This window comes from Achromobacter sp. Root83 (genome assembly GCF_001428845.1).
In the GTDB taxonomy this organism is placed as follows: Bacteria; Pseudomonadota; Gammaproteobacteria; order Burkholderiales; family Burkholderiaceae_B; genus Achromobacter.
In genome coordinates, this window is record NZ_LMIU01000001.1 from 55,369 (window position 1) to 111,819 (window position 56,451).

Consider the following 56,451-nt stretch of genomic DNA (forward strand, 5'->3'; position numbering starts at 1 on the left):
AGCCGTTCTGGTCCAGGGTAGTCAGATCACGCGGTGCGCGGTCGCGGTCCTGCGTATTGGTGCGCGAGGCGATGGGGCCGGACAGGTTCAACCCGAGCTTTTCGCCCTGCTGATCGGTGACGCCGACCATGTTGATCCTGCCCAGGAAATCGGAGCTTTCTTGGATCTTGGTTTCGAGCGTTTGCTGCACGCTCGGCAGAACGTTGAAGGTCTTCGTGGCATCGTCCACGCCGTTGAGCGTGGCGATGCGCCCCAGGTAGGCGTTGAAGAGTTTGCGGGTGTCGTTGCGCATGTCAGGTATCCAGTGAATGGGATTTGATGGGGTTGCGGTGGGCGCGCGTTAGCAGTCGGTTTGCGCGCGATCCGAGCCGCCCGACGCCTGCGGCCGCTGGCCGAAATTGCCGGGGGTCTTGTCGAGGTCAGCGCGCAGGTCCGCAAGGTCTTTGGCGCTGGCCGCGGACTTCTTGAACTCCTGCAGTTCAGTGGTGAGCCGGCCGATGGATTGCGCCAGGCCGTCCGTGGTCTGCTTGAACGCCTTTTCGAGCGCGCCGAAAGCCCGCACCGCGCCGTCAACGTCGCCGGGCGTGAATGCAGCAGGCGCGGGCTGTTGCGGAGCTTGCTGCGATTGACCGGGCAGCAGCGCGCGGAAGAACGCGCCAATAGCCTGGAATGCGGACGCGGCCTCATCCGGCGCCTGCGGGTCGGCGTCGAAGTTCAGCGCCGTCTCCAGCGCGCTGCTGAAGAGGTTGTTGGGGGACTGCTTGCGCGAGGCCAGCGGGTTGGCGGCGGGGTTCTTGGCCGCGAATTCCAGAATGCTCGTGCCCAGGCTAGCCGGGCTGTCGGTGACGCCCAAGCCGATCAGGCCGCACTTGCCCGTACCGGCGAAATCCTCCTGCAGCTCGATGGACGTATAGATTTTCTGGCGGCCCTTGGTCATGGCCACCAGCTCGGGCGTGGGATCGAGCTGCGCCTGCAGTTCCAGCTTGCCAGCGCCGTTCTCCTGCGTACGCACCGCCAGCACGTCGCCATACGCCTTGAACGGGCTTTCCGGCACCAGGCCGCGAATGTGCTCCATCCAGATGCGGGCGCCGTAGGTGTCGCGGTTGTAGGTTTCGGCGATTTGTTCCAGCCAGGCGCGCAGGATGTTGCGGCCATCGGTGGTTTGGCCTTCGGTGGCCACGGTAAACCAACGGGATTTATCCATAAGGGTGTGCTCGGTGGGTGGTGTTCGGGTGTTGCCATACTGGCCCCGGCGGACGCGCCGCTCAACGCATTAAGGTTGTGCAAGCGCCTTCCAGAAGACCCAGCCTCACGCGCGCGCGGAGAACCCCGGCAGGATGGCGGCATGTTGCAATCGACCGACCACATCGACCCGCGCCGCGTTGCCCGTGACCTGTATTGGCAGGGCTGGCGCGTCTCGTCTATCGCGCGCCACCTGGGCGAGAAGCGCACGACGGTGCATAGCTGGAAAACGCGCGATGGCTGGGACGCGGCCTCGCCCGTCGAGCGCGTGGAATCAGCGCTGGAGGCGCGCTTATGCACGCTCATCGCCAAGACGGAAAAGGAAGGCCGCGACTTCAAAGAAATTGATCTGCTTGGGCGGCAGCTGGAAAAAACCGCGCGCGTGCGCAAGTACGACGACGACGGCCGCGAATCGACCCTCAACCCCAACATCGAGCGCCGCAATGCTGCGCCCAAGCGCAAGCCAGAGCGCAACGCGATCAGCGATGACCAGGCGGCCAAGCTATCGCAGGCCTTCCGTGATTCGCTCTTTGACTATCAAAAGGTCTGGCTGCGCAATGGTGATCAGCGCACGCGAATGATTCTGAAATCCCGGCAGATCGGCGCGACCTGGTACTTCGCACGCGAGGCCTTGATTGATGCGATTGCGACCGGGCGGAATCAGATTTTTCTATCCGCCTCGAAAGCGCAGGCGCACGTCTTCAAGCAGTACATCATCCAGTTCGCACGCGAGGCGGCGGATATAGACCTGAAAGGCGATCCCATTGTCTTGCCCAATGGGGCGCATTTGTACTTTCTGGGAACGAACGCGCGCACCGCTCAGAGCTACCACGGCAACTTTTACTTTGATGAGTTTTTTTGGGTGCCCAAGTTCGGCGAGCTGAACAAAGTGGCCAGCGGCATGGCGCTGCATAAGCAGTGGCGCAAGACGTATTTCTCTACGCCGTCGAGCATGGCGCACGAAGCCTTTCCGCTTTGGACAGGCGAGGTATTCAACAAGCGGCGGGCGAAGCGCGATCAAGTGGCCATCGAGCTGGCGCATTCGATCCTAAAGAATGGCCACCGCTGCGATGACCGCATCTGGCGCCAGATCGTCACCATCCTGGACGCAGAAGCCGGGGGCTGCAACCTCTTTGACATTGAAGAGCTGCGCCTTGAATACAGCCCGGACCAGTTCGAAAACCTGCTCATGTGCGGGTTCATTGACGATACGGCGTCCATCTTCCCGCTGGCGATGCTGCAGGGCTGCATGGTCGATGCGATGGTTGAATGGGTTGACGTTCAAAAGTTCCTGATACGTCCTTACGCGCATTACCCGGTCCTGGTGGGCTATGACCCTTCGCTTACGGGCGATTCTGCCGGGTGCGTGGTACTTGCGGCCCCGCGCACGCCGGGCGGCAAGTTCCGCGTACTTGAGCACCATCAATTCCGTGGCATGGACTTTGCCGCCCAGGCAAAGAAGATCAAGGAAATCACGGAGCGGTACGCGGTCGCATACATCGGTATCGACGCGACCGGCATGGGGCAGGGCGTATATCAGCTGGTCAAGCAGTTTTTCCCGGCCGCGCGGGCTTACAGCTACTCGCCAGAGGTCAAGGGCCGCCTGGTGCTCAAAGCTGGCGACGTGATCCGCAACAAGCGCCTGGAGTTCGACGCCGGCGCCACGGATCTGGCGCAATCCATGATGGCGATACGAAAGACGATGACCGCGAGCGGCCGCAGCGTCACCTATGACGCCGGGCGCGCGAGCGAGACAGGACACGCCGACCTGGCCTGGGCCCTCATGCACGCGTTGGATTGGGAACCATTGGAAGGCGCCTCCGGCGCCAGCAAAGGATTTATGGAGTTATTCGGATGACACGCAAACGCAAACCGCGCGCCACGTTTACCGCGCCCGATACGCAGCCGGCAGCTGCGCCCGCTAATGCCGAAGTGTTTTCCTTCGGCGATCCCGTGCCCGTGCTGGACCGGCGCGAAATCCTGGAATATCTGGAATGCTGGCGCAACGGCCGATGGTATGAGCCGCCCGTCCATTTCGGCGGCCTGTCCAAGACGTTCCGCGCCAGCCCGCACCACAGCTCGGCAATCTACTTCAAGGCCAATATTTTGGCGTCCACGCTGGAGCCGCACTCGGCATTCCGGCGCGAGACCTGCCTAAAAATGGCAGTGGACTTCCTGACGTTCGGCAATGCCTACGCGGAGCGCTTGGATAGCGTGACCGGAAAATTGCTGGGGACGCGCCACGCGCTGGCCAAGTACACGCGGCGCGGCGTGGAACCTGGGCGGTATTACTTCATCCCCAGCGCTGGCCAGGAGCACCAGTTTCAGGACGGGACGGTTTGCCATCTGATGCAGCCGGACATCAACCAGGAAGTCTACGGCCTGCCCGAATACCTGGCGGCGCTCAACTCGGCATGGCTTAACGAGGCGGCAACGTTGTTTCGCCGCAAGTATTACCTCAACGGCAGTCATGCGGGCTTTGTGATGTACGTGACGGACCCGCTGCAGGATGAGACCTATGTGGACGACATCCGCAAAGCCATGAAGGAGGCCAAGGGGCCGGGCAATTTCCGCAATCTGTTCGTGTACGCGCCGGGCGGAAAAAAGGACGGGATGCAGATTATTCCGGTGAGCGAGGTTGCGGCGCGTGATGACTTTTTCAACATCAAGAACGTGTCGCGCGATGACGTGCTGGCCGCGCACCGCGTGCCGCCGCAGTTGATGGGTCTGGTGCCGTCGAACTCGGGGGGCTTCGGCACGCCGATATCGGCGGCCAAGGTGTTCGCCCGCAACGAACTGGAGCCGCTGCAAGCGAAGTTTATGGAAATCAACGAATGGATCGGCCAGGAGGTGGTCAAGTTCAAGCCTTACACCATCCCCGGCGAGGGCGGCGAATAGGCCATTGCGCCGCCCCGACCAAGCCCCGCACGTGCGGGGTTTTTTTTCGTCCGTGTCCCGCGCTAACGCTGCTCGCCGCGCTTCGCGCCTGGTTTCACGGCCAGCGCTTCGTTTAAGCACGGTTCACCGGCCACGTATTCCCGCAGCTCGGCCACGCGGTCGATGATGTCCTGGCGGTGCCGCAGTCCGCCGGCGCTGCGCAAGCCGGCCTCCAAGGCCACGATGACTCGCTGCAGGCGCCAAATCTCCCAGGCGAGGGCGCAGGCCTCGGCGGTTGGATTGCGCGCGTACAGCTCGCGTATGCGCGGCGCAGGTAGGGGCGCGGGCGGTGGTCGGTCGAAGAATTCCATGGGTTGCCTCTCGATACTGTATGAATATACAGTATTCGGATGGGTGCAGAGGTCTGGCGCGCAGTTCTCCCCCCTCCGCGCCTGCGCGCTAAATGTGAGAGAAACGACTCGACATTGCGTCACTCCCTGGCGCAAGCTTTGGCGCGCCTCTGCGGCTGCTGGTGGGGCTTGGCAGATGACGCAAAACGACGCACCCCCGACGCACCGGGAAGGGGGCAGGCGGGAACTTGGAAAAATGGACGCCTCGGAAGCCTAGATCATGTATTCCGCCAGACTTGCTGGTATATGTGCTGGTATTATTTTTTTCCGAACATTAAAAAACCAATTAAATCAATTGGTTGTGGCTGTAGTGCTGTTGACACCGTCTCCGCCAAATACAGATACCGCGATAAACCGCGATATCTCAAAACCCGCAGAAGCTAACGCTCTGCGGGTTTTTCATTGGCTCTCGCTTTCCCCATGGCATCCGCGCCCTGCGACATGTATGTGGGACTCACGCGTGCCGAGTATCTCATCTGCCTATATTTGTATTCCATATTCGACTTATGGGAACAAATAAATCCTCAATACACTAAGCCCGCACTTAGTGGTCAACAAAGTACCTTCAATGCCAAGCGTGGCAGACGTCACCGTTATCGATATGTTCGAACGGGGCCGTGACCGGCCTGACACCAACGGCAACGATATCGGCGATGACCAAGCCCTGACCATCGGACTCCATCAGGTGATTGCCGTTGGCGCACGCAACAGATCACGATCGGCAAGCACCGCCTCGAACCGTCCGAAAACCTGCATGGCAGGACCGTGAATTCTCCACCGCGATCCGCGAAGGCCGCGAGCCCAATGCCAGCGTGGCCCGGGTGCTGCACGATCTTGAGCAGCAATTGCCGCGCTGACTGGCCTTCGGGCGTGCAGGGATAAACACACATTTGATGCTCGCTCCGATGGTCAAGGTCTCAGGCGCTGAATTTCGATAACTAAAAATACGGAGCGAAATAGATGAGCAAAGGCCCGCAACACACGCCTCGGACGCAGCACCAGCCCAGGAAAGCCGCTGCCAGCGGTTGGATAGGCTCGGCGCTGGAATACTACGATTTCTTCATTTACGCCACCGCGGCGGCGCTGGTTTTTCCGCAGATATTCTTCCCGCAAAGCGACCCGGCCATTGCCATCATTGCTTCGCTGGCCACCTATGGCGTGGGCTATGTGGCGCGGCCCATAGGGGCCTTTGTGCTGGGGCATCTGGGTGACACTCACGGCCGCAAGCAGGTGCTGGTGTGGTGCATGTTCCTTATGGGATTTTCAACCATCGCCGTGGGCCTGCTGCCCACCTATGACCAGGTTGGCCTGTGGGCGCCCGCGTTGCTGGTGGTGATGCGCCTGATCCAGGGATTTGCCGTGGCAGGCGAGATCTCGGGAGCCAGCGCCATGATCCTGGAGCATGCGCCGTTTGGCCGGCGCGGTTATTTCGCCAGCTTCACATTGCAGGGTGTGCAGGCCGGGCAGATCCTTGCGGCGGCTGTTTTTCTGCCGCTGGCGCACTACATGCCCCCCGAGCAATTCAATAGCTGGGGCTGGCGCATTCCGTTCCTGTTGAGTGTCGTCGTCATCATCGCCGGCTACATCATCCGCCGCGAGGTGCATGAGACGCCGGTCTTCACAGACATGGGCACGCAGGCGATGCGTCCACGCTCGCCGGCGGTCGAGGCTTTCCAGCACAGCTCACCCGACATGCTGCGCGTGGTGTGCATGTCGCTGATGAATGTCATCCCGGTGGTGGCCACGATCTTCGGCGCGGCCTATGCCGTGCAACCGGCCTACGGCATAGGCTTTGCCAAGGATATGTACCTGTGGATTCCGGTGGTCGGCAACATCGTCGCGGTTTTTGTCATTCCCCTGGTGGGTGGCCTGTCGGACCGCATAGGCCGGAGGCCGCCTCTGGTGGCAGGCGCGCTGCTGTCGGGGCTTCTGGCTTTTGCGTATCTCTACGCCATCAGCATCAAGAGCGTGCCGCTGGCGTTCACCATCTCCATCCTGATGTGGGGTGTGGTTTACCAGGGCTACAACGCCGTGTTCCCGAGCTTCTACCCCGAGCTGTTTCCCACGCGCACCCGCGTCTCGGCCATGGCGATCTCGCAGAACGTGGGCACGGCCATCACCGCCATGCTGCCGGCGCTGTTCACCGCAGTCGCGCCTCCGGGCTCCACCAGCATCTGGCTGACGGTGGGCGCGATCGCGTTCGGCATCACCGTGGTGGCCGCAGTGGCTGCCCTTAGCGCGCGGGAAACCTACCGTATCCGCATTCAGGATCTGGGCCGGCCCGATGCGCAACCCGTGGACAAGGCCGAGTACGACCGCCTGAGTGCGCAGCGCATGGCCGATGCGCGCGCTCTGAAGCCGGCTGTGACGGAGCGGCCATGATCACGGGCAAGACCACCCTCATTGCCCACATTGGCTACCCCACCGAAAGCTTCAAGGCGCCGATGATCTACAACCCCTGGTTCGAGCGCAAGGGAATCGATGCGTTCGTGGTGCCCATGGGCGTGAAGGCCGAGGACTTTGCACAGAGCTTCGATGCTGTCCTGCGGCTGTCCAATCTGCGCGGCGCGCTGATCACCATGCCGCACAAGGTCGCCGTGGTGCAGAAGGTACACGAGGTGACGCCGGCGGTGCACATCGCGGGGGCCTGCAACGCAGTGCTCAGGCGCGAAGATGGTTCGCTGCTGGGCGACCAGTTCGACGGCGCGGGCTTTGTGCGCGGTGTGGTGCGCAAGGGGCGCAGGCTCGAGGGCGCGCGCGTGCTGGTCGCGGGTGCGGGCGGCGTGGGCTCGGCCATTGCCGCATCGTTGGCAGCCGCCGGTGTGGGGGAGCTTGCGCTGTTTGATGCCCATGCCGACAGCGCCCTGGCGCTAGCCGCACGGTTGCGCAAGCACTACCCCAGGCTGCAGGTGCGCTGCGGCTCCAACGATCCCCAGGGCTTCAATGTAGTCGTCAATGCCACGCCGCTGGGCATGAAAGAGGGCGACCCCTTGCCCTTCGATGCGGCACGCATCAGCCCCGAGACGTTCGTGGGCGAAGTGGTGATGAAGAGCGAATACACGGCCCTTCTGCGCATGGCCCGCGACAAGGGCTGCCAGGTGCAGTTGGGCACGGACATGCTGTTCGAGATGATTCCCGCCTATCTGGAGTTCTTTGGCTTTGGCAGCGCCACGGCCGAAGAGTTGCGGGCCATAGCGGCGATGGTTTACTGACTTCCAGTCCTGAACCCGAGGAGATTTTCATGCCAAATATCTCGTCCAACCGCGAAGCGGTTCCAGACATGCCCAATCCCGCCGGGATCGAAGGCATCGAATTCATCGAATATGTCACCAGCCGCCCGCAGGCGCTGGGCCAGGCGCTGGAAATGATGGGCTTTTTCCCTGTGGCCCGGCACCGGTCGCGCGAGGTGGTCCTGTACCGCCAGGGCAGCATGAATCTGGTGGTGAATGCGCATCTGGAAGACAGCCGGGTGTCCGCCACCGTTGACGGCTCTGCGGTGATTTCGGCCGTTGCCTTCCGGGTGCGGGATGCCTACAAGACCTTCCGGCGCTGCCTGGACCTGGGTGCGTGGGAAGTGACCAGCCACGCTCAGGCAATGGAGCTGCATATTCCGGCCATCCACGGCCCGGGAGGCAGCCGCTTCTACTTTGTCGACCGGTGGAAGGAGTTTTCCATCTACGACATAGATTTTGTGGCCATCCCCACGGTGGACCCGCACCCGCCGGCGATCGATGGCATGTCGTACTTCGGTGTCGTGCAGTACATCGGAGTCGACCGCAGCGCGGACTGGATCGCGTACTACCAGGAAATGTTCGGTTTTGATCTGATTCCTGACGATCAGCGTTTCGGCATCCTGCCCAAAGGCACGCTGATGCGCAGCCCTTGCGGCCAGTTCCTGTGGCAGGTCATCGAGCCGGATCCCCGGATGGAGTCCGACGGCGCGCCGGAATGCCTGCCGCGAGTGGGCCTGGGCGTGCCAGATGTGGCGGCGGCCATCGAGCATCTCAAGGCCAAGGGTATCGAGTTCATCGAGTCGTCCCAGTTGCACCCCGAAGACCGTGGTGCGCTGACCCGTCACCTGCCAGGTTCGGTAGCGTTCGAGCTGGTGCACCAGCCCGCTGATTGAGGACGCAGACCATGCAGATGCTCGACGCATACGGAATGGACACCATCACACTGACGGGTCCGCTGGAGGCCAAGCTGGTGGCGATGAAGGGGGCGGGTTTCTCGCAGGTCATGCTGAGCGCCCGGGATATCGCGGGCCATCCGCAGGGCCTGGCGGCGGCCGTGGCCGCCGTGCGCGCCAGTGGCCTGCGGCCCACGGGTTTTCAGGTGCTGCGCGATTTCGAAGGCCTGTCCGGCCATCTGCACCACTACAAGGTGGATATCGCCAAGTCGATGCTGGAGATGTGCGCCGCGCTCGACAGCAAGCTGCTACTGGCCTGCTCATCGACGTTGCGGCATGCCACGCAGGATCTGGACGCCATTGCGCGCGATCTGCGCAAGCTGGCCATGCTGGCGTTGCCGCTGGGTATCAAGATCGCTTTCGAGGGCCTGTCCTGGGGGCGCACCGTCAACGAATTTACCGCGGCCTGGGATGTAGTCTGCCGCGCCGACTGTCCGAATCTCGGCCTGGGACTGGATTCCTATCACGTGTTTGCCGCGCAGACCTCGCTGGACGCCATTGAAGACCTGGACCCGGACAAGATTTTCCTGGTGCAACTGGCCGACTTCATGTGGCAGGAAGCGCAGACTGTCGAAGAACGGATGACCACCGCTCGCACATTTCGTGTATTCCCGGGTGAAGGGGTGCACAGCGAGCAGTTGGCTGATTTGGTGCTGCGGCTGCAGCGGCTGGGTTACCGGGGAGACTACAGCTTCGAGGTGTTCAACGACGACTACCAACAACTGCCGCTGGACACGGTTGCCCGCAGAGCGCGCCAAAGCGCGCTGTGGCTGAACGACGACGTGCTGCGCAGACCCGTGCAGTTGCCGGACTGGGTTGCGCCATACCGCCAAGGCGGGCGGCACGCTCGCTGAGCGGGCCATTGCCTGGGTGTTGCGGCCCTGAAGATCCGCGCCCTGGCGGTCAGGCCGGCCGTTTCGCGTCTTTGCTTTTGAACGCGGCGATCAGCGCGCGGGCCTGTTCGGCCACGTCCGGGTCATTGGGCCGAAAGTCCAGACGCAAGGCCTGCGGCAGTTGCACGAAGTGCGATTGCGAACTGCGTGCGTAGGCGGGGTCGTAGTGCCTGTCGATAAGTTCGCGGGCCAGCGCTTCGCGGCGGCCTTCGTCCACCAGCCTGACCCAGCCATTGATGGTGTCGCGGCTATGCAGGCCCAGCATGCGTTGCAGTTGCGCCTTGAGCCAGCCGGGATTGTCGAAGAGCCGCGCATAGTCCTGCTGCAGAAAGGCTGTCCTGTCTTCGCGCGTCGAATGCACTTCAATGCATGGGCCCTGATGCATGGCGTGAAGCAAAGAGGCGGGAATCTCCACCGCGCCGATCTTGCGGCTTTCCGCTTCGACGAACACGGGCCGGCTGGCATCGAGTTCACGCAGGCGGGCCGCCAGCAGGGTGTCGAAGCGCTTCTGCGTAGGCTGTTGCGCGTCGGGTAGCGCGCCCAGCAGGGATCCTCGATGGGATGCAAGCTCCTCCAGGTCCAGCGTCTGCGCGCCTGCCTGGTGCAGGGCGTGCAGCAGGCGTGTCTTGCCGCTGCCGGTGGGGCCGGTCAGCACCACGCATTGCTGGGCCGAGGAAAGGGTTTCCAGGGCATCCAGCGTGGCGCGGCGGTAGGTCTTGTAGCCGCCGTCCAGTTGGCGGGCGCGCCAGCCTATCATGTTGAACATGAGCGTCATCGAGCCCGAGCGCTTGCCGCCTCGCCAGCAGTACACCAGCGGACGCCAGCCCTGGGGGCGTTCAGCGAAGGTGGTCTCCAGGTGGCGGGCGATGTTGCGGGCGACGAGGGCGGCGCCCGCGCGGGATGCTTCGAATGGCGAAACCTGCTTGTACATCGTACCGATCAGCACGCGTTCGTCGTTGCTGAGCACGGGCGCGTTGCAGGCGCCGGGGATGTGATCGTCGGCATACTCGAGCGGCGTGCGCACGTCGATGATTTCGTCGAAATCATGCAGTTTGTCCAGGCTGACGAGCAGGTGTTTCACAAGAACCGCCTCCGAGTATCGATCCCGGATTTTCGCACGCGGCCACGCGTAGGAAGAAAGGGGAGGGCGGGCGGGGCGGATAGAATGGCGCCTTTCCAGCTACTCTGGCCGGCGAGGCCGACAGGGCCGCGCGGCACTTGCTCCATCATGGATTTTTCCTTCAAATGCGCCTCGTGCGATGAGGTCCATCACGGCCTGCCGAGCTTCGGCGCCGATGCACCTCAAACCTACTACGCCGTTGCACCGGAAGAGCGTGAGCAACGCTGCGATCTGGGCAGCGACGATTGCGTGATCGACGAGCAGTACTTCTACGTGCGCGGCTGCATCGAGCTTCCGATTGAAGGGCATGCAGAACCCTTCGTGTGGGGTGTGTGGGTCTCGCTCAGCCTGGACAGCTACGAGACCTGGGTGCGGATGTCCGATGAGCCGAAGCGCTCGCAGACGCCGCCTCTGTTCGGTTGGCTTACGACGCGGCTCGACCCGTATCCGGGCACGATGGGATTGAAGACCCACGTCCATCTCAGGGACGACGGCATCCGGCCGCTGATCGAGCTGGAGCCCACGAGCCATCCGCTGGCGGTCGAGCAGCGCGAGGGAATCACGATCGAACGCGTAGCGGAAATCTATGCCTTGCTGGTCCACGGACAGGCGAGCGCGGTAGCGCCCCGGCAACCGGTCTGACAGGCGCGGATCAGCCCGACACGCTTGCACAGTTATCGAAAGCACGCTATTATTCAAGGCTTGCTTTTTGATGCGCCCGTAGCTCAGCTGGATAGAGTACCTGGCTACGAACCAGGGGGTCGTAGGTTCGAATCCTGCCGGGCGCACCAGTCATATATTTGTTTATGCTTATATATGCCAATGTTCATACCAAAGTTTTTTGGTTTGGGCAGGGAAAGAAAAAAGCAAGGTCAGTAAATACGGCTTAATTATTCTGATATAATTTTGCCTCTTTGCCGGAGCGCCCGTAGCTCAGCTGGATAGAGTACCTGGCTACGAACCAGGGGGTCGTAGGTTCGAATCCTGCCGGGCGCACCACTAAAGCAAAGAAAATGGAAAGGCCTTTGATCTTCGATCGAAGGCCTTTTTGTTTTGCCGCGCGCGGATTAGGGATGCAGGCGCTGGCGGGGCAACTGCGACCCAACTGCGGGGCAACTGCGGGGCAATTGCAGGACGCAACTGCAGGACGCAACTGCAGGACGCAACTGCAGGACGCAACTGCGGGTACAGCCACCGGACCCGATCAATGCGCCGATTCTTCCGGCTCTTTTTCTTCTTCCTTGGCTTTCGGCTTTTCGTCGCCGTCTTCAAAGCCCCAGTCACCCACCATGTACCAGTCGTCTCCGAGCGATTCCGCGGGATGCATGGTGCGTCCCGAGCCGTTGCCGCATGCCATCGAGTCCGTCGGACAATATCGGTCGCAGCCCCAGCAGATGCGTTCGGGGTGTTTGGGGTGCAGTGGAAACTTCTTGGCCATGCTTTTGCCTGGTGAGTATGCGAGGCGCAGCGTCTGGCCTCTGTCTTCAGCGTACTGCGCGATGCGTGCGCGCATCCTTGACATGGCTCAAATACAGGGCAGGCGGCGTGCGTGAAAACGGAAGGGGAATAGAGGGCCGGCTTGCCTCTGGATTTGCATGGCCGGATTCTTTCGTGTTATAAACACGCCTCTTTCGGGGCGCCCGTAGCTCAGCTGGATAGAGTACCTGGCTACGAACCAGGGGGTCGTAGGTTCGAATCCTGCCGGGCGCACCACCTTATTCAGACCCGCGCGCAACAGCGCGGTGTCAGCAAGAAAAAAGAGCAAGAAAAAAGAGCAAGAAAAAAAGCGGCTTGATGGTCTTCCATCAAGCCGCTTTCTTTTGTCTTGCCGTGGGGGGAAGCCGCGGAAACAACGGCCGCCGGCGTTATGGCCGCGACCGTTGGGGCCGTGGTCTTTCGACCGGAGCGGGCGCGGGCAGGTCTTGCCCCAAGTCCTGGACTCTCAGGACGTCGAGGCGGCGGGCATTGGGAGGTGCTGCGCGTCAGCCGCGCCGCCGGTCCACCGCGGTCAGGGACGTGCCGCTCTTGAGCAATTGGTAGGTCTGTCCCCCCAGCCAGGCGACTTTTTCGCCTGAACTCGTGCGGCAGACGCAGTGGGTCTTGGGATCGAAGCGAGGCGTGCCCAGCGCGGAATAGGCGCCAGGATCGGAAACGAACCGTTCTATGCGGTAAAGCGTGCCGTCCGGCGACGTGGCGAGCACGTCGGTCAATCGTCTTGCGGTGCCGAGCATATTCAGTACCTCCATGCGCGGGCCGTTGTGTGTCGGCGCCAAAGTCGTTTGAACAGTTCATAGGGCAGGCGGGATGGAAGGCGATCCCGCGCGATGCGCTAGCGAAACTGTCCTCCTAGCAATGAATCATCGAGTTGTTCAGGCGAAACACCCAAGGCAGCCGATACGCGGTCCAGGATGATCTGCCGAGGCCGGGGGCGCGGGCGTTCCAAGTCGATATAGATGGCATGGTCCACGCCCAGCCGGGCGGCCATGTCCGCGGTGCTGATATTGAGGTGTTCGCGCCATGCCCGGATCAGGCTCCAGTCGTTGCCGGTTTTCAGATCGACGACAGCGGAGGGGACGCGCTCGTACGCCGAGGTGTGCTTCTTGCGCGACGCGCGCCGGGCGGCTGCGGTTTTTTCATGGCCGGGGGCGGCGTGGCTCTCAGGGCGTTCGCCGCGCGGCGTCGTGGTGGCGGATTCGGCAAGAAAGATGGCGCCGCCCTTCAACTGGCGATACTGGCCGTTGCCTATCCAGCACAGCGTTTCGCCGCTATCGAGCTTGCACTCGCAATCCAGATGGTAATTGCTGGGCATGCCCTCGAGTTTGGCGATGGTGTCCGTGGTCGTGGCATGACGCACCACACGGTGCAGGACGCCGTCTGGCGAACGCACGAACACATCGGGAAGCCTCCAGGAAAACGGAATGATCATCTCCACAATCGAAACCCATTACAACACTTTATCGCCCTGTCGCAGCGGTGAGATTTGGGGTTTCCCCTCGTCCCGCACCCCTGTCGTGGGACGGTGTGCATGCCTGCAACATCTTCACAAAACCTCACGCGCCGTTCCTTCCGGCCGGCACGCTCAACGTTGGGGGCCGCGCGCGGCAAAGCCCGCACTTGCCAGCACCCGTGGCATCACGTCGGCGGCCGCGCCACGCAGGTTGTGATGCGCTTGCGCATCCAGCGGGGTGGCGGCGGGATTGACCTGCACGAGGGTGGCGCCCGATGCCAGCGCATGCCCAGGCAGCTCCGCCGCGGGATGGACCAGGGCCGACGTGCCGATGCTGAACATCAGGTCGCATCGTTGCGCGGCGTGCACGGCGGCGCTCCAGGAATCGGCCGGCAGGCTTTCTCCGAACCACACGACGCCGGGCCGTACCGGCGCCGAACAATGCGCGCAGGCGGGCGGCGCGATGCGCCGGCCGGTTTCCTGCTCATCGGCCACATCAGCCCCATCGGACACGTCGGTGGCAAAGGCATATGGCGATCCGCAAACCGAACAGCGTGGCGCGTGCAGGCTCCCGTGCAGATGCGTGACCCGAGGGCTGCCCGCGCGTTCGTGCAGGTCGTCCACGTTTTGGGTGATGACGGCGAGTTCGGGCACATGCCGCGCCAGTTCCGCGATGGCGCGGTGCGCGGCGTTGGGCATGGCGCGCAGGACCTGTGCGCGCCGCCATTCATACCAGCCCCACACGATATCGGGATGTGCTCTGAACGCTTCGGGCGTCGCCAGCGCCTGCGCGTCGAAGCGGGACCACAGGCCCGTCAGCGCATCCCGAAAGGTGGCGATGCCGCTTTCAGCCGAAACGCCGGCCCCCGTGAAGACGACGACGCGGCGCGCCTGGCGCAGCGCCTGCGCCAGTGCGGGCGGTATATCGTGATGCGTGTTTTTCATTACCAGCCTTGAAGACAGTCCGATACGCTGCACGCGCGGGCAGGGACGTGTCAAGCAGCGCTTTGCCGGGGTGGGCTGGCCCGCGCCATGGGCGCGCGTGCGCAGGCGTCCCGAATCGTGGATACTGTTTTTTCAATCTGGGATTTGAATACGCTCTGGAGATCTGCAATGCCTGAATCGCTAACCGGACTGGACCGCCTGCGCCGTTTTATCGCCACCGCGACACGGTTGGCGTCGCCGCAGGCGCTGGACCAGACGCCCGCGCTGGAAGCCGCCTTCGCGGACCTGATCAGCCACGATGACTGGCTTCCCGAAGCCTGTACCGCGCCGCATCCGCAGTATTACCAGCAGTACCTGCTGCATTGCGACCCGCTGGAACGGTTTTCGCTGGTGAGCTTTGTATGGGGGGCCGGCCAGTTCACGCCTGTTCACGACCACGAAGTCTGGGGATATGTGGGCATGCTGCGCGGCGCCGAGGTCAATCAGCGATACACCCGGGACGCGGGCGGCGCGCTGGCGCTCGCGGGCGAGGCCACGACCCTGCGGCCCGGAGACATAGAGCGGCTGTCGCCGGTTGAAGGCGACATCCACCGCGTGTCCAATGCCTATCCCGACCGCGTCTCCATCAGCGTGCATCTCTATGGCGGCAATATCGGCGCGGTTTCGCGCCATGTCTACGACCCCGCCACCGGGCAGGCCAAGCCGTTCGTGTCGGGGTATTCGTCGGGCAGCCTGCCCAATCTGTGGGATCGGTCCGAAGCCGTGCGGGCCACGATTTCCGGCCTGAAGGCCTAGGGTCCGTCAATACCAGAGGAATCTCTGTTGCTGCGCTGAGTGGCCCGCCTTGCGCCGTGCACGCAAAGCGCTGTTCCGGCGCGGCGTCCCGTGCTATGTTCTTGTCCTAAATATTAGGAAAATTCACGTATGGACAAGACGCTGCTCAAAGGCCTGATGGTGTTGGAGGCGGTGACGGATGTGGACAATCCGCCGCGCACGATCGACGCCCTGGCCGCGCGCGTGGGGCTGACCCGCAGCAACACGCATCGCACGCTGCAGACACTGATACATGCCGGCTACGTGATCAAGGACGACGACGGCGGCGGATATCGCGGCGCCGTGCGTCTCTTCGAACTGGCGGCCCGGCAGCTTGCGCAACTCGACGTCCGCAAGCTGGCCGCGCCCTTCATGCGCACGCTGGCTGACCAGACCGGCGAAACCGTGCATCTGTCCGTGCTGGACGGCTTCGACGTGGTGTATGTGGACAAGATCGACAGCCCGCAGCCCATCCGCGCCTATTCCATGGTCGGAGGGCGCGCGCCCGCGTACGCCGTGGCCACGGGCAAGGCTCTGCTGGCCTACCAGGCGGAAGGCTATGTCGAGCGCTATGCGGAGCAGATGGTTCGCCACACGCCTTCCACCATCGTGTCCATGCCGCTGCTGAAGGACGAGCTGCGCAAGATCGCGCGCGCCGGCTATGCGGTCAATCGCGGCGAGTGGCGCGAGGGCGTGGGCGGACTGGCCGTGACCGTGTTCAACAGCCTGGACCAGCCCGTGGCGGCGGTGGGCATTTCCGGTCCGCTGGACCGGCTGAGCGCCGCTAGGATGAAGCAGCTGGCGCCGGACGTGGCGGCCTGTGCGCAGTCCATTTCGCAAGGGATGGGGTATCGCCGGGGTTTCCTGGACCAATAGCGGGCCGGGCGGCCAGCGCGGCCGCGATGCGTACCGCCTGGCCGTTGGCCAGCCGCGCATTGACGTCCATGGAGGTCGTCCAGAAGTAGGTGCCGCCGGCCAGGCTGCCCAGCACCGATATACCCGGATGCGCGTCCCCGCGGGCGTCCTTCAGGCAGCCGGTGCCGTAGTCCAGCGCCAGTCCGCCGTGGGCGTCGGCCTGTGCGTGGCCTTCGAGCAGCAACGTGGCGATCAGCGGGTCCGCCGTGCGCTGCGCGTCCACCGAAAAACTGGTGGCGTTGACGAGGTAGCGGCTGACATGCACGGCCTCGCCATCCGCCGTGCGCAGACGCGTATGGAACGTGCCGGCCGCGCTGTCGTGGCGGCTGCCGATGAAGCCGGAGGCCACTCGCAACTGGCCTGTCTTGAACAAGGCCTGCAGCTTCAGGGCATTGCGCATCGGGAAGGTGGCGCGCCGCGCCATCCATAGCGATCGCCATTGCGACTGGAAGCGCTTGCGCTCGGCATCCGGCATCAGATGCCAGATCTGGTCCACTGCCGAGTTGGTGGCCGCGGCCACGGCCTGCCAGGGCCGGGCCGCATGCGCCGAACGCCGTATTTCCTCGTCCAGCGCGGTCGGCGCATCGCCCTGCAGCCCCAGCAGGTCGCCGCCGTCCAGGGAACCTCCGAGCGCCAGCACCTCGTCGCGCAGCGCCTGCCAGATCACGTCGATCGAGAGGGCGCCGCCGTGCCGGGCGGCAAGCAGCAAGGCGCCGTCGCGGCTCAATTGCAGCAGCGTGTCCGGCGGCCGGTTGTGAGGACTGCGCACGGACGGCAGCCGGCCATTGCGCGATACGCACACGATGGAGCCTTGATGGCCGGCCTGCTGCAGGGCCGCCACGGCGTCCACCGCGCTCAGGCTGGTGCCCACGATGCAGACCGAGGCATCGGGAGCGATGCCCCCGGCAAGCGCTGCCACCGGATAAGGACTGTTGAAATAGCCCGGAGCTTCTTCCAGCGCGGGAAATGCCTGCGACGGCAGATTGCCATTGCACAGCACGGCGTGGCAAGCCACGCTAGCCGCGCCGCTGGGGGACTCGATGTCCACCCGCCCATCGGGGCGGGGCGCCACGCGGCTGACGCGGCAGGGCACATGCGTAAACGTTATGCCCGCGCTTTGCGCGAGTGCGCGGCAGCGGACGTAGACCGCGCGCATGTAGGCGCCGAACAGCGGGCGGGGCAGGAAGTCCGCGGGATCGATCGCGTCCACGCCGTAGGCGCCCAGCCACGCGGGGTCCTGTTCCCGCAGCCATTCCACGAAGTCCAGCCGCCGGTCGGCCCGCGCCGACATGTTGCCGGCCGGGATGTTGAGCAGGTTGCTGGGCAGGTCGTCCTGGTAGGCGCCGCCCGGTCCCGGCTCGGCTTGCGGCTCGAACAGATGGATCGTCAGCGGACGCCGCACCGGATCCGCGTCCAGCGCCAGCAGGAACTGATAAAGAAAGCTGACCGCGACCGAGCCGCCGCCCACGATGGCCAGGTCCACCGCAACCGGCGGGGCGGGCAGCGGACGCCGAGGCATTATTTGGCCCCCGACAGGCGCACGACATCCGCCCAGCGTGCGACCTCCTGCTTGAGCACGCGGCCGGTGTCCGGGGGCGAGGTGGCCACCGCATCCGCGCCCAGCTTCAGGGCGGCCTGCTGCACGGACGGCATGGCGGCGGCCTTCTGCATGCCGGCCGACAGCTTGTCGACCACCGCAGGCGGCGTGCCGGCCGGCGCCAGCAAGGCGTAGGTAGTGGCGACCGCGTAGTCCTTGACGCCCTGTTCCATCAGCGTGGGCAGATCGGGCAGGGCCGTGGCGCGCGTTGCGGTTGTCACGCCCAGCAGCCGGATCTTGCCGCTGGCCACTTGCGGCAGCAGCGCGGGCAGCGTTTCGATGACCATGTCGATCTGCCCGCCCAGGAGGTCGGTGATGGCCGGACCGCTGCCGCGATACGGCACATGCATGAGCTTGATGCCGGTGGCAACCTGGAAGAGTTCGCCCGCCATGTGCTGCGACGTGCCAGGACCCGCCGATCCGAAAGTAATGGAGCCAGGCTTGCTCTTGGCCAGCGCGATCAGTTCCTGCACGTTCCGGGCGGGGATCTTGCCGCTGTTCACGGCCACCGCCATCGGCATGCTGGTCGCCATGGATACGCCGACGAAGGCGGTGCCGAAGTCATAGCCCGGCTTGTCGGGCATGGCCGCGTGGATCGCATGGCTGCCCACCGCGCCCATCAAGAGCGTGTAGCCGTCGGCCGGCGACTTGGCGACGAACTCCGCCCCGATCTCGCCGCCCGCGCCGGCCTTGTTCTCCACCACCACGCTCTGGCCCAGGAAGTCGCCCAGGTGCTGCGCATAGATGCGCGCGGCCGCGTCCGTGGCGCCGCCCGGCGGGAATGGCACCACCATGCGCACGGGTTTCGCGGGCCAGGCGTCGGCCGCGGCGGGGTTGGCCGTCAGCGCCAGCACCGCGCTGGCCAGGGCAATGCGCCACAACTGTTTCATGCAAGTCTCCTTGGGGGTTGGACGGGCCGGCATGCGCGGGGCGCCCCGCGATCGCGGGGGCGAACCAATCGCTGCTGCCCTTTGTGTGAATCCTAAATAATAGGACTCGTATTTCAATAAATGGTTTACGTAGAATTCCACACGGTGATATGCTGGTCAACAATTAAGCGCGGCACCTAGGGATTGCACTAGGATTCACGCGGGATATCGGTGAGATAGGCCCGACGGCCCTGAATGATGCCACCCACCCGCGCCGCGGCTTTATAATATTTTTCGCATCCCAAATATTGTTTTTTTATATCGAGAGGTCAGACATGACACCCAGTTCGGCGCTTGCCGGCATCACCGTGCTAGAGATCTGCAACGTCGCGGCGGGACCTTTTTGCGGCATGTTGCTGGCCGACATGGGCGCGGACGTGATCAAGGTGGAACACCCGGAAGGCGGCGACACGTTGCGTAGCTGGCCGCCCATTTCCGACGGCTACAGCGAGAACTTCGCTTCGCTCAACCGCAACAAGCGTTCGGTGACGCTGAACCTGAAAGACCCCGCGGATCTGGCGCTGGCGCGCGAGCTGGCATTGACCGCGGACGTGCTGATCGAAAACAACCGGCCGGGCGTGATGGACCGCCTGGGCCTGGGCCATGCGGAACTGCGCGAGGCCAATCCCAAACTGGTGTATTGCTCGATATCGGCCTATGGCCAGTCCGGTCCGCGTTCGCAGGAAGGCGGCTTCGACCTGACCATCCAGGCCATGAGCGGCATCATGAGCGTCACGGGCGAGGCCGGCGGCGAACCCGTCAAATGCGGCGTGCCGGTGGCGGACTTTTCGGCGGGCCTGTATGGCGCCTTCGCCATTGCGTCCGCGCTGCGCGCGGCCCAGGCCACCGGGCAAGGCACGCACATCGACGTGCCGATGCTGGGCGCCACGCTGGGCATCGCCGCCTTGCAGACATCGGAATTCTTCGGCAGCGGCAAGGACCCCGTCAAGCTGGGCTCCGCGCACCCGCGCAATGCGCCGTACCAGGCGTTCCGCTGCAAGGACGGCTACTTCGGCATGGCGGCGGGCAACCAGGCTTTGTGGAAGAGCGTATGCGCGACCGTGGGCCGCGAAGACCTGCTGGCCGACCAGCGCTTCACGGACACCAGCGCGCGTGCGCGCAACCAGGCGGCGCTGCGCGATATCCTGGAAGCGATCTTCGCCGAGGCCGATGCGCAGGCCTGGCTTCAGCGGTTTCGCGCGGCCGGCGTGCCGTGCGCGCCGATCAACACCTATTCCGAGGTGCTGGCCGATCCGCAGGTGGAACACATGGGCTGGGTGCAACAGGTGGAGCTGCCCAACGGCGTACAGACCCGCACCTTCGGCCTGCCGGTGCGCTTCGACGGGGAAACCACGGCGCTGCGCCGCCGTCCTCCCGCGCTGGGCGAGCACAACGACGAAGTGCTGGGCGCGCTGCGCGCCGCCAGCAAGGAAGCGGCGGCATGAGCGTCCTGCGTATCGACAAGCAGGGCGCGCGGCACGTGCTGACCCTGGCCCGCCCCGAGAAGATGAATGCCTTGTCGGCCGACCTGGTCGAAGCGCTGATCCTGGCGCTGGACGAAGCCGAGGCGCAAGGCGCCAAGGTGATTGTGCTGAAAGGCGAGGGCAGGAACTTCAGCGCCGGCTTTGACTTCGGGGACTGGCAAGCACACAGCGAAGGCGATCTGCTTCTGCGCTTTGTCCGCATCGAGACGCTGCTGCAGCGGCTGGCCGGGTCGCCCTGCCTGACGCTCGCGCTGGCGCATGGCCGCAACTTCGGCGCGGGGGTGGATGTGTTCGGCGCCTGCAAGTGGCGCGTCTGCGCGCCGGATGCCTCGTTCCGCATGCCGGGCCTGAAGTTCGGCCTGGTGCTGGGCACGCGGCGCTTTGCCGCGCTGGTGGGCGCCGAGCGCGCGCGCACGATTCTGGAGCAGGCCGCGACGTTCGGCGCCGAAGACGCCTTGCGCGACGGATTCGCCAGCCGCCTTGCCGCGCCGGAAGAATGGCCGGAGATCGAGCAGCAGGCGCTGGATACGGCATCCGCCCTGACGGACGCCAGCCGCGCGCAGCTTTATGCGGCCTTGTCCCAGGAAGCGCCGGATGCGGATCTTGCGCGCCTGGTGCGCTCGGCGGCGCAGCCGGGCCTGAAAGACCGCGTGGCGGCATATCTGCAAGCGCGCTAGCCGCAACAGACCAAGCAGGGAGGAAGACTATGGCTTCGGGATTCAACCAAAAGAACAAGCAATGCTCGCTGTCGGAACTGGCGGCGCTGGTGCCGAATGGCGCCTCGATCGCGCTGGGCGGCAGCTTTCTGCATCGCGGACCCTTCGCCTTCGTGCGCGAACTGATCCGCCAGGAAAAGCGCGACCTTGAACTGATCAAGCAATCGCCCGGCTACGACGTGGACATCCTGTGCCGCGCGGGCGTGCTGCGCCGCGTGCGCGCGGGCATTGTCGCGATGGAAGGCAACTTCGGCCTGGCGCCCTGGTACCGGCGCGCGGTCGAGCGCCACGAGATCGAACTCGAGGAGCACGCTTGCGCCACGCTGACGGCGGGACTGCGGGCGGCGGCCTTCGGCGTGCCGTTCCAGCCTTGCGGCGGCCTGCATGGCAGCGGCCTGCCCGAGCTCAACGGATGGAAGTGCCTGGACGACCCCTACGGCAGCGGCCAGAAGACCTGGGTGGTGCCCGCCATCCGGCCCGACTTCACCGTGATCCAGGCGTCAGAAGTGGATGCACAGGGCAATGTGCGCGTGCATGGCACGGCGCATTGGGACCGCATCATGTCGCGCGCGGCGGGCAGCGTGCTGGTGGTGGCCGAAAAACAGGTGGACAGCGCCGTATTCGAAGCGCAGCCGGAATCCACGCTGGTGCCGTACTTCATGGTGCAGGCCTACGCGGTCGTGCCGCGCGGCGCGTGGCCCGGGTCATGCTGGCCGGACTACGCCATCGACTATCCGGCGGTAGAGGCCTACATGGACAAGAACAGCGATCTGCGTGCGCACATGGCTGCGGCGCCCGAAGCGGGGGAGGGCAATCATGGCTGAGCAATGGTCTGGCTTTTCATACATCGTGACCAACCTGGCGCGCTTCATCCGCCCGGATGAAATCACCTTCAGCGGCGTGAACTCCACCATGCCGATGTTGGCCTGCCTGCTGGCCAAGCGCGCCTACGACTGGGACTTCGTCTACATCAATGTCGCCGGGGGCGTGAACCCGCGGCCATCGCATATCCCGATCTCCAGCTCCGATCCCGTGCTGGCCGAGCACACGGCGTCGATCTTCTCCAACGAAGACTTCTACGACCTGTGCACGCGCGGGCGCATGGACCTGACCTTCCTGGGCGCCGCGCAGATCGACGGCGCGGGCTGCGCCAACAACTCCTGCATAGGCGACTGGCACCAGCCCAAGGTCCGCCTGCCGGGCGGCGGGGGCGGCGCGGTGATGCTGCCCACGGCCCGGCGGGCATGCACCTGGCGCACCGAACATTCAAGCCGCACCTTTGTGCCCAAGCTGGATTTCATGACGTCCTGGGGCGGATTCCATGGCGTGGTGACGCCGATTGCCGTGTTCGTCAAACGGGACGGGCGCCTGGCGCTGCAATCGTGGCACCCGGAATCCAGCCTGTCGGAAGTGCGTGAACGCACGGGCTTCGAGTTCGACGCCACCGGCGCTGCACCGACGGCGCCGCCGACCGCCGACGAAGCCCGCGCCTTGGGCGAGCTGGACGCCGACGGCCAGTTCGAACGCGACGCCGCCGTGGCGCTGCGCTAGGCCGCGTTCACACCGCAAGAAGCCTTGCACGGGCTCAGGGGGAGATAGTCATGACGATTGCCGATGCCACGGTCGTGGCGGCGTTTGCGCGCTTGTGGAGCCAGCCCGGCTGGGCGGCGCGTCCCGCCATCGTGACCGCCGAGGAAACGCTGACCTATGCGGATCTGCGCCGCCGCGTGGGGCAGGCGGCGGGCGGGCTGCGTGCGGCCGGCGTCGCGCCGGGCCACTATGTGGCGGTCGCGATGGAACGCTCGCTGGCGCAGGTCGTGGCCATGCTGGGCGCGATGGCGGCGGGGGCTTGCCCGTGTCCGCTCGAACCGCGCCTGTCGGTCGCGGAAACGGCGCGCCGCGTGGCCGCGGTGGGCCTGACCTGGATGCTGCACGATGAGGCCAATGCGGCCAGCGCCGAAGCCTGCGGACTGGCGCCGGCGCGTCTGCTGCGGGCCGCCGATGTCGCCCAGGGCCCCGAAGACTGGTCGGGCTCGGGCGTCGCGCCGCGGGGGCCGGGCCTGCTGCTGTTCACCTCGGGCAGCACGGGCAATCCGAAGGGTGTGCTGCTGAGTCACCAGGGTCTGGCGAACAACGCGCGCGGCGTGCTGGCGCATACGGGCCTGACGCCCGCCGACCGCCTGCTGCATGTCATGCCGCTGCATCACACCAATGCGCTGAACAACCAGATATTCGCGCCGCTGCTGGCCGGCGCCAGCGTGGCGCTGGCCGGCCGGTTCCGGGCGGACGACATGCCCGGGCTGTTGACCGCGTTTCGCCCCACCATCATCACGGGCGTGCCCACCATGTACGCCCGCATGCTGGAACTGCCATTCGATCCGGCCGCCCTGGCCGGCCTGCGCTTCGCGCGCTGCGGTTCCGCGCCCATCACCGAGGCGCTGCATCGGCGCATAGAAGCGTTTCTGGGCTGCCCGCTGGTGGTGTCCTACGGCCTGTCGGAGGCCACCTGCACCTCCACCATGAACCCGCCCGCCGCGCGGCGCGTGGGGTCGGTGGGCACGGTGCTGGCCGGTCAGGAAGTGAGCTTGCGCCTGCCGGACGGCAGCCGGGCCGCGGCGGGCGGCGAGGGCGAGATCTGCATCGCAGGCGACAGCCTGATGCTGGGCTATCTGGGCGTGGATGACGCAGACGATGGCGCGCCGGCGCTATTGCGCACGGGCGACCTGGGGCGATTCGACGAGCAAGGGTATCTGACCATCACCGGCCGCATCAAGGACGTCATCATCCGGGGCGGCGAGAACATCTCGCCGGCGTTGATCGAAGGCGTCGTGACCGGACTGCCCGGCGTGGCCGCCTGCTGCGTGGTGGGCGCGCCGGACGAGGACCTGGGCGAAGCGCCCGTGATCTTCGTGCAGCGCAACGGCGACGCCGCGCCCGACGCGCCGCGCATCCAGGCCGAAGTGCTGGCGCGCCTGGGCCGGATCTACGTGCCGCGCGAGGTCTTGTGGATCGAGCGCCTGCCCGAGAACGCGGTGGGCAAGGTCGACCGCAAGGCCCTGGCGCGGCAGGCCGCGGCCAAGGACGCCGTTCATTGAACGGACGGCGGCGGGCGCCCCTTGCCGCCCGGCGCCGTTATTCCACCTTGCCTATTTTGTTCACCGCGGCTTCCAGCGATGCGGAATCTTTTTTCCAGTATTCGTCGAACGCCGGCGCGTCCAGGTATTGCACGGGGCTGCCGGTGCCGGCGATGCGGGTCTGCACGCCGGGGTCGTGAGCGATCTCCTTGACCGCCTGGCGCAGCCGGTCGATGACGGGTTGCGGCGTGCCGGCCAGGGCAAATACGCCGGACCACTGCACGAAGCCGATGTCATAACCCTGCGATTTCAGCGATGGCACTTGCGGCAGGCTGTCGAGCTTGCCATCGCCCCAATGCGCCAGCGCCTTCACGCGTCCGCCCTGGATAAGCTGCATGACGCTGGACGGGCCGGTGGCGACCGCATCGACCTGCCCGCCCACCAGCGCCTGCACCGCGGGGCCCGCGCCCGTGAACGGCACGTGCATCATCTTGACCCCGGCCGCGCTCTGCAGCATCTCCATCGGCACGTGCATCGTGCCGTAGATGCCGGAACTGCCATAGCTCAGCTTGCCGCCCTGTTTCCGGGCCGCGTCGATGAACTCCCGCACCGTGTTGTACGGCGCGTCCGCCCGCACCACCAGCACGGTGGGATCCGCCGTGATCCGCGCGATGGGCACGAACTGTTCCAGTTGATAGGCAGGCTTGCGTTCCAGCAGGCGATCCGCCGCGGGCAGGATCGAAATGGACGACAGGCTCAGCAGCAGCGTGTAGCCATCCGGCTTGGCGCGCCCCGCCTGTCCTATGCCGATGGCGCCGCCCGCGCCGGCCTTGTTTTCAAGGACGATGGGCTGGCCCAGCTTGTCGCCCAGGGCCTGGGCCAGCGGCCGTGCGATGGTATCGGCGACGCCGCCGGGCGGGAACGGTACCACCATGGTCACGGCACGCTCGGGATAGCCGGCGGCCATCGCGTTTGCCGCTCCGAACAATAGCAAGGCAGCCGCGGCCACCCCTTTGCAGCGCAGGTTCATGTCTCACTCCTTTATGTATTTATGGACTGCGTCGCGCCGTGTTCACGCCAGGCGCGTTGGCTCAGACAAAGCGGTTTTCGATACTCCCGATGCCGTCGATCTCGATCCGCACCGTGTCCCCGTGCTTCAGGAATCGCGGCGGGTTGAGCCCCTGGCCCACGCCGGCGGGCGTGCCGGTGGCGATGACGTCACCCGGATACAGGGTGATGCCGCGCGAGCAGGTTTCGATCAGTGTGGGAATGTCGAAGATCAGGTCTTCGGTGTTGCCGTCCTGGCGCAGCTCGCCGTTCACCCAGCAGCGCACCCGGGTGTGCTGGCCGTCCAGTTCGTCGGCCGTGACCAGCCAGGGGCCCATGGGGCAGAAGGTGTCGAAGGATTTGCCCAGATCCCATTGCTGATGGCGCATCTGCACGTCGCGCGCCGTGACATCGTTGACCACCGTATAGCCCATCACATGGCTCATGGCTTCGGCGCGGGAGATATCGCGGCCGCCCTTGCCGATCACGACGGCTAGCTCGGCCTCGTAGTCGATCTTGTCGGAGATGCCCTGGGGCAGCCGCACGTCCGCCCACGGCCCCACCACCGTCTGCGGCACCTTGGTGAATACGATGGGCCAGGATTCGGGGTTGGCGTCGTTGTCCTTGAACACGGAGTCGCGCAGTTCCTTGGCGTGGGCGTGATAGTTGCGCCCCACGCAGAACAGGTTGCGCCGCTGGGCGGGCAAGGGCGCTTCATGCTCGACTTGATCCCAGCGATACGACGGACCGGTCCTGGCCGGCAAGTCGCGGCCCTCGGCCAGCCATTCCACGGCCGTCAGCGCGCCCGCCGCCGCGAGTTCCCGGGGGAAGTCCAGGGCGGTCACCGCGCTGCCGTCCTCGGAGACCAGGCCCACCCGGCGCTCACCATCGATTCGAAATACCGCGATCTTCATGCTTGCTCCCTGGGCGGCTGGCCGCCCTGTAATGGCATACCAATAAATACCAATTGAGCATCAATTCAGGCCCAATTTCCGCAGAGCATAAACCAAATAAAACCTTCGAAGCCATGGGAATAATCCCGAGCTCAGGTTTTTATTGGACTGATTTGGTATTATCTTGGCGCCAGGCCATTCAGGGAGCCAACATGGACAAAGCCTCCGCCATGCGCGCGGTCATCATCGAAAACCTGCAGTCCGGCATCTGGCCCGCCGGCCACCGGCTGCCGACGGAACGCGCCCTGAGCGAACAATTCGGCATCAGCCGTTCAACGGTGCGCCGCACTTTGTCGGCACTGAAGGACGAGGGCCTGATCTCGCAGCGGGTGGGCAGCGGCACGTACGCCAATCCGCCGTCCACGCTGACGCAGACCGAAGCGCTGCTGCGCGGCGAGGTGTTGGCCACCAGCCCGGCCGAGCTGATGGCCGCGCGCCTGGTTCTGGAGCCCGCCATCGCGGCGCTGGTGGTGCAGCATGGTTCACCGGCCGACTTCACCGCCATGCAGCATGCCTGCGACCAGGCGGAGGCCGCGGCCAGTTTTGAAGCCTTCGAAGTCTGGGACGCCAAGCTGCACGAACTGATGGCCACGGCCACCCACAATCTCTTCATTCAAAAGGTGTTTGCCTTGATGACGGCGGCGCGTTCACAAGCCACGTGGGGCGCCCTCAAGCGAAAAAGCCTGACGCCGGAACGGCGCCAGGCGTACCAGGCCGAGCATCGGGAGATCGTCGAGGCGCTGCATGACCGTGACGCCGAACGCGCCATGGCGGCCGTTCGGCGGCATCTGTTGCACGTGAGGGATAACTTGCTGGGTTAGGCGTGCGGGCGCTTGCCGGCGCCGCGCGCATCCAGCAAGGGGTGAGCCAAGTCTGCCATGGCCAGCAGCGCGCCATCCCCGCCCTGTCTGCTCACCAGTTGCACGCCCAGCGGCAGGCCGTTGCCGGACCAGGCCGTGGGCAATTGCACGGCGGGCCATCCCAGCACCGACCAGACCCGGTTGAAGGTCGATTCGCCCGTGCTGGCCAGCCCGAACGGGGCCTCGCCGGCCGCGCCGGGGGTCAGGATGAAGTCGAAGTCCGCAAGCGCCTGTTCGAACACGCGGCGTTCGCGTGCCGAGCGCTCCAGGGCCTCGCGATACTGCGCGGCATCAATCGCCAGACCGTCAGCGATCGCGCGGTGCAGCAGGGTGCTCAGGTCCCTTGGCCGCGCCCGGCCCAATGGCAGCAGCGTTCGCGCCAGTTCGTACAGCATGATTATTCGATGGCACTGCGCCAGCACGAGCAGGCTGGGCCCCATGGCGGCCGGCACGACCTCGTGGCCGGCATGGCGCAGTGCCGCCGCCGCGGCGTGCAGCACGCGCTCGGCTTGCGGTTCGAGCGGGCCCAGTTGTTCGGACGCCAGCAGCATGACGCGCCACGTGGCGGGCGGCGGTGCGGCCTGTCCCGGCAACAACACCCGTCCTACGGCGATGGCGTCCGCCACATTGCGCGTGAACCAGCCCAGGCAGTCCAGGCTGGCGGCCACGGCGGCGACGCCGTCCAGCGGCACCGCGCCCACCGAGGTCTTGACGCCGACGACGCCGCAATAGGCCGCCGGGCGTATCACTGAGCCGCCCGTCTGCGTGCCCAGCGCCAGCGGAACCACGCCGGCGGCGACTGCGGCCGCGGATCCGCTGGACGATCCGCCAGGGGTACGGTCCGCGGCGTGGGGATTGCGAGTGGGACCGGGGTAAGAGAAGGCATGCTCGGCGGTCACCGTCTTGCCCACCGGCACTGCGCCCGCGGCACGCAGCAATGCCACGCATGCGGCGTCGCGCGCCGCTGGGTCCGGCCCGACGCCGGGCAGTCCCAGTCCGGTGGGCATGCCGGCCACATCGATCACGTCCTTGACGCCCAGCGGCACACCCAGCAGGGGCAGGTCCGGGCCCGACGGCAGCCGGCGGTAGGCCGCGTCGACCTGCGCCGGTTCGAACCAGCTCCATGCCCGCAGCGCGGGCTCGCATCGGGCATGGGCCGAGATAAGGCCGCTGGCGATCCCGGCGGGCTTCAGGGTGTTCTGGCGCAGGGCGCGAGCGATGTCGTGCGCGCAGGCTTGAGATGGGTGTAGGGCTTGCATGGGCCCCAGTATGGGTCAGGCGCCGCGCCGGCGAGCGGTTCCGGGGGCATGAAATTTCTTCGCGCCCCTCGCGCCAAATGCTCGTTTGCCTGCGGCACATCCTGGGGGCCAGACTTGCCAGCGCCAAGGAGGACACCATGCGAGAATTTTCCGATCAACTGGGCCTGCGCTGCGTGCTGATGCGCGGCGGCACGTCCAAGGGGCCATTTTTCGTGGCCGAAGACCTGCCCGCGCCCGGCCCGCGCCGCGACGCCGCGCTGCTGCGCCTGATGGGCGCCGTGGAACCGCGCCGCATCGACGGCATCGGCGGCATCGACTCGCTCACCAACAAGGTGGCGATCATCGCCCGCAGCAGTATGCCGGATGTGGACGTGGACTATCTGTTCGCCCAGATCTGCGTACACAAGAACACCGTCGACTATTCGGTGAACTGCGGCAACATGCTGGCGGCGGTGGGACCCTTCGCCATCGATGAAGGGCTGGTGCCGGCGACAGGGGAATCCACCGAGGTGGCGATCTTCAACGTCAACACCCGCAAGCGCATCGTCGCGACGGTCCGCACCCGCGGCGGCCTCACGGTCTACGACGGCCAGGCCGCCATCGACGGCGTGGCCGGAAGCGCCGCGCCGGTGTGGCTGAAATTCCACGAGGTCGCGGGCGCCAAGACGGGCAAGCTGCTGCCCACGGGCCGGGCGGTCGACATGATCGAGGGCGTGCCGGTAAGCTGCGTCGACGCGGCAGTGCCGATGGCCATCGTCGAGGCCTCGGCTTTCGGCATCACGGGCCATGAGACGGCCGAAGAGATAAACGCCCGCCCCGAGCTGCTTGCCCACGTCGAGCGGGTGCGTTGCGCCGCCGGCCTGGCGATGGGGCTGGGCGATGTGTCCAGGCTTGAAATGCCCAAGCTTGTGACGGTGGCGCCGCCGCTCAGAGGCGGAACCCTGAGCGCCAGGTATTTCATGCCGTACACCTGCCATACCTCGTTCGCGGTGACAGGAGCGGTATGCCTGGCCGCCGCCGCGCGGATTCCCGGTTCCGTGGCGGCGCGGGCCGGGGGGGAAGAAGGGTCGGGCAGCGTGGACATCGAGCACCCGGCGGGTACGCTGCAGGTGGGCATAGAGGCTGTCGATGGCGCGGCCGGCATCGAGATCAGGTCGGCCAGCCTGCTGCGAACCGCAAGGCGCCTGTTCGCGGGAACCGTTTATTTACCCCAAGAGACCTTGGCGGCGTTCCAACCGGAAGCAACAGAGAAAACCACCCTATGAAATCCATTCGCATTTTCTTGACCGCGGCCATGGGTATCGCCCTGGGCTGCGGCAATGCCGCGCTGGCGGCCGATACGTATCCTTCCGCGCCCATCCGGCTGGTGGTTCCGTTTCCCGCCGGCGGCGGCACCGACATTCTGGCTCGGGAGCTGGCGCGCGAACTGGACGAGCAGTGGGGCCAGCGCGTCGTGGTCGAGAACCGGCCGGGCGCGGGCGGCGCCATCGGCGCCACCGCGGTGGCGAACGCCAAGCCCGACGGCTACACCATGCTGATGACCACCGCGGGCGTTGCGGCCATCAATCCCAGCCTGTACAAGGCACTGACCTATGACCCGGACGCGCAGTTCACGCCGGTGAGCCGCGTGGCCGCCACGGTGTTCGGGGTGCTGGTGCATCCTTCGCTGCCGGTGAATTCAATGGAAGAACTCATCGCCCTGGCGAAAAGCAAGCCGGGCACGCTGACGTTCGGCTCGGCCGGCAACGGCGCGGCTGGCCATCTGCCGGCCGAACTGTTCCGGTCGATGGCGAAGGTCGACATACGCCATGTGCCTTATCGCGGCACGACCCCGGCGTTGAACGACCTGCTGGGCGGACAGATCTCAATGATGTTCGCCATCCTGGGACCGGCGGCGCCCTACGTCAAAGCGGGCAAGGTCAAGTTGCTGGCCACGACAGGCGCCACCCGTTCGACCAGTTTTCCCGACGTGCCCACCGTGGCCGAAGCCGGCCTGCCGGGTTATGTCGCGGACGAGTGGTGGGGCGTGGCGGCGCCCAAGGCCACGCCCGCGGCGGTCGTCGAAAAATGGAACGCGGCGATGCAGGCGTATGTGGCTCGGCCGGAAGTGCGGCAGAAGCTGATCGAGAGCGGCTACGAACCCGCCGCGGATTCGGTGGCGGCGTTCACCGAGCTGATCGCGGCGGACAAGGCCAAGTGGGGCAAGGTGGTGCGGGACGCGGCGGTCAGCATCGACTGAGGAGCGCCGGCGGGCCGGCCGATTCAAGCGCCGGCCTGCTCCCGCAGCGCGTGCAGCAGCCGCGACGCCGCCGGAGTGGGAACGACGCCAGGATCCACCACCAGCCGCAGTTCGAAACTGGCCCAGTCGTCCGACAGGGCGATGAGCCGGACGTTGGCCGGCACATGCCAGGACGCGGGCGCGGCGGGCACCACCGCCACGCCCAGCCCCGCGCTCACCAGCGAGAACACCGCGGGAAAGCTGGTCACCTGCGTCGTCACCGCGGCGGCGTTGTCGGTCTGTCCGGCCGATGAGCCCGAAAACTGCGCCAGCGCGCTGCCCGCGGCGCGGGCAAGGTGCGGGTAGACCAGGGTCTCGGCATAGGTTACCGAGGCCCGGTGCGCCAATTCATGGCCGCCAGGCACCGCCAGCACCAGCGGCGTGCGCGTGTACGGCATGGAGACCAGGGCGCCCTTGTCGGCGCTGGCATGGGCAATGCCTATGTCCGCCGATCCATTGGCCACGGCCTCGGCCACGGCGGCGCTGGTGGCTTCCACCACCGATATGCGGATGGCGGGGAAGTCGGCCGAAAATCTGACCAGCAGTTCCGCCAGTCCCGCGGACAGGCCGGAAGTATTGGATGCCACCCGGACCTGGCCCGCGGTGCCTTCGGCAAAGCCGGCCAGGTCGGCATGCAGTTCCCGCAGTTGTTCCAGCACGCGTTCGCTGCGCTGTGCCACCTTGTGGCCGGCCGGGGTCAGGCATGCGCCTTCGGGCCGCCGCAGAAGCAGGGCGATCCCCAGTTGCGTTTCCAGTTCCAGGATGCGCTTGCTGGCGGCGGAGGCGGTCAGATGTATGGTTTCGGCGGCGCGCGCTACGCTGCCGGTCTCGTCGACCTTGCGCAGCAGTTGCAGTGTCAATAGGTCGAATCGAGGGTTCATGCCGGCTGTCCGTGCGAGATGCGCTTTGCGTGTGCATGCCCGGCGGTGGCGCGGCCGGGAGGTTCCTCAATTCTACCGGCACGCATACGCGCAAGGGGGCTCGGCAGCCGCGTCGGTAGGCCTGCGCGCGATACGCCTGGGGGCGGTGTGTAGCGGGAAGAAGGGCGGCGGCCCTCAGGACTGGCCGCGCAGCCTTGCCAGTTCGGCCGAAAGCTCGGCCACCAGGGCCTGGGCGCGCGCCAGCGGATCCTGCCCGCCGGGCAGGGCATCCGCCTGGACGGCGGCATCCTGCAGCCGGGGCTGCACGCTTTCGTGGCCCATGCTGACATCCACGTCGAACACGAGCTGTTCCGCGCGGTGCCAGGTCGTGAACCATTCCAGCGGCTTTCCGTGCTGGTCCATGCCCTGTCCTTGCAGCATCAGCAGGGGAGTGCCGGCCTGGGTGTCCAGCAGCTCGGCCAATGCCGCGTCGGCGGCCACCGCCCGGATCTGATTGCGGCCCGCGCCGGGGCGCAGGCCGAACTGGCGTGTCAGCACGCCGTGCAGGGACGCGTCGACCAGGTGCTCGGCACGCAGGCCCGGCACGGCGTCGGCGGGCAGCCAGGTGCGCACATAGGCCAGCGGCGCCTCGGCCACGTGGCGCAGGCGTTCCAGCATCAGCAGGCGGGACGTGCCGAAGAACCCGGCCACGTCGGCGGGCGGTTCGGCCCGGCCCAGCGCCAGGACGCGGGTCTGCAGGGATACGCCCGATTGCGCGAATTGCTCGTAGAGGCCCGTGGACCGCTGCACCAGGCGCCGGTGCTCCTGGGGCGCCGCCACCGTGGCAGGGCGTCCCGTTTCGCGCTGAATCATTCCTTCGGCGGCCAGCGCCGCCAGCGCCTGGCGCACCACGCTGCGGGCCACGCCGAAGCGTTCGCAGAGCGCGGCCTCGCTGGGCAGCACGGCGCCGGCCGCGAGCTTGTTCGTGCGGATGTATCCGCGCAGCATGGCCGCCACCTGGGCGTGCAGCGGGATATCGCCGGAGCGGTCAAGAACGGGCAATGCGTCGTGCGTGGCGGGCGCCATGGAAATCAACCTCCGGTTTGTGCCCGCGCAGTTTCCCATACATGCGTCCAGCCCGGGGCCAGATGCGCGGCGCGCTCGGCGGCCAGGATCAGGCTGTCTTCGCGGGCGATACCCTTGCCGGCGATGTCGAAGGCGGTGCCGTGGTCCACGGACACGCGCACGACCGGCAGGCCCACGGTGATGTTCACGCCGTCGTCGCCGTACACAGCCTTGAAGGGGGCGTGGCCCTGGTCGTGATAACAGGCGATCACGAACTTCCACTTGCCGCGCACGGCCTGCGGGAACAGCGCGTCGGCGGGGATGGGGCCGGCGGCCAGGATGCCGGCGGCGTTGGCCTCGGCCACGGCGGGCGCAAGGATGTCGGCGTCTTCGCTGCCGAAGATGCCGTTTTCACCGGCGTGCGGGTTCAGGCCCGACACCGCCACCGGCTCGTCGCCGCGGCCCAGCGCCTTGGCGAACGATCCGGCCAGGCGCAGCACGGCGCGCATGCGCGCCGGAGTCAGGTCGTCGATGGCCTGGCGCAGCGACACGTGGGTGGTGGCGTGGAAGATGTACAGATCGCCGGCCGACAGCACCAGCGAGAAGGTCTTGACGCCGAACTCGTGGGCCAGCAGTTCGGTGTGGCCGGGCCACTTGTGGCCGGCGGCGTGCATGGCGGCCTTGTTCAGCGGCGCGGTGACGATGCCGTCGACCTCGCCGGCGCGCGCCAGGGCGCAGGCCGTGGTGACGAAGCGCACCGAGCCGTCGCCGGCGTCCGCGCTGATCTCGCCCAGCTTCACGTGGGCCAGCGACGGGCCGGCCTGCAGCACTTCGATCGTGCCGGGGGTGTTGCTCGTGTCGGCCGCGCGCTCCAGCTTGCGCACGATGGCGGGGTCGCCGCCCAGATTGCGCACGGCATTGATCATGACGTCCACGTCGCCCACCACCAGCAGGCGGGCCTTCTGGCGCAGGTCGTCGTGGCCCATGAGCATCTTGGCGGTGATTTCCGGCCCGATGCCCGCCACGTCGCCCAGGGTCACGGCCAGCAGGGGCAGCTTCGTGGAAAGGGTTTGTGTCATCGCTTGAATCTCCTGTCGCGGATCGCGCGCACCGCGCGAACCAGTACGTCTTCGGTGCCAAAGCCGCCGGCCTTGGTCACCACGGGCAGGCCAGCGGCCGTGCCTCCGGTCAGCGTGCCAAGGGGCACGCCGCCCATGACTTCATCCACCAGCGCAATGCCGCTGGCGTTCAGCGCCACCAGCACGCTGCGCGCGCCGTCGCCACCCGTGGCGACGACGCCAGCCGCGCGCGAGGCGGCAATCAATTGCGCGGCCAGGCTGCCGAGCCGGTCCGCCACCTTCTCGGAATCCAGGCCGTCGAGCTGCCCTTCGGGAGCCAGCAGCAACACGGTGCCGGCTTCGGTGGGGGCCTGTGCGTGCGTTTGCAGCAGGGGCTGGCTCCAGGCCTGCCATGCGGCGTCGTCCGCCAGTTGCGCGAGGGAGGGCGTCCAGGTGTCGGCGCCCGAGGCCCGCAGGGCGGCGGCTTGCGCGCGCGCCGCGCTGTGCTGCGACGTGACGACGACCACGACGGGCGCGGTCTGGTCGGCCCCGGCCCACACGCGGGCCAGCGGCACGGCCAGGCCGCCCGCGCCCACGGGCAGGGCGCGCACGCCCAGCAGCCCGATGGCGCGCGCCAGCCGTTCCAGGTCGCCATCGCTGGCGGCGTCGACCACCACGGTGTTGCCAGCCTGCGCGATGCGCGCCGCCAGCGATTCCGCGGTGTCGCTGTCCAGGGGCGCGACATGGGCGCAGCCCAGCAGGGTGGGAATATGGCTTTCGGTCACCGGGGTGACGGGATCGGTGGCCGCCGAGGTCTCGGTGACCGGCTTGCCGTTCACGTAGAGGATGCCTTGTTCGACGGTGCGGCCGGTGGCGGGGAAGGCGGGGCAGATCACCGCCACCGTGTCCGCGCCCCAGGCTTCGCGCGCCGCGTCGATCTCGGCCTTGAACGCGCCGCGCAAGGTGGAGTCCACTTTCTTGTACAGGCGCGACACGCCGGCCGCGCGCAGCAGCCCCACGTTCTGGCGGATCACCTGGGCGGCGTCGGCGGCGTTCAGCGCGCGGCTGTTGGTCGTGACGGCCAGCACTTCGACGCCGGCCGTGGCCGGCCCCGAAAGGGCCTCGTCGGCGCCGCCGATCGACAGATGCGTGCTCCAGCCGGCGCGCACGAACTGCACGGCGGTGTCGCCGGACCCGGTCAGGTCATCCGCGACGATGGCGATGACGGGTTTCACAGGGCCTCTCCGCGCGCTTCGGTCAGGGGCGGGGCCACGCGGACGTCGGCATCCTCGGATTTGAGTTCACCGGCACGCTTCAGGAAATACGAGGCCAGGATCGGCGCCAGGATGGAACTGATCAGCACGCAGGCGGCGACCTGCGCGGTGGCGGTCGACACGTATTGCTGGAAGTTGGGATCGGCCGCCGCGACCACGGCGGGCGTAGCGATGGCGTTGCCAGCCGTGGTGCCCGCCGCGAAGCCCAGGCCGCTCTTGCCGCCGCGGCGCAGGATCATGCGATAGCCCAGGTAGACCAGGCCGCCGGTGATGGGGCTGATGATCAGGCCCAGGATCAGGCCGGTTGCGCCGCCGCTGACGACCGCGCCCAGATTGATGCCGGTGCCCAGCGCGAACGCGAAGAACGGGATGACGATGTTGGGCACGGGCTTGAGCACGTCGCGCCACTTGGGGTCCAGGTTGCCGACCACCACGCCCAGCAGGAACGGCACCAGCGCCGCCACCAGGGCGATCATCGGAATGTCGGCCAGGCCGGAGGCGCCCAGGAACAGCAGGCTGAAGAAGGGGCCGTCGTTGACCGCGCTGGCCACATAGGCGCCGCGGTCGCGGGCATCGCCGTATTGGCCGGTGTAGGCCAGCCACAGGCCGCCATTGCTGTTGTCGAAGGCGGCCAGCATCGCCAGGATCGACACGCCCATGACGCCGTCCAGGCCGACATAGCTGCCCAGGATGATGATCAGGGTGGCGGGCACCAGGGTCTTCATCAGCAGGATGGTGCCGGCGGTGGCGAGGATGGGGCCGCCCGTGCGGGCGTTGACCTGCGTGCCCGTCGCGAAGATCAGCAGCGCGATCAGCGGCAGGGCGCTGTTCTTGAACAAGGCGGTGGTGAAGCCGCCGATGGCGAGCGCATCAGGGGCGAAGGTGCCGATCAGGGAACCCAGGATCAGCGGCACCAGCATCAATCCACCGGGGATTTTTTGCATCGTGCCAAAAAAGGGCGAGCGGGAAGTTTCGGTCGACACTATCGGGGTCTCCAGGACGATTTTTCTGGGTTGCAGACGTTCATGCGTGCGTCTGTCGGGCGGGTGAAAAACCGTAGTGTACACCTGTACGTACAGCATGTACGTACAGGTGTCAGGCCTGCTGGAGACCGCCCCCGAGCGGGAGGGTTACCCGGTCAGAACCGGTAGGTGCCGCTCAGCATCACCGTGCGGCGCGCGCCGTAGAAGCAGTCGCCGCGGTCCAGGCAAACGACCTCGTACGTCCGGTCCGCGATGTTGTTGACGTTCAGTGCATAGCGCCACGGACCGTTGTCGTAGCTGACCATGGCATCGAACAGGGTGACCGAAGGCGTTTCCGGCGCGCCGCCGTCGGTGAACGCGGACAGGTAACGTACCCCCGCGCCCACCGCGAAGCCCGGCTGGTTGGCGATGGCGAAGCGGTACTTGCCCCACAGCGAGGCCATGTGCTTGGGCACGGGCTCCAACTGCGGATCGATATCGGTGTAGATGTAGTTGGCGATCACGTCCACTTGCTTGGTGACGCGGCCGCGCAATTCGAGTTCCACGCCGCGCGTGCGCGTCTTGCCCGCCTGGATCTGATTGTTGGGGTTTTCGGGGTCGTTGGTCTGGCGGTTGCTTTCGCGCAGGTCATAGGCGGCCGCCGTGAACTCCATGGCGACGTCCGTGGGCATGTACTTGATGCCGGCTTCCCATTGCTTGCCGCGCATGGGCTTCCAGCGTTGGTTGTAGAAGTCGGCGCCCGCGATCGGCGTGAACGATTCGCTATAGCTCACATACGGAGACCAGCCATTGTCGGCCGCATACATCAGGCCAAAACGCTTGGTGGTGGCCAGATCGGTCTCTTTGTCCTGGCCGTCGGTCGTGCTTTCGGCGCGGTCGCGCCGGAGGCCGGCCAGGAAGATCCAGTTCTTGTCGAACTTGATCTGGTCCTGCGCATAGAAGCCCAGTTGCGTCTGCCTTTGCTTGGGCGAGTCGGTAAGTTCGTATTCCGGCGCGTTGCCGTAGACCGGGTGGTAAAGATTGAGGGGCGCGCCCAGCCCGGTGGCGGTCTGGTCGGTCTCGCGATAGCGCGAATAGTCCATCCCCACGATGACGGTGTGTTCCGTGCGGCCCCAGTTCAGCTTGCCTTCCAGGTTCTGGTCGGCCAGCAAGGTGCGCATGCGCGGCTTCTCGATGTAGAAGTAGCGGTCGGTGGTGGTCTGTTCGGGATCGATGAACGAATCGCCGCGTCTGTCGCCGTAGACGTTCGGGTACAGCGACTTGTAGTCCACGCTGCTGACGGTATTGCGGAAGTTCTGACGGAATGTCCAGGTGTCGTTGAACTTGTGTTCGAACAGCCAGCCCACGTTGAACTGCTCGGTATCGTAGGCGTCGAAGCCGGGTTCACTGGCAAAGCGCCGGGTCGGGATGCGGCCATTCGGATTGTGCTGCACGGTCCCGCTCCAAGGCAGGAACGACTGCGTGGTGCCCGCCCGGTCTTTCTGCCAGGAGGCCTGCAGCGTGAGCGTCGTGGCCGCGCTGGGCTGCCACGTGAGGGACGGCGCCAGCATCAGGCGGTCGTCCTGCGCATATTGGACCTGGGTATCGCTGTCGCGGGCCACGGCGACCACGCGGTACAGCCACTGGCCATCCTCGGTCAGCGGGCCGGTCAGGTCGGCATGGATCTCGCGGCGGTTGTAGTTGCCCAGCACCACGCCGATCTCCCGTTGCGCCTCGGGCAGGGGGCGCTTGCTGACGAGGTTGACGATGCCCCCGGTGCTGCCCTGGCCGTAAAGCATGGAGGCCGGGCCGCGCAGCACTTCCACGCGCTCCATTCCGTAAATCTCGGTGCGCGGGTTGTTGAAGCTGAAGAACTGGCGCAGGCTGTCGAGGTATTGCACCGGCTCGACGCCGCGGACCCGCACGTAGTCCGCGCGGTTGTCCACGCCATACGCATTGGGCCGCACGCCCGCGGCGTAATTCATCGTGTCCTGGACGTTCTGCGCGCCCTGGTCGACGATCTGTTCGCGCGGGATCACGGTGATGGCCTGCGGCGTTTCGGACAGCGGTGTATCGGTTTTCGTGGCGGTCGCGCTGCGCGTGGCCACATAGCCGTCGACCGGACTGGTGGCCGTTTCACTGGTGCCTGTGACCTGTACGGCAGGCAGCGTGGTGGGTTGCCCGGCGGGCTGCGCGTGCGCGGGCGCAACCCCCAGGCAGGCTGCCAGCGCCGCGGCGGCGGGCAGGCGGGAATGGGCGCGCGCGCGGTGCGCGGCCCGGGACTGATGGCGTTTCAAGAAATCTCCCCACTGGCTTCGGATAGGAACTGCCAGTTACGTATAGAAGTAACAACGATAATTATTATTAATTGCAGTAATGGTCCCAGCCAATAGCCACGGCCCAATCAAGTTGTAAAAAAGCCCCGCGATCCGGGGCGCTGGCCGGGCCGAAGCCGGGAATTCCGATTGTTTTCAGCAGCTTGACCGCGATTGCTCGGGCGAGCCCGGGGCAAGGCTGTTGTTGGTGCGGCGCGACATCGGCGGATCCCGTTTGGGCTTGTCCGCCCGCCGCGCCGTCTCGGGCCTTGATCGACTAGGGGGATTCGGGCGAGGCCGGGGCCGACTGGGGCGCCACCGGCTTGAGTTCGCGCCGCAGGATCTTGCCGACATTGGTGCGCGGCAGGTCGTCGCGGAACTCGATGTAGCGCGGCACCTTGTAGCCCGTCAGTTGGGTGCGGCAGTGCGCGATCAGCGTCTCGGCGTCCAGCGCGGGATCCTTGCGGATGACGAACAGCTTGACCGCCTCGCCCGAGCGTTCGTCCGGCACGCCCACCGCCGCCACCTCGCGCACGCCGGGGTGCAGCGCGGCCACGTCCTCGACCTCGTTCGGGTAGACGTTGAAGCCGGACACCAGGATCATGTCCTTCTTGCGGTCGACCAGGAACACGTAGCCCGTTTCGTCGACATAGCCGATGTCGCCGGTGCGCAGAAAGCCGTCCGGGTACATGACCAGCGCCGTTTCGTCCGGACGGTTCCAGTAGCCCTGCGTGACCTGGGGACCCCGCACGCAGATCTCGCCGCTTTCGCCGATGCCCAGCTCGCGGCCCTCGTCGTCGCGGATCGAGAGCTCGGTGGATGGCACCGGCAGGCCGATCGACCCGGTGAAGACCTTGGTGTCCAGGTGGTTGATGGTGACGGCGGGCGAGGTTTCGGTCAGCCCGTAGGCCTGCGCGATGGATATGCCCGTCACGGCGCGCCAGCGGTCGGCGACCGAGCGCTGCACCGCCATGCCTCCGCCCATGGTCAGGCGCAGGCGCGAAAAATCCAGGCGCGCGAAGTCGGGGTTGTTGAGCAGGGCGTTGAACAGCGTGTTCACGCCGGTGAAGGCCGAAAACGGCACCTTGGACATTTCCTTGACCAGGCCGGGGATGTCGCGCGGATTGATGATGAGCAGGTTGCTCGCGCCCATCTTCATGAAGGTCAGGCAGTTCGCCGTGAGCGCGAAGATGTGATACAGCGGCAGGGCCGTCACGATGCACTCTTCGCCGTCTTTGACCAGCGGCCTGACCCAGGCGTAGGCCTGGCTGACGTTTGCGACCAGATTGCCGTGCGACAGCATGGCGGCCTTGGCGACGCCGGTCGTGCCGCCCGTGTATTGCAGGAAAGCCAGGTCGCCTGGCGTGAGCGGCGCCTCGGTGTAGGGGAGGTTGCGTCCGGCGCGCAGCGCATCGCCCAGCCGGACGGCGCCCGGCAGCGACCAGGCCGGCACCATGCGCTTGACGCGCCGGACCACGAAGTCCACCAGGCGGCCCTTCACCGGTCCCAGCATTTCGCCGATGGAGGTGACCAGCACGCGTTCTATCGACGTGCGGGGCAGGGCCTTTTGCAAGGTGGCCGCGAAGTTGTCCGCCACGACGATGGCGCGGGCGCCCGAGTCGGCGAGTTGATGTTCAAGTTCGTGCGCGGTGTAGAGCGGGTTGCAGTTGACCACGACGCAGCCGGCGCGCAGCGCGCCGAACAGGCAGACGGGGTATTGAAGCAGATTGGGCATCATCATGGCGATGCGGTCGCCGGGCGAAAAGCCGTTGGCGTGCAGCCATGCCGCGAAGCCGCGGGTAAGGCCGTCGAGCTCCGCGTAGGTGATCGACTTGCCCATGCTGATGTAGGCGGTCTTGTCCGCAAACCGCCGGCAGCTTTCCTGGACGATGGACACCAGCGTCGTCGCGCCGTCGGTCTCGATCTCGGCGGGCACGCCGTAGGGATAGCTCTTGTGCCAGATTCGTTCCATGTTGTGCGTTCCGCCTAATTGCCCAACAGGGCATTCTTCAGGGAGGCCTGCGCGGGGCTGTCGCCCAGCCAGACGCGCAGCAAGGCGCGGGCGAACTCGGGGCTGTCGATGCGGCCGCGCGGCTTGCCGTTGCCGGTGACCGCGACGCCTCGGGCATCGAAGTCCAGGTCGATGACATCGCCTTCGCGGACGGTGCCGATCTCTGCCATCAGACCGGACAGGCGCTGCGCGGGTTCCTTCAGCGCGGCCAATTCGCGCGCGGATGTATTGTCGCGCAATCCGTCCTGCAGTGCGCCGTCCAGGCTTTTGCCGTCCACGTCCCGCAGAAGCTGCAGGCGCAGGCGGCGCGGTTCCGCGCTATTGATCAACGCGGCTGCGTCGCGGGTCTTGGCGGTGGCATACAGCGCGGCGACGTAGACCTTCACGACGAACCGGGTGCGCAGGCCGGCGCCGTTGAGCACCAGGGCATGCCCGCCTTCGGACAGTTGTTCGGGCACGCGCACGCCAGCCACCATCATGTCGGCGGACCAGGCGGGCGCGCCCGCCAGGCTGGCGGCAAGGACAAGGCTCAGGGCGGCGGTTCGCCCTCCAGAGGTGCGATGCATTTGTCTCCTCCTGTGTTCTTCTGCTTGTAGAACTTCTTGTCTGCGATGTAGATCGTGCGTTCCACGACGGCGTAGACGACGCCGTCCTTGTCCTTCAGTTCCACCGTGTACGTCCGGGTGGTTTCGTGGTGCTGCGCGAGGATCTCGCGGATCTCGGCGATTTCCCCCGGCGGCAGCCGGAAGTCCACGTACAGCGTGGTGTAGGCGGGCTTGCGAAAGCGGATCGACGCCGCCTTGTCCCAGACGATGTGATCCGCGCCCAGCGCCGACATCAGCATCGTGGGGTGGGCGCCGTCGGTGACCGCGAACAGCGAACCGCCATACATCGATCCCACGATATTGCGGGTGCGCCTCAGCAGCGGCAGCTTGACGCGGATGTGCTGGAAGTCCGGCGACACATGCAGCACCCGGCCGCCGGTGGCGCGAAACGCCGGGTGCAGGTTGAATCCCACCCGCATCAGGCGCGCGCGCCATTCCGGCGACAGGCTCTTGAACCAATAAGGCTTCACGCTGGCGGCCGTCCCGGCTACATGGCCTCGAACAGGCCGGCCGCGCCCATGCCGGTGCCGATGCACATCGTCACCAGTCCGTACTTGCCGCCGGTGCGGCGCAGCCCGTGCGTGATGGTGGCCGTGCGGATCGCGCCGGTCGCGCCCAAGGGGTGGCCCAGCGCGATGGCGCCGCCCAGCGGGTTGATCTTGGCGGGATCCAGCTTGAGTTCGCGGATGACGGCCAGCGACTGGGCGGCGAAGGCCTCGTTCAGTTCGATCCAGTCCAGCGCGTCCTGCGTGATGCCGGCGCGCTCCAGCACCTTGGGGATGGCGGCGACGGGCCCGATTCCCATGATCTCGGGCGGGACCCCGGCGACGGCGAAGCTCACGAAGCGGGCCAGGGGGCTCAGGTTGAACTCGCGCAGGATGCGTTCGGACACCAGGATCACGGCGGCGGCGCCGTCGGACATCTGCGAGCTGTTGCCGGCCGTGACGCTGCCGCGCGTCGAGAACACGGGCTTCAGGCGCGCCAGCGCCTGGGCGCTGCTGTCGGGGCGGGGGCCTTCGTCGACCTCGACCAGGCGGCGCACGACGCGCACGGCGCCGCTGGCGCCATCCGGCAGGTGCGACACGACCTCATAGGGCGTGGTCTCGGCGCGGAAATGGCCCGCGGCGATGGCGGCGCAGGCCTTCTGATGCGAGGCCAGCGCGAAGGCGTCCTGGTCTTCGCGCGACACCTTCCAGCGCTCGGCGACCTTTTCGCCCGTCAAGCCCATGCCGAAGGCCATGCCGATGTTCTCTTCGTGCGCGAAGATGGCGGGGTTCATCGACACCTTGTTGCCCATGATCTGCGGCATGGCGCTCATGGATTCGGTGCCCGCGCCGATCATGATGTCGGCTTCGCCCGTGCGGATGCGCGCCGCGGCGTCGGCCACGGCCTGCAGCCCGGATGCGCAGAAGCGGTTCACGGTCACGCCCGCGACGCTTTGCGGCAGGCCCGCCAGCAGCAGGCTGATGCGCGCCACGTTCATGCCCTGTTCGGCTTCCGGCATGGCGCAGCCGGCGATGACGTCGTCGATGCGCGCCGGGTCCAGGCCGGGCGCCTGCGCCAGCGCGCCGTTCAGCGCGGCGGCCAGCATGTCGTCGGGACGGGTGGTGAGATAGGCGCCGTTGCGCTTGCCCACCGGCAGGCGCGTGGCGGCGACGATGTAGGCGTCTTGGATCTGCTTCGTCATGATCGTTCCTTAGTTGCGCAGCGGCTTGCCGGTTTCCAGGGTGTGGCGGATGCGGGCCTGGGTTTCGGGCGTGCGCAGCAATGCCACGAACTCCTTGCGCTCCACGGCCAGCAGCCATTCCTCGTCGACCTTGGTGCCGGTCTCGACCTCGCCGCCGCACAGCGCCACGGCCGCGCTGCGCGCCACGCGGTAGTCGTGGGCGCTGATCATGCCGCCTTCGCGCATGTTGACCAGCACCATCTCGAAGTTGGCGATGCCGTTGCGGCCCGCCACGGGCACGCCCTGCAGGCGGGCGGGCGGCGTGTAGCCGGCCTGGGCCGCGGCGCGCGCCTGGCCGATCGCGACGTACAGCAGTTCGTCGGGATGGAACAGCACGATGTCGTGTTCGCGGGCGAAGCCGGCATCGATGGCTTCCAGGGCGCTCTTGGCCACCTGCGCCATGGCGATGGTCTGGAACACGGGCTGCAGGTAGGGGAAGACCTCGCCCGGCGTGGCCGTCCTGGCCGCCAGGGCCGCGGCGCGGCCGGCGAATTCCTTGCTGCCGCCACCTGCGGGGATCAGGCCCACGCCCGCCTCGACCAGGCCGATGTAGCTTTCCAGCGCCAGCACCCGGTGCGACGCGTGCATCAGGAACTCGCACCCGCCGCCCAGCGCCATGCCCTGCACGGCCGCCACGGTGGGAATCTGCGCGTACTTGAAGGCCTGGGAGGCACGCTGGAATTTCTCGACCGTGGCCTCCAGCATGTCCCACTGGCCGGCGGCGCAGGCTTCGACGACCTGCTGCAGGTTCGCGCCCACGGCAAAGGGCGGCTCGTGCCAGATGACCAGGCCGTCGAATTCGCGCTCGGCCTTCGCGACGGCCTGGAGCACGCCTTCCAGCACTTCGGCGCCCAGCGTGTGGTTGCGGGACGTGACGGACAGGATGGCGATGCCCGCGTCCACGCGGGGCAGGTTCCACAGGCGCACGCCTTCGTTTTCCCATACCGTGACGCCGCGGTCAGCGGGCGCCTCGCCGAACACGCGTTCGGGGAAGAGCTGGCGCGCATAGACAGGCAAGGAGGAACGGGGATGCAGCTTGCCCGTGCGCGCGGAATACGAGCCTTCCGGGGCATGCACGCCCTCGCGCGCGGGCTCCAGGGCCCAGGCGGGCAGGGGCGCGTCGCTCATGGCGCGGCCGGCGGCGATGTCCTCGGCGACGGCGGCGGCGATGGCCTGCCAGCCGGCCGCCTGCCAGGTTTCGAACGGGCCTTGCGACCAGCCGAATCCCCAGCGCATCGCCAGGTCCAGGTCGCGCGCGTTGTCGGCGACGTGCTCGAGCTGCACGGCGCTGTAGTGGAAGATGTCGCGGAACAGGCTCCAGAGGAACTGCGCCTGCGGGTGCGCGCTGGCGCGCAGCGCGGCGAAGCGCTTGGCGGGATCGCGTTCCTTGAGCAGCGCGGCGACTTCATCGGCCAGCTTGCCGCCGCTGGGCACGTAGTCCTGTGACTTCAGGTCCAGCACCTGGATCTCGCGGCCCTGCTTGCGATAGACGCCGGCGCCGGTCTTCTGGCCCAGCGCGCCCTTGCCGATCAATGCCGCCAGCCAGTCCGGCAGCGCGAAATAGCGGTGCCAGGGGTCGTCGGGAAGATTCTTTTCCATGGTGCCCACGACGTGGGCCAGCGTGTCCAGGCCGACCACGTCGGCGGTGCGGTAGGTGGCGCTCTTGGGGCGGCCGATCTTCGGGCCGGTCAGCGTATCGACCTCGTCGAAGCCCAGGCCCAGGCGCGCCGTGTGGTGCATGGCGGCCAGGATGGAAAACACGCCGATGCGGTTGGCGACGAAGTTCGGCGTGTCCAGCGCACGGATCACGCCCTTGCCCAGCGTGGACGTCAGCCAGGTTTCAAGCTGATCGGGCACCAACGCCTGCGTATGGGACGTGGCGATGATCTCCACCAGCCGCATGTAGCGGGGCGGATTGAAGAAATGGATGCCGCAGAAGCGGCCGCGCAGCGCGGCGGGCAGCGCATTGGCCAGCGCGTCGATGGACAGGCCGGAGGTATTGGAGGCGATGATGGCGCCGGGCGAGACATGCGGCGCGATGCGTTCATACAGGGCCGTCTTCCAGTCCATGCGCTCGGCGATGGCTTCGATGACCAGGTCGCAGCCGCGCAGGCGTTCCAGGTCATCGTCGTAGTTCGCGGGCGCGATCAGCGCCATGCGGGCGGCGCCCGCCAGCGGCGCGGGCTCCAGTTTCTTCAGGCCGGCCAGCGCTTTCTTGACGGTGCCGTTGCGGTCGCCTTCCGGCGCGGCCAGGTCGAACAGCGTGACGGGCACGCCAGCGTTGGCAAGGTGGGCGGCGATCTGCGCGCCCATGACGCCGGCACCCAGGACGGCGACGTGTTTGACGACGAACTTGCTCAAGGAAGTCTCCTGTAAAGACGGGCGGACGGCACGGTGGCCGTCCGCCCGCGCTAGGCTAGAAGCGGGTCGACAACTGCAGGCCGAAGATGTGGGCGTTGCTGTCATACGTTCCCGCGACGCGGCCCTTGGTCGCTGGGCTGCCGGACGTCGTGTCGATGTCCGTATCGCGCAGGTACAGATAGGTATAGCCCACGTCGAGCGTGGTGTTCTTGGTGGCGGCCCATTGCACGCCCGTCGAGAACCAGTAGCGGTTGTTGTCGGGAAGGGACGTCGGGCGGTCGGCGGCGTTGTGAACCGGGGATTGGTCATACGCCAGGCCGAATTTCCACTTCCAGTCCGGCGCGAACTTGTAGTTGGCGCCCAGCGCCACCCGCCAGGTATCGCGGAAATTCAGCGGCAGGTCGTCGTCGCGCGCACCCGGGCCCGAGTTGCGGATCTTCAGCTCGGGGATGCTGCTCCAGCCCGTCCAGGAGACGTCGCCCAGCAGTTCCCATTTTTCATTGAGCTGGTGCGCGGCGCTCAGGATCAGCGTGTCCGGCAGGTCGACCGAAGCCTTGGCGTCGAACGACACCGATTGCCGCGCGGGGCCGATGTTGGTGATGTCGGTGTCGCCGGAGGCCTTGTGCTTGATCTTCGAGCGATAGGACAGGCCGATCCGCGTGTCTTCCGTCGGCTGCAGCATGAAGCCCACGTTCCAGCCCCAGGCGTCGCCCTTCAGGTTCAGGTCGGCGTCGCCGTTCGTGGCGAGAGGCAGACCGGCGATGGGCACCACGGTCTTTTTCTTGTAGTTGGCGTCGATGTGTTGCCAGTTCACGCCGAAGCCCATCGAGAATTTCTCGTTGACCTTGTAGGCGATGGACGGGTTGACGTTGATGGTCTTGATTTCGAATTTGTTGGAGTGGTACTGGCCCACCCAGCCGTCGTCGTATTCGGTCATCAGGCCGAAGGGGGCGCCCACGCCCAGGCCGATGAACCACTGCTCGTTCAATTGCCAGGAGGCATACAGGTTGGGCACGACGCCCAGGTTGCCGGCGTCTCCGCCATTGCCGCCGGTGGGGACCGAGCCGTTCAGTCCCGAGCCGGGGATGCCCGGCGCGCTGGGATTGCGGCTATTGCCGTTGTCCGAGAACTTGAACGAGGGCCTGATCAGGTTGACCCCGCCGGAAAAATTGGCGCCCGGCAGGTAGGTCATGCCCGCCGGGTTGAAGTAGATGATGCTGGCGTTTTCCGGATTTGCCGCCGAGCCCGCGTACGCGTTGCCCAGGCCGCTGGCGTTCTGCTCCAAAAGCTGAAAGCCGGCGGCGTAAGACGTTGCGGACGCGCCCAAGCCGACCACGATGGCCGACAAGGTGCTCAGGGACAATGAACGTCTGCGCATGGTACTGCCTCCTCGAGTTGGATTTGTGTCTCTCTTCCACTGCCGGTCTTGGTGCTCCGGTCTATCCGGCGCGAGCCGGTGTCCTGCGGTGCTGCGTACAGCGGTGCTGCGTAGCGCGGTGGTGCTAGGTCCTGCTGTCTTCGTAATGCAAGGGGCCGCCCGTGAAGGGGGCAAAGCCCGTTCCAAAAATGACGCCGGCGTCGGCCAGGTCGGCATCGGCCACGATGCCGGCGTCCACGCGCTGCCGGGTGGCGTCGATGAGCGGCTGGATCAGGCGCTTGGCCAGGCCGGCGGGCGCGGCGGCGGCGTCGCCGCTCTGCTTGACGGGCTTGCCGTCGCGCCAGGTGTAAAAGCCCTTGCCGCTTTTCTTGCCCAGTTCATTGCGCGCCAGCCGCTCGGCGAGGCAGCGGGGTGGAGCGGCGCCGCCGGCCAGCTCCTCGCCCGCCGCGCGCGCGATGTCCAGTCCCACGGTATCGGCCAGCTCCAGCGGTCCCATGGGCATGCCGAAGGCCACCATGGCCGCGTCCACGGTTTGCGGCGCGAGGCCTTCGTCCACGCTGCGCATGGCCTCGAGCATATAGGGCGCCAGGACGGCGTTCACCAGAAAGCCGGGCGCGCTGCGCACCGGCAGCGCCAGCTTGTCGATCTGGCCGACGAAGGCGCACGCGCGGGCGTGGGCCTCGGAGGCGTCGCCCTCGGCATGCACCACTTCCACGAGCGGCATCTTGGCGACCGGATTGAAGAAATGGATGCCCAGCAGCCGGTCGGGACGCGCCAGGCCGGCGCGCAAGGTTTCCAGCGACAGGCTGGAGGTATTGGTGGCCAGCAGCGCATCCGCCTTCATGCGGGGTTCGAGCGAGGCGTACAGCGCGCGCTTGGCCTCCGGCTGTTCGCTGATGGCCTCGATGACGATGTCGGCCAGCGGCACCCCGGCACCGGCCGGGTCGGGGATCAGCCGGTCGAATGCGGCGCGCGCCAGGCGCGGATCCTTCAGGCGCCGCGTAAACAGTTCGGCGGCGCGCTCGATGGCGGGCGCGATGCGCGCCATGTCCTGGTCCTGCAGCGTGACGGTCATGCCCTTGAGCGCGCACCAGGCCGCGATGTCGCCGCCCATCACGCCAGCGCCCACCACGTGCACGCGGCGCGCGGCCGCGATGCCGGCCTGCTTGCCGTTGGCCTTCAGGCGCTCCTGCAGCCGGAACACGCGCAGCAGGTTGCGGGCGGTGCCCGACGCGATGATGCCGTCGATCAGTTCGGGAGCCTTCAACGCGTTGCCGCCGTGCTTCTCCCAGATCGTGACGATGGCGGGCGCGGCGGGGTAGTGCCCCAGGGGGTCCTTGGCCGCGATCTGCTTGCGGGCGCGATTGGCCACGACGGACTTCAGCGGCCAGCGGTTTGCCCAGCCGGCCGGGCCGCGCGCGCGCCGGGCGGGCTTGCGCGACAGCACGGTCTGGCGTGCCGCCGCCAGCAGCAGGCGGGGCGGCACGCGGGCGTCGGCCAAGCCCAGCGCGGCGGCGCGGCGGGCGTCGGCGCCGCGGCCGGTCAGCATCATGTCCAGCGCGGCGGGCGCGCCGATTACCTGCGGCAGCCGCAGCATGCCGCCCCAGCCGGGGAAGATGCCCAGCATGACCTCGGGCAGCGCGAGCGAGGTGCCCGGCTGGTCGGCCACCAGCCGGTAGCGGCAGGCCAGCGCCAGTTCCAGGCCGCCGCCCAGACAGTTGCCCTGGATCAAGGCCAGGGTGGGATAGCGCACGGCGGCCAGGCGGTTCATGAGGTTCCAGCCGCGCGCCACCAGCGCGCGCCCCTGCTCGGGCGTGTCGAGACTGGCGAATTCGTTGATGTCGGCGCCCACGATGAAACCCGTGGCCTTGCCGGACTGGATGATCAGCCCCTTCGGCGGATCGGCGTCCAGCGCGTCCAGCACCACGGCCAGCTCGGCCATGGTGTCGGCAGACAGGGCGTTGACCGCACTGCCCGCGCGGTCGAACGTCAGCCAGGCCAGGCCGTCGGGATCGCGGTCCAGGCGCCAGTGGGAAAGCGTGTCCAGTGTCGTCATGGGCGGTCCTCGTCCAGGGTTTCGACCAGCATCGCGCCGCCTTGGCCGCCGCCGATGCAGATGGCCGCCATGCCGCGCCGGCCGCCTCGGCGCTTGAGCGCGTCGAGCAAATGCAGCACGATGCGGGCGCCGGATGCGCCCACGGGATGGCCGATCGCGATGGCGCCGCCATCCACGTTGAGCTTGCCGGGGTCCAGTTCGCCCCACGCGGGCGTGCCGAAATTCTCTTGGCAATAGGCCTCGTCCCGCCACGCGGCCAGGCAGCCTAGCACCTGCGCGGCGAAGGCCTCGTTGATTTCCCACAAGTCCAGGTCATTGAGGCCCAGGCCGTGGCGCTGCAGGATGGGGGTGGCGGCATGCACCGGGCCCAGGCCCATTTGCGCGGGATCCAGGCCGGCCCACTGGCTGTCGACGATGCGGCCCAGCGGGCGCAGGTTCCATTTGCGCACGGCCTCTTCCGAGGCCAGCACCAGCATGGCCGCGCCGTCGGTCACCTGCGAACTGTTGCCCGCGGTGATGTTGCCCCAGGGCTTGTCGAAGACGGGCTTGAGCTTGGCCAGTTTCTCGGGCGTGGAGTCGTCGCGCACGCCGTCGTCTTCGGCGTGAAGCTTGCCCCGCGTGTCGATCAGCGGCGTGATCTCGGGCATGCCGGCCGCGCGCGCCGCCAGCGTGCGCCGATGGCTGCCGGCGGCATAGGCGTCCATCGCGGCGCGGTCGATACCGAAGAGGGTGGCGATGTTCTCGGCGGTCTGTCCCATCGACAGGCCCACGACCGGGTCCGTCAGGCCCTTGAGCAGGCCGATGACCGGCGCCAGGTACTTCAGACGCAAGCCGCGCAACGCCGCCAGCTTCGCGCCCGGGCCGCGCGCCGCGTACCAGCGCGACAGCCAGCGCACCATGTCGTCGGAGAACAACACGGGCGCGCGCGAAAGCGCGTCCGTGCCGCCCGCCAGCACCAGTTGCGAGCGGCCCGACTGGATGTTGGCGATGCCCGAGTCCAGCGCCTGCATGCCCGACGCGCAGTTGCGCATCACGGTCCAGCCGGGCACGCGGTTGCCGCAGCCCAGGCGCAAGGCGATGACGCGGCCGATGTTGACTTCATCGGGCGAGGGCGCGGCGCAGCCCACGATGACCTCATCCAGGTCGGTGGGCGCATAGGGCTGGCGCAGCAGCAGGGCGCGGCCTGCCTGCACGGCAAGGTCGCCGGCGGAGAAGGGGCCCGGCCCGCTGCGCGCCTTCAGGAAGGGCGTGCGCGTGCCATCGACGACGTAAACCGGTTTGAATGCCATCCGTTCTGTTCCTTAGGCGACCTTGCGTTCGGCCGCGGCCTGGGCCGCGCTGGCGGCGCCAAGGTCAAAGGGGAAATCATCCACTTTCACGACGGTATCGCGCAAGCGGTTGCGGCGTTTCACGACCGCGTATTCTTCGGCCGTGATGCCGCCGATCGTGACCGCGGCATCGGCGACGTCGCGCACGTTGGCCTGCGGATTGCCGTCCAGCGCGCCACGTTTTTCAAGCTCGCGGATCTTGGCTTCGATGGGTTCGGCTTCGAGCGTGGCGGCCAGCGCCTGTTCGATCGCGCCCACGGGCTCGTCGGCGGTGGCGGGCAGATGGCAGCCGGCCGTCAGCCGGTCGCGCGTGGCGCCGGGGTTGATGAGCAGCCGCGCCACGTCCTGGCCAAGCTGGTCGGACGGCAGCGTCTGGCCATGGCCCCACGGGAAGATGATGCGGCGCAGGCTCCAGGCGACGAAACGGTTCGGGAAGTTATCCAGCACGCCGTCGAAGGCTTCTTGCGCCTTGAACAGCGCGTCCTGGATGGACCAGTGCGCAAGCGGCGCGTCGGCCGCCTGCCGGCCTTCGTCCTCGAAGCGCTTGAGCGTGGCGCTGATCAGGTACATCTGCGACAGCACGTCGCCCAGCCGCCCCGACAGGCGCTCGCGGCGTTTCAGGCTGCCGCCCAGCACCAGCATCGAGGCATCCGCCAGCAAGGCAAAGGCCGCCGAGTAGCGGCTGAGCAACTGGTAGTAGCGTTTCATGGAGGGCGCCACGTCGGCGTTCACGGCGACAAAGCGCGCGCCGGTCAGCGCGGCGCCCAGCGCGCGCAGCGTGTTCTTCACGACAAAGCCCACATGGCCCCAGAAGGCGCGGTCGAAGTCGTCCAGTCCCTGCCGGCGGTCGGACGACTGCGCGGCCTGCATTTCCGCCAGCACGTAGGGATGGCAGCGGATCGCGCCCTGGCCGAAGATGATCAGGCTGCGCGTCAGGATGTTGGCGCCCTCGACGGTGATGCCGATCGGGATCTGCTGGTAGGCGCGCCCCAGGAAGTTGGACGGTCCCAGGCAGATGCCCTTGCCGCCGATCACATCCATGCCGTCGTTGACGACCTGGCGCGCGCGTTCGGTGACGTGGTACTTGACGATGGCCGACACGACGGACGGCTTTTCGCCCAGGTCCACGGCGCCGGCCGTCATGCTGCGCGCGGCGTCCATCATGTAGGTGTGGCCGCCGATGCGCGCCAGCGCCTCTTCCACGCCTTCGAACTTGCCGACGGGCGTGCGGAATTGGCTGCGCACCCGCGCATAGCCGCCCACGGCGCGCGCCGTGAGCTTGGACATGCCGGTGTTGGAAGAGGGCAGCGATATCGAACGGCCAGCCGCCAGGCATTCCATCAACATGCGCCAGCCCTGGCCGGCCATGGCGGGGCCGCCGATGATGAAGTCCAGCGGCATGAAGACGTCGGCGCCACGCGTGGGGCCATTCATGAACATGGCGTTCAGGGGGAAGTGGCGGCGGCCGGTGTCCACGCCGGGATGGTCGTGCGGCACCAGCGCGCAGGTGATGCCCAGGTCTTTCTTGCCGCCCAGCAGCCCGTCCGGGTCGTACAGGCGGAACGCCAGGCCCAGCAAGGTGCAGACGGGCGCCAGCGTGATGTAGCGCTTGTCCCAGGTGACCCGCATGCCGATCACTTCGCGGCCCTGCCATTCGCCCTTGCACACGATGCCGCTGTCGGGAATGGCGGCCGCGTCGGAGCCCGCCCAGGGGCTGGTCAGCGCGAAGGCGGGGACCTCTTCGCCGCGCGCCAGGCGCGGCAGGTAATGGTTCTTCTGCTCTTCGGTGCCGTAATGCAGCAGCAGTTCGGCCGGCCCCAGCGAGTTCGGCACCATGACCGAGACGGCCAGCGCCGACGAGCGCGTGGACAGCTTGGTCACGATCTCGGAGTGGGCGTAGGCCGAGAAGGCCAGACCACCGTATTCCTTGGGAATGATCATGCCCAGAAAGCCCTCGGCCTTCAGGTAGTTCCAGACCTCGGGGGGCAGGTCGTAGCGCTCTTGCGTGACGCTCCAGTCATTGACCATGCGGCAGGCGGTTTCGGCCTGATTGTCCAGGAAGCGCTGTTCCTCGTCGGTCAGGCGCGGGCGGGGATAGGCCAGCAGGCGGCTCCAGTCGGGCCGGCCGCGGAACAGTTCGCCTTCCCACCACACCGTGCCCGCTTCCAGCGCATCGCGCTCGGTGTCCGACATCTGCGGCAGCACCTTGCGATACAGATTGAAGATCGGCGCGGTCAGCAAGGCCCGCCGGATGGGGCGCACGGCCAGCGTGACGGCGATCAGGAGCGCGATGACGACCAGCGCGAGGATGACTGCGTTCATTACTTTGTCTCCGTGGATGTTCTGTTCTGGCTGCCCGCTCGACGAACCCGTCAGGTTCCCGGCAAGTGCGGCAGCGGCGAGCGCAAGCCGCCCAGCAGGAAGCTCATCAGCCGGGGCAGCAGCAGGTCGGGGTTATTGGGCTGTTCGGCTTCGTCGACGGTCAACCCGGTGACGGACCGCAGCAGGTCGGTGCCGATGATGGCGTACGAGGTGGCGCCCAGCATGAACTGGAAACGCCAGATGATTTCGGCCTTGGGCACATCGGGCAGCGCGGCGAACAGCGCCTTCCGATAGCGGCCGAGCACGTCCGCGTATTCCTCCGCGAACAGTGCGCGTATGAAATCGGAAGGATCCGTCATGGTCCGTTCCAGCAGCGGCAGGAAGGTGCTGCCCGCCTGGGCGGGGTCGGCGGCCAGGCGCAGCAGGGTGCCGAAGAAGGCATCCACGATCTGCGAGGGCTTGAGAGGCTTGCCCGCGGCTTGCGCCTCGAGTTCGTCCAAAAGGCGCAGGCGCTCGCGGTTCAGCACTTCCAGGCGCCGTTTTAGCACCGCCTGCACGAGTGACTCTTTGGAGCCGAAGTGGTAGTTCACCGAAGCCAGGTTCACGCCGGCGGCGCCGGTGATCTGACGCATGGAGGTGCCGTCGTGCCCTTGTTGCGCGAACAGGGCTTCGGCGGTGTCCAGGATCGTTTCCCGGGTAGTGATCGATCTGATTTCTTGCATATGGTTGAATTCAAACGTTTGTTTAAAAACGATTATGCGTGAGGGATGGACGAGAAGCGAGCCTCGGCTATCCCCAATAGGGTTTACCCCTAATCGCGCGTGGCATATGCGAGACGGACATCGAGACCGGCCTGCGCTCGGCCGGATGGATGACGTCAACCCGGACGGACGGATGAACGGATTTCAGAGAGGGAGGGTGAGGCTGAGCCGTTCGTCCTCGGACACCGGCCCTAGGATGAATGTGGTCTGGAAGGCAGGCGCAAAACGCCGCAGTATCAGCGCGAGGACATGAATGCATTGCCCCCGCGTGTGTGCCTGGCGTGCCGGTCCGCCGCCTTGGCGCCGCAGGCCAATCGCCCTGATACAGGAGCACGAGAAAATGAAGACCTACCGAGTGGGACTGCTGGTTGACGGGTATGAGCAACCCGGCTGGATGCATGAGATGGTTGAGTGGCTCGTCCATAGCCAGGATTTCGAGATCGCGGCGTTGCTGGTGATGAATTCGGAAGGGATCGACAAGGCACCGCGTCTGGGTGTGAAGGCGTTGTTCGGCACGCTGTCGCGCCTGGAGGCCAGGCTGCTGCCTCAAAAGCAGCGTGTGATGCTGGCTTGCGGCGACATGCGCGACAGCCTGCCGTCTGCGCAGGTATCGGTGGTGCCGTTGGCGCCCGGCGCGGAGGATGCGCAAGCGCAGCGCGAGGTGGATGCACTGGATCTGGACCTGGTGATCACCTTGGGCGCTTCGCTGGCGACACGCGCGCAAATGACAAGCTGGGCCCGCCTGGGCGTGTGGCAATTGAGCTATTCGGATATCGCGGTGGCGACCAGCCGCTACGCGGGGTTTTGGGAGGTCTTCCAGCGCGAGGATCACACTACCGTAAAACTCTGGCGGGTGGGCGCGAATGCGGACGAGGACGAGCTGCTGGACCAGCGCAGTTTCAACACGGAAGTCTTCTGGCTGAAGAATCAGGCGCGCGCATTCAGTTTGGGAAATTTCATGGTCTACGACGCCCTGCAGGCGCTGGCCCGCGCCAGGCAAAGCGTGGCGCCGCCCGCCATGCAGATCATGAGCGGCCCGCGCCGCGCGGATCCGGCGGAGTGGGACAGCGCCGCTTATATCGCGCGTCAGGCATGGTTAATGTCGGATTTGATTGTGCGGCGCGTCATGAAGCGCAATGTGCGCTGGCGGATTGGTATGTTTCCCTCTGCCCGGCAGCAGGCGGTGGTTTCGGAGGCCATGGTATTGCAACCGCCGAAAGGAAGGTTTTTCGCGGATCCGTTTGTTTATACCCACGATAAGAAGCCGTATATATTCTTCGAAGATTACGACTTCACTTCCCGAAAGGGCACGATCTCGGTTGCGACCTACTCCGACGGGGCTTTCCGGCTGTTAGGCACGGCCCTGAACCTGCCTTATCACCTGTCCTTTCCGTATATATTCGAACACGACGGCGTAACCTACATGGTGCCGGAAACGTGTGGAAATCGCAGTATCGAGCTCTGGAAATGCACGGAATTTCCACTTAAATGGGAGCTCGACGTTAATCTGATGACTAATATATCGGCCGTCGATACCATTATTTTCAAGCACGGAGAATATTGGTGGTTATTAACAAACATCGACCGGACGGATGGCCAGAGCCATTGCGACGAACTGTTCGCATTTTTCTCGGATTCGCCGCGTTCGACTGAATGGACGCCGCACGCCTGCAACCCGATCGTGCGCAACCCGATGCGCGCCCGCAACGCCGGGATCGTTGTGTCGCCTAGCGGAGACGTGATCCGCTGCGCGCAGTACCAGGGCTTCTGCCACTATGGCAAGGGCGTCTCGCTGAACCGGATCGAAGAACTGACGCCTTCCACCTACGTCGAAACGGACGGCGAAATCCACTACGCGAGCTTCCTCAGAAAACGTCATGCTTCAATGCACCATTGGCATCATCAAGGCGGACACACGGTATTTGACTTCGCCTATATGGAGTAAATTCGCCCGCGGGCGCCAAAATAAAAATGTTACCTATATTTCGAATACAGGGAACGCTACCGGGCATAATGTGTCCGCGGATACATATAGATAGTTTTCCCTTCAAATCCGGCTACTGTGTGCCGCGTCCGGCGGATGTCCCGGCGCGGCATTTTTTCGTCTGTAACAATGGCCCGAACGGGCCGGAGAGCGGCCCTGCGAGCCGCTTTGCTAGGGAAAACCTGAGCAGGGCGCCGCCCGCGCTGGTGGAAACCCTAGCGGCAAAAAGGACGAGATGGCTGTCTCATCCATATTTAGGATCGTGATTAAGGCTAACGAATGATTTCTGATTTTATCGGATTATATCGCCCTGAAACGTCTTGATTTTGACAAATCCGAACCATAAGATGGGTTCATGCCATCCGTTATGTTGGCTACGAAAGTCTCCCAGCCCAAATGCCCCGGTCCGGCTTCATTAGATATTCCGGGATATGCGGACCACCCCCGCGGGGCTGGAAAAAAAAATAGTCTTCAGCACAGCGAAGATCCCTTCTAGGCCCGTCGAAAAACCGGGAGGACACCATGGCCAAGATGGTCCTGATTGAAGCTCATCCGCTCTTGCGGTTGGGTTTGTGGCAGATACTGAGCAAGTTGGACGATGTGTGGGAAATCGAGGGAATGGGCTTGGCGGACGTGTCCAAGGCCGACGGCGTGCATGCTGGCGCCGATCTCCTGATCTATGGGTTGCCGGTGGATACCGATGAAGCCTGGAGCGCCTTGCACGAGATTCAGCGCGTGCTGACGCCCAAGCGCATCCTGCTGTTGACGGACGTCATGCCCTTGCCGATGCCCGTGCAAGGTCTGCCTGGCGCAAGCGTTTACGGCTGCCTGATGAAAACGGCTTCCGTCGAAATCCTTGAAGCAGCGATCCGCCTGGTCATGGCGGGCGGGCAATGCTTCCCTAGCGAACAGGCGTTGCAGGCTCCGGCCTCGACCGTTTGCGCCCTGCCGGCACGGGACGCGGACGATGCGGGCGGCAAGGGCTCGATGCCCGTCAGCGCGGGCGCCCAGTTGCTTCAGATCACACCGCGTCAATACGAAGTACTGGTGCTGCTTGCCAGGGGTTATCCGATCAAGACCGTCAGCCGCATGCTGAATATTTCCGTGGCAACTGCCAAGACGCACGCGTGCACGCTCTACCAGCGCCTGCATGTCAAGAACAAGGGCGAAGCCGTATACGCGGCGCTGCAACGCGGCGCGACCTTGGAATGGCATGAACCGAATGGCAGGGATGTGGACGCCGGGCAGATCTATGGGCGCAAGCTCGGGTAGTCGACGGTTTGCGTTGCCTGCCCGGCAGCCTGGAACACTGTTGTTCCGCCGCTGCCGGGTTCGCGCATAGCCGACACGGCTAAGGCTTACACAGCAGTATCCGCGCTTGCAGTGCTGCTGCTTTCCTCCACCAATCATCCTCCTGAACGAGATTCAGCGGACGTAGCCGCTGATAGCATGGGTTGTGTCCGCAAGCATGGATTGAGAGGGCGAATCACTTAGTCTCGCCACCGCGATTCGATGTAGCGGACGAGATTCCCTTGAGGTCTGGCGGCGCGCGTGAACCGCGCATCGCGCCGCGATGCGCCAGCGTCATGGGAACCGTGTGTGGGCCATGCGTCACAAGGTTCTTCCCGGGATGACAACCGTACTGATCGAAGACTACGCTCTGCTTCGTGTCGCCATTCAGCATGTGCTGGAACGTGTACGCAACGCCGACGATATCCTGGCCATCTCGCCAGCTCACCTGCTCAACATGTCAAGCTCGATCAACCGTCCAGTGGAATTGCTGGTGGTGGGTTGCGGCGGCGTGGCGGAACAGGACATAGGGCTGTTGTCGCAGGCGATG

General features: G+C 66.2%; 49 protein-coding genes and 3 tRNA genes (2 of these 52 cut by a window edge). 23 read left to right on the forward strand and 29 right to left on the reverse strand.

What is annotated here, in order from left to right; all coding sequences use genetic code 11:
• Positions 1-292, reverse strand: the beginning of a protein-coding gene (locus tag ASE30_RS00285; protein WP_057282273.1) for a phage major capsid protein, P2 family. The gene continues 716 nt to the left of window position 1, outside the view; the window shows 292 of its 1,008 coding nt (coding positions 1-292); it begins with the start codon at positions 290-292; its stop codon lies off the left edge, out of view.
• A 48-nt stretch (positions 293-340) separates the two neighbouring features.
• Positions 341-1,204: a GPO family capsid scaffolding protein gene (locus ASE30_RS00290; protein WP_057282274.1), complete on the reverse strand. Its 864-nt coding sequence runs from the start codon at positions 1,202-1,204 to the stop codon at positions 341-343.
• 141 nt (positions 1,205-1,345) lie between these two features.
• Between ASE30_RS00290 and ASE30_RS00295 the strand changes: the two genes are divergently transcribed.
• Entirely contained in the window at positions 1,346-3,100 is a 1,755-nt protein-coding gene (locus ASE30_RS00295; RefSeq protein WP_057282275.1) for a terminase ATPase subunit family protein, read from the forward strand.
• A complete protein-coding gene (locus tag ASE30_RS00300; RefSeq protein WP_369819291.1) occupies positions 3,091-4,140 on the forward strand; it encodes a phage portal protein in 1,050 nt (349 codons plus the stop codon). Before ASE30_RS00295 ends, ASE30_RS00300 begins: the two co-directional genes overlap by 10 nt.
• Before the next feature lie 62 nt (positions 4,141-4,202).
• Here ASE30_RS00300 and ASE30_RS00305 read toward each other — a convergent pair whose 3' ends face one another.
• The gene (locus ASE30_RS00305; protein ID WP_057282277.1) at positions 4,203-4,490 is read right to left on the reverse strand and encodes a hypothetical protein; all 288 of its coding nucleotides are present in this window, start codon (positions 4,488-4,490) and stop codon (positions 4,203-4,205) included.
• Positions 4,491-5,489: 999 nt separating this feature from the next.
• Between ASE30_RS00305 and ASE30_RS00310 the strand changes: the two genes are divergently transcribed.
• From ASE30_RS00310 to ASE30_RS00325, 4 genes are read left to right on the forward strand one after another with little or no spacing between them, the layout of a single operon-like run.
• Positions 5,490-6,911, forward strand: a complete 1,422-nt coding sequence (locus tag ASE30_RS00310) for an MFS transporter (protein ID WP_057282278.1) — start codon at positions 5,490-5,492, stop codon at positions 6,909-6,911.
• Complete coding sequence (locus tag ASE30_RS00315) at positions 6,908-7,741, forward strand: shikimate dehydrogenase (RefSeq protein ID WP_057282279.1); 834 nt, start codon at positions 6,908-6,910, stop codon at positions 7,739-7,741. Before ASE30_RS00310 ends, ASE30_RS00315 begins: the two co-directional genes overlap by 4 nt.
• Before the next feature lie 29 nt (positions 7,742-7,770).
• Positions 7,771-8,655 carry a 4-hydroxyphenylpyruvate dioxygenase gene (locus ASE30_RS00320; protein WP_057282280.1) on the forward strand — a complete coding sequence of 295 codons (885 nt, stop codon included), beginning with the start codon at positions 7,771-7,773 and terminating at the stop codon, positions 8,653-8,655.
• 11 nt (positions 8,656-8,666) lie between these two features.
• Entirely contained in the window at positions 8,667-9,569 is a 903-nt protein-coding gene (locus tag ASE30_RS00325) for a sugar phosphate isomerase/epimerase (RefSeq protein WP_057282281.1), read from the forward strand.
• Positions 9,570-9,618: 49 nt separating this feature from the next.
• Here the strand turns inward: ASE30_RS00325 and mnmH are convergent, their stop codons facing one another.
• Complete coding sequence (gene mnmH, locus ASE30_RS00330; RefSeq protein WP_057282282.1) at positions 9,619-10,689, reverse strand: tRNA 2-selenouridine(34) synthase MnmH; 1,071 nt, start codon at positions 10,687-10,689, stop codon at positions 9,619-9,621.
• 147 nt (positions 10,690-10,836) lie between these two features.
• Between mnmH and ASE30_RS00335 the strand changes: the two genes are divergently transcribed.
• From ASE30_RS00335 to ASE30_RS00345, 3 genes are all read left to right on the forward strand, one after another.
• Positions 10,837-11,370, forward strand: a complete 534-nt coding sequence (locus ASE30_RS00335) for a DUF2199 domain-containing protein (RefSeq protein ID WP_057282283.1) — start codon at positions 10,837-10,839, stop codon at positions 11,368-11,370.
• Positions 11,371-11,442: 72 nt separating this feature from the next.
• Positions 11,443-11,519: transfer RNA gene (locus tag ASE30_RS00340), tRNA-Arg, on the forward strand.
• 131 nt (positions 11,520-11,650) lie between these two features.
• Positions 11,651-11,727 (forward strand) — tRNA-Arg (locus ASE30_RS00345).
• Positions 11,728-11,932: 205 nt separating this feature from the next.
• On the opposite strand, the gene ASE30_RS00350 is transcribed toward ASE30_RS00345, so the two are convergent.
• Positions 11,933-12,166: a DUF3079 domain-containing protein gene (locus tag ASE30_RS00350; RefSeq protein WP_057282284.1), complete on the reverse strand. Its 234-nt coding sequence runs from the start codon at positions 12,164-12,166 to the stop codon at positions 11,933-11,935.
• A gap of 198 nt (positions 12,167-12,364) precedes the next feature.
• On the opposite strand from ASE30_RS00350, the gene ASE30_RS00355 reads away from it, so the two are divergent.
• A tRNA-Arg gene (locus ASE30_RS00355) sits at positions 12,365-12,441 on the forward strand.
• A gap of 269 nt (positions 12,442-12,710) precedes the next feature.
• Here the strand turns inward: ASE30_RS00355 and ASE30_RS00360 are convergent.
• The 3 genes from ASE30_RS00360 to ASE30_RS00370 form a co-directional block, all read right to left on the reverse strand.
• Entirely contained in the window at positions 12,711-12,959 is a 249-nt protein-coding gene (locus ASE30_RS00360) for a hypothetical protein (protein WP_200964374.1), read from the reverse strand.
• 98 nt (positions 12,960-13,057) lie between these two features.
• Positions 13,058-13,660 carry a helix-turn-helix domain-containing protein gene (locus ASE30_RS00365; RefSeq protein ID WP_057282286.1) on the reverse strand — a complete coding sequence of 201 codons (603 nt, stop codon included), beginning with the start codon at positions 13,658-13,660 and terminating at the stop codon, positions 13,058-13,060.
• A gap of 147 nt (positions 13,661-13,807) precedes the next feature.
• The gene (locus ASE30_RS00370) at positions 13,808-14,620 is read right to left on the reverse strand and encodes an NAD-dependent deacylase (RefSeq protein ID WP_057282287.1); all 813 of its coding nucleotides are present in this window, start codon (positions 14,618-14,620) and stop codon (positions 13,808-13,810) included.
• A 168-nt stretch (positions 14,621-14,788) separates the two neighbouring features.
• Here ASE30_RS00370 and ASE30_RS00375 point away from each other — a divergent pair, with 168 nt between their 5' ends.
• Together ASE30_RS00375 and ASE30_RS00380 are read left to right on the forward strand one after the other, a co-directional pair.
• Positions 14,789-15,415, forward strand: coding sequence for a cysteine dioxygenase (locus ASE30_RS00375; protein ID WP_057282288.1), 627 nt, complete (start codon positions 14,789-14,791; stop codon positions 15,413-15,415).
• A gap of 129 nt (positions 15,416-15,544) precedes the next feature.
• Positions 15,545-16,309 carry an IclR family transcriptional regulator gene (locus ASE30_RS00380; protein ID WP_057282289.1) on the forward strand — a complete coding sequence of 255 codons (765 nt, stop codon included), beginning with the start codon at positions 15,545-15,547 and terminating at the stop codon, positions 16,307-16,309.
• Here ASE30_RS00380 and ASE30_RS00385 read toward each other — a convergent pair.
• Together ASE30_RS00385 and ASE30_RS00390 are read right to left on the reverse strand one after the other, a co-directional pair.
• The gene (locus ASE30_RS00385) at positions 16,218-17,867 is read right to left on the reverse strand and encodes an FAD/NAD(P)-binding protein (RefSeq protein WP_057282290.1); all 1,650 of its coding nucleotides are present in this window, start codon (positions 17,865-17,867) and stop codon (positions 16,218-16,220) included. The two genes, ASE30_RS00380 and ASE30_RS00385, sit on opposite strands and share 92 nt — an antisense overlap.
• On the reverse strand, positions 17,867-18,835 hold the full coding sequence (locus tag ASE30_RS00390) for a tripartite tricarboxylate transporter substrate binding protein (protein WP_057282291.1): 969 nt from the start codon (positions 18,833-18,835) through the stop codon (positions 17,867-17,869). The genes ASE30_RS00385 and ASE30_RS00390 overlap by 1 nt, the downstream gene beginning before the upstream one ends.
• Positions 18,836-19,149: 314 nt before the next feature.
• Between ASE30_RS00390 and ASE30_RS00395 the strand changes: the two genes are divergently transcribed.
• From ASE30_RS00395 to ASE30_RS00415, 5 genes are read left to right on the forward strand one after another with little or no spacing between them, the layout of a single operon-like run.
• Complete coding sequence (locus ASE30_RS00395; RefSeq protein WP_057282292.1) at positions 19,150-20,319, forward strand: CaiB/BaiF CoA-transferase family protein; 1,170 nt, start codon at positions 19,150-19,152, stop codon at positions 20,317-20,319.
• On the forward strand, positions 20,316-21,035 hold the full coding sequence (locus tag ASE30_RS00400) for an enoyl-CoA hydratase/isomerase family protein (RefSeq protein WP_057282293.1): 720 nt from the start codon (positions 20,316-20,318) through the stop codon (positions 21,033-21,035). Before ASE30_RS00395 ends, ASE30_RS00400 begins: the two co-directional genes overlap by 4 nt.
• Before the next feature lie 29 nt (positions 21,036-21,064).
• Positions 21,065-21,898 (forward strand): CoA transferase subunit A, encoded by an 834-nt coding sequence (locus ASE30_RS00405; RefSeq protein ID WP_057282294.1) that lies wholly within the window; start codon positions 21,065-21,067, stop codon positions 21,896-21,898.
• A complete protein-coding gene (locus ASE30_RS00410) occupies positions 21,891-22,625 on the forward strand; it encodes a CoA-transferase subunit beta (RefSeq protein ID WP_057282295.1) in 735 nt (244 codons plus the stop codon). The genes ASE30_RS00405 and ASE30_RS00410 overlap by 8 nt, the downstream gene beginning before the upstream one ends.
• 50 nt (positions 22,626-22,675) lie before the next feature.
• A complete protein-coding gene (locus ASE30_RS00415) occupies positions 22,676-24,169 on the forward strand; it encodes a class I adenylate-forming enzyme family protein (RefSeq protein WP_057282296.1) in 1,494 nt (497 codons plus the stop codon).
• Positions 24,170-24,206: 37 nt separating this feature from the next.
• On the opposite strand, the gene ASE30_RS00420 is transcribed toward ASE30_RS00415, so the two are convergent.
• Both ASE30_RS00420 and ASE30_RS00425 read right to left on the reverse strand, forming a co-directional pair.
• On the reverse strand, positions 24,207-25,178 hold the full coding sequence (locus ASE30_RS00420; protein WP_057282297.1) for a tripartite tricarboxylate transporter substrate binding protein: 972 nt from the start codon (positions 25,176-25,178) through the stop codon (positions 24,207-24,209).
• Positions 25,179-25,239: 61 nt separating this feature from the next.
• Positions 25,240-26,109: a fumarylacetoacetate hydrolase family protein gene (locus tag ASE30_RS00425; RefSeq protein WP_057282298.1), complete on the reverse strand. Its 870-nt coding sequence runs from the start codon at positions 26,107-26,109 to the stop codon at positions 25,240-25,242.
• Positions 26,110-26,300: 191 nt separating this feature from the next.
• Here ASE30_RS00425 and ASE30_RS00430 point away from each other — a divergent pair, with 191 nt between their 5' ends.
• The gene (locus tag ASE30_RS00430; protein WP_057282299.1) at positions 26,301-26,969 is read left to right on the forward strand and encodes a FadR/GntR family transcriptional regulator; all 669 of its coding nucleotides are present in this window, start codon (positions 26,301-26,303) and stop codon (positions 26,967-26,969) included.
• On the opposite strand, the gene ASE30_RS00435 is transcribed toward ASE30_RS00430, so the two are convergent.
• A complete protein-coding gene (locus ASE30_RS00435) occupies positions 26,966-28,267 on the reverse strand; it encodes an amidase (protein ID WP_057282300.1) in 1,302 nt (433 codons plus the stop codon). The genes ASE30_RS00430 and ASE30_RS00435 overlap by 4 nt on opposite strands.
• 137 nt (positions 28,268-28,404) lie before the next feature.
• On the opposite strand from ASE30_RS00435, the gene ASE30_RS00440 reads away from it, so the two are divergent.
• Positions 28,405-29,532, forward strand: a complete 1,128-nt coding sequence (locus tag ASE30_RS00440; RefSeq protein WP_057283195.1) for a 4-oxalomesaconate tautomerase — start codon at positions 28,405-28,407, stop codon at positions 29,530-29,532.
• Entirely contained in the window at positions 29,529-30,506 is a 978-nt protein-coding gene (locus ASE30_RS00445) for a tripartite tricarboxylate transporter substrate binding protein (RefSeq protein WP_057282301.1), read from the forward strand. Before ASE30_RS00440 ends, ASE30_RS00445 begins: the two co-directional genes overlap by 4 nt.
• 23 nt (positions 30,507-30,529) lie before the next feature.
• Here ASE30_RS00445 and ASE30_RS00450 read toward each other — a convergent pair whose 3' ends face one another.
• The 16 genes from ASE30_RS00450 to ASE30_RS00525 all read right to left on the reverse strand — a co-directional run bounded on the left by ASE30_RS00450 (position 30,530) and on the right by ASE30_RS00525 (position 52,588).
• Complete coding sequence (locus ASE30_RS00450; protein ID WP_082601401.1) at positions 30,530-31,426, reverse strand: LysR family transcriptional regulator; 897 nt, start codon at positions 31,424-31,426, stop codon at positions 30,530-30,532.
• A gap of 174 nt (positions 31,427-31,600) precedes the next feature.
• Positions 31,601-32,491 (reverse strand): GntR family transcriptional regulator, encoded by an 891-nt coding sequence (locus tag ASE30_RS00455; RefSeq protein ID WP_057283196.1) that lies wholly within the window; start codon positions 32,489-32,491, stop codon positions 31,601-31,603.
• A 5-nt stretch (positions 32,492-32,496) separates the two neighbouring features.
• Entirely contained in the window at positions 32,497-33,549 is a 1,053-nt protein-coding gene (gene pdxA, locus ASE30_RS00460) for a 4-hydroxythreonine-4-phosphate dehydrogenase PdxA (protein WP_057282303.1), read from the reverse strand.
• Positions 33,546-34,763 carry a D-threonate kinase gene (dtnK, locus tag ASE30_RS00465; RefSeq protein ID WP_057282304.1) on the reverse strand — a complete coding sequence of 406 codons (1,218 nt, stop codon included), beginning with the start codon at positions 34,761-34,763 and terminating at the stop codon, positions 33,546-33,548. The genes pdxA and dtnK overlap by 4 nt, the downstream gene beginning before the upstream one ends.
• Entirely contained in the window at positions 34,760-35,785 is a 1,026-nt protein-coding gene (locus tag ASE30_RS00470; protein ID WP_082601402.1) for a 2-keto-3-deoxygluconate permease, read from the reverse strand. The genes dtnK and ASE30_RS00470 overlap by 4 nt, the downstream gene beginning before the upstream one ends.
• Before the next feature lie 155 nt (positions 35,786-35,940).
• Entirely contained in the window at positions 35,941-38,010 is a 2,070-nt protein-coding gene (locus ASE30_RS00475) for a TonB-dependent siderophore receptor (RefSeq protein ID WP_057283198.1), read from the reverse strand.
• A gap of 346 nt (positions 38,011-38,356) precedes the next feature.
• Positions 38,357-40,051, reverse strand: a complete 1,695-nt coding sequence (locus ASE30_RS00480; protein WP_057282305.1) for an AMP-binding protein — start codon at positions 40,049-40,051, stop codon at positions 38,357-38,359.
• 14 nt (positions 40,052-40,065) lie between these two features.
• Positions 40,066-40,656, reverse strand: coding sequence for a chalcone isomerase family protein (locus ASE30_RS00485; protein ID WP_057282306.1), 591 nt, complete (start codon positions 40,654-40,656; stop codon positions 40,066-40,068).
• On the reverse strand, positions 40,620-41,114 hold the full coding sequence (locus ASE30_RS00490; protein WP_369819292.1) for a DUF4442 domain-containing protein: 495 nt from the start codon (positions 41,112-41,114) through the stop codon (positions 40,620-40,622). The genes ASE30_RS00485 and ASE30_RS00490 overlap by 37 nt, the downstream gene beginning before the upstream one ends.
• 68 nt (positions 41,115-41,182) lie before the next feature.
• Positions 41,183-42,382, reverse strand: a complete 1,200-nt coding sequence (locus tag ASE30_RS00495; RefSeq protein ID WP_057282308.1) for an acetyl-CoA C-acyltransferase — start codon at positions 42,380-42,382, stop codon at positions 41,183-41,185.
• A gap of 9 nt (positions 42,383-42,391) precedes the next feature.
• Entirely contained in the window at positions 42,392-44,782 is a 2,391-nt protein-coding gene (locus tag ASE30_RS00500; protein ID WP_057282309.1) for a 3-hydroxyacyl-CoA dehydrogenase/enoyl-CoA hydratase family protein, read from the reverse strand.
• A 55-nt stretch (positions 44,783-44,837) separates the two neighbouring features.
• A complete protein-coding gene (locus ASE30_RS00505) occupies positions 44,838-46,160 on the reverse strand; it encodes an OmpP1/FadL family transporter (RefSeq protein WP_057282310.1) in 1,323 nt (440 codons plus the stop codon).
• A gap of 124 nt (positions 46,161-46,284) precedes the next feature.
• Positions 46,285-48,216, reverse strand: a complete 1,932-nt coding sequence (locus tag ASE30_RS00510; RefSeq protein WP_057282311.1) for a 3-hydroxyacyl-CoA dehydrogenase NAD-binding domain-containing protein — start codon at positions 48,214-48,216, stop codon at positions 46,285-46,287.
• Positions 48,213-49,505, reverse strand: coding sequence for an acetyl-CoA C-acetyltransferase (locus tag ASE30_RS00515; RefSeq protein ID WP_057282312.1), 1,293 nt, complete (start codon positions 49,503-49,505; stop codon positions 48,213-48,215). The genes ASE30_RS00510 and ASE30_RS00515 overlap by 4 nt, the downstream gene beginning before the upstream one ends.
• Before the next feature lie 12 nt (positions 49,506-49,517).
• Positions 49,518-51,866 carry an acyl-CoA dehydrogenase gene (locus tag ASE30_RS00520; protein ID WP_057282313.1) on the reverse strand — a complete coding sequence of 783 codons (2,349 nt, stop codon included), beginning with the start codon at positions 51,864-51,866 and terminating at the stop codon, positions 49,518-49,520.
• Between the two features lie 50 nt (positions 51,867-51,916).
• Positions 51,917-52,588: a TetR/AcrR family transcriptional regulator gene (locus ASE30_RS00525; RefSeq protein ID WP_057282314.1), complete on the reverse strand. Its 672-nt coding sequence runs from the start codon at positions 52,586-52,588 to the stop codon at positions 51,917-51,919.
• Between the two features lie 379 nt (positions 52,589-52,967).
• Here ASE30_RS00525 and ASE30_RS00530 point away from each other — a divergent pair, with 379 nt between their 5' ends.
• The 3 genes from ASE30_RS00530 to ASE30_RS00540 form a co-directional block, all read left to right on the forward strand.
• A complete protein-coding gene (locus ASE30_RS00530) occupies positions 52,968-54,572 on the forward strand; it encodes a hypothetical protein (RefSeq protein ID WP_057282315.1) in 1,605 nt (534 codons plus the stop codon).
• Positions 54,573-55,133: 561 nt separating this feature from the next.
• Entirely contained in the window at positions 55,134-55,883 is a 750-nt protein-coding gene (locus ASE30_RS00535; RefSeq protein WP_057282316.1) for a response regulator transcription factor, read from the forward strand.
• Positions 55,884-56,241: 358 nt separating this feature from the next.
• Positions 56,242-56,451, forward strand: partial view of a response regulator transcription factor gene (locus tag ASE30_RS00540; protein ID WP_057282317.1) — the 5' end (the start) only. It continues 453 nt past the right edge of the window; only the first 210 of its 663 coding nucleotides appear in the window; its start codon is at positions 56,242-56,244; its stop codon lies beyond the right edge, outside the window.

Bases quoted from the DNA above. Each gene is read 5' to 3' on its own strand.
- ASE30_RS00290 (WP_057282274.1), bottom strand. From the start codon at position 1,204: ATGGATAAATCCCGTTGGTTTACCGTGGCCACCGAAGGCCAAACCACC.
- ASE30_RS00295 (WP_057282275.1), top strand. From the start codon at position 1,346: ATGTTGCAATCGACCGACCACATCGACCCGCGCCGCGTTGCCCGTGAC.
- ASE30_RS00305 (WP_057282277.1), bottom strand. From the start codon at position 4,490: ATGGAATTCTTCGACCGACCACCGCCCGCGCCCCTACCTGCGCCGCGC.
- ASE30_RS00310 (WP_057282278.1), top strand. From the start codon at position 5,490: ATGAGCAAAGGCCCGCAACACACGCCTCGGACGCAGCACCAGCCCAGG.
- ASE30_RS00315 (WP_057282279.1), top strand. From the start codon at position 6,908: ATGATCACGGGCAAGACCACCCTCATTGCCCACATTGGCTACCCCACC.
- ASE30_RS00320 (WP_057282280.1), top strand. From the start codon at position 7,771: ATGCCAAATATCTCGTCCAACCGCGAAGCGGTTCCAGACATGCCCAAT.
- ASE30_RS00325 (WP_057282281.1), top strand. From the start codon at position 8,667: ATGCAGATGCTCGACGCATACGGAATGGACACCATCACACTGACGGGT.
- ASE30_RS00335 (WP_057282283.1), top strand. From the start codon at position 10,837: ATGGATTTTTCCTTCAAATGCGCCTCGTGCGATGAGGTCCATCACGGC.
- ASE30_RS00350 (WP_057282284.1), bottom strand. From the start codon at position 12,166: ATGGCCAAGAAGTTTCCACTGCACCCCAAACACCCCGAACGCATCTGC.
- ASE30_RS00360 (WP_200964374.1), bottom strand. From the start codon at position 12,959: ATGCTCGGCACCGCAAGACGATTGACCGACGTGCTCGCCACGTCGCCG.
- ASE30_RS00370 (WP_057282287.1), bottom strand. From the start codon at position 14,620: ATGAAAAACACGCATCACGATATACCGCCCGCACTGGCGCAGGCGCTG.
- ASE30_RS00375 (WP_057282288.1), top strand. From the start codon at position 14,789: ATGCCTGAATCGCTAACCGGACTGGACCGCCTGCGCCGTTTTATCGCC.
- ASE30_RS00380 (WP_057282289.1), top strand. From the start codon at position 15,545: ATGGACAAGACGCTGCTCAAAGGCCTGATGGTGTTGGAGGCGGTGACG.
- ASE30_RS00385 (WP_057282290.1), bottom strand. From the start codon at position 17,867: ATGCCTCGGCGTCCGCTGCCCGCCCCGCCGGTTGCGGTGGACCTGGCC.
- ASE30_RS00390 (WP_057282291.1), bottom strand. From the start codon at position 18,835: ATGAAACAGTTGTGGCGCATTGCCCTGGCCAGCGCGGTGCTGGCGCTG.
- ASE30_RS00395 (WP_057282292.1), top strand. From the start codon at position 19,150: ATGACACCCAGTTCGGCGCTTGCCGGCATCACCGTGCTAGAGATCTGC.
- ASE30_RS00400 (WP_057282293.1), top strand. From the start codon at position 20,316: ATGAGCGTCCTGCGTATCGACAAGCAGGGCGCGCGGCACGTGCTGACC.
- ASE30_RS00405 (WP_057282294.1), top strand. From the start codon at position 21,065: ATGGCTTCGGGATTCAACCAAAAGAACAAGCAATGCTCGCTGTCGGAA.
- ASE30_RS00410 (WP_057282295.1), top strand. From the start codon at position 21,891: ATGGCTGAGCAATGGTCTGGCTTTTCATACATCGTGACCAACCTGGCG.
- ASE30_RS00415 (WP_057282296.1), top strand. From the start codon at position 22,676: ATGACGATTGCCGATGCCACGGTCGTGGCGGCGTTTGCGCGCTTGTGG.
- ASE30_RS00420 (WP_057282297.1), bottom strand. From the start codon at position 25,178: ATGAACCTGCGCTGCAAAGGGGTGGCCGCGGCTGCCTTGCTATTGTTC.
- ASE30_RS00425 (WP_057282298.1), bottom strand. From the start codon at position 26,109: ATGAAGATCGCGGTATTTCGAATCGATGGTGAGCGCCGGGTGGGCCTG.
- ASE30_RS00430 (WP_057282299.1), top strand. From the start codon at position 26,301: ATGGACAAAGCCTCCGCCATGCGCGCGGTCATCATCGAAAACCTGCAG.
- ASE30_RS00435 (WP_057282300.1), bottom strand. From the start codon at position 28,267: ATGCAAGCCCTACACCCATCTCAAGCCTGCGCGCACGACATCGCTCGC.
- ASE30_RS00440 (WP_057283195.1), top strand. From the start codon at position 28,405: ATGCGAGAATTTTCCGATCAACTGGGCCTGCGCTGCGTGCTGATGCGC.
- ASE30_RS00445 (WP_057282301.1), top strand. From the start codon at position 29,529: ATGAAATCCATTCGCATTTTCTTGACCGCGGCCATGGGTATCGCCCTG.
- ASE30_RS00450 (WP_082601401.1), bottom strand. From the start codon at position 31,426: ATGAACCCTCGATTCGACCTATTGACACTGCAACTGCTGCGCAAGGTC.
- ASE30_RS00455 (WP_057283196.1), bottom strand. From the start codon at position 32,491: ATGGCGCCCGCCACGCACGACGCATTGCCCGTTCTTGACCGCTCCGGC.
- pdxA (WP_057282303.1), bottom strand. From the start codon at position 33,549: ATGACACAAACCCTTTCCACGAAGCTGCCCCTGCTGGCCGTGACCCTG.
- ASE30_RS00480 (WP_057282305.1), bottom strand. From the start codon at position 40,051: ATGGAACGAATCTGGCACAAGAGCTATCCCTACGGCGTGCCCGCCGAG.
- ASE30_RS00485 (WP_057282306.1), bottom strand. From the start codon at position 40,656: ATGCATCGCACCTCTGGAGGGCGAACCGCCGCCCTGAGCCTTGTCCTT.
- ASE30_RS00490 (WP_369819292.1), bottom strand. From the start codon at position 41,114: ATGCGGGTGGGATTCAACCTGCACCCGGCGTTTCGCGCCACCGGCGGC.
- ASE30_RS00495 (WP_057282308.1), bottom strand. From the start codon at position 42,382: ATGACGAAGCAGATCCAAGACGCCTACATCGTCGCCGCCACGCGCCTG.
- ASE30_RS00505 (WP_057282310.1), bottom strand. From the start codon at position 46,160: ATGCGCAGACGTTCATTGTCCCTGAGCACCTTGTCGGCCATCGTGGTC.
- ASE30_RS00510 (WP_057282311.1), bottom strand. From the start codon at position 48,216: ATGACGACACTGGACACGCTTTCCCACTGGCGCCTGGACCGCGATCCC.
- ASE30_RS00515 (WP_057282312.1), bottom strand. From the start codon at position 49,505: ATGGCATTCAAACCGGTTTACGTCGTCGATGGCACGCGCACGCCCTTC.
- ASE30_RS00520 (WP_057282313.1), bottom strand. From the start codon at position 51,866: ATGAACGCAGTCATCCTCGCGCTGGTCGTCATCGCGCTCCTGATCGCC.
- ASE30_RS00525 (WP_057282314.1), bottom strand. From the start codon at position 52,588: ATGCAAGAAATCAGATCGATCACTACCCGGGAAACGATCCTGGACACC.
- ASE30_RS00530 (WP_057282315.1), top strand. From the start codon at position 52,968: ATGAAGACCTACCGAGTGGGACTGCTGGTTGACGGGTATGAGCAACCC.
- ASE30_RS00535 (WP_057282316.1), top strand. From the start codon at position 55,134: ATGGCCAAGATGGTCCTGATTGAAGCTCATCCGCTCTTGCGGTTGGGT.